Raw genomic sequence first — 53,962 nt, 5'->3', positions numbered from 1 at the left:
CCACACCGCTGCTCCTGGCCTGCTCGACCAGCGGCGGGACCAGGACGGTCTGCGGGCGGGGGCCGGTGCCGGTGCCGTAGACCAGCGAGTTGCACAGGACGACCGAGCGCAGGTCCGCGTCGACCACGGCGCGGTCGAGGTCGTAGCGGGCACGCCGGACCGGGTGGTCCCCTGGGGTGAACGGCACGGCGTCGTCGACGACGGTGCCGGACGGCCCGCCCTGCGCGTCGTCACCGACCACGCTGGTGCCGCTGGTGTGGACCAGCACCTTGTCCGTGCCGCGCAACGCCTCCACGAAGGTGTCCACCGCACCGCGGTGGTCGCTGTTCGCGGTGTTGACGACCGCGTCCGCCCGCCGGGCCTCCCGGTCGAGCAGGGCGGTGTCGCCGAGGTCGCCGACGACCGGGTCGATGCCCGCCGCGGCCAGCTCGCCGACGACGCCGGGGGTGCGGGTCAGGCCGCGCACGGTGTGGCCGGCGCCGATGAGCCGCCTGGCGACGGCGCCGCCGATGTAGCCGCCGGCGCCCGTGAGGAAAACGTGCATGGGTGAAACCTGCCAGCCGCGACCCGACCCGCACCACTTCCGTTGCCGTTCCGGCAAAGGATCACTGGCGCCAGTAGGTGATGTTGCGGAAACGGGCCTCCGCGCGGCCGCTGCCGTGGTGGTAGACGCCGTTCTTGAAGTACCGCGTGGCCGGGCCCTCGTCCTGGTGGGTGAGTTTGAGGGTGCCGTTGTAATAGGTCTTCACGGTGCCACGCCCGCCCGCGACAGCGGTGTGCTCCACGCGAATGCGGAACCACTTGTTGTAAATGCCGGTCGCGATGACCTGGTCGCTGTCCTTGCGCAGGGTGCCGCCGTTGATGTTGGCGACGTTGAGCATCACGTCGGTGGCGCGGGTGCCGTCCGGGCGGCTGCCGCGCAGGATCTGCACGACCGTCGGGCCGCTGACGCCGGACGGGATGTAGACCTCGCCCTCCCACGCGCGCGACCCGCTGGAGTACTCCTGGTTGAAGCGCAGCTCGGTGCGGGGATCAGTTGGGCTGCCAGGGGTGTGCGGCTCGTCGTAGTCGTAGACCCACATGGTGTGGACGCCGCCTTCGAACTTGTAGCGCGCGCTGGTGGCGAGGTTGTGCGGCTTCTGCACGGTGTAGGTGTACGGCGCCGAAACCCATTGGGCAGAGGGCGGCTGGGCGAGGGCCTGACCGGCCGGCGCGACGAGCAGGGGTGCGGTGAGGGCGAGGGCGAGCACGGAACGGCGTGGGTGGAGCGCAGGGGTTTCCACGGTGAATCCCTCCGACCTTCGACAAGTGGTCTGCACCACTTTGGGGGCACGAAGGCGGAGGGATCAACAGTTCTCCGGAATTCCGGGACAACATTCAGATGGGCGAACTTTTCACATTCTTGAACCGGCGACCAGTTCGTCGAAGGTGGGGAACTTCGTGGCGATGTCGCTGCCGGTGAAGTTGCCGACCCAGCCGTCGTCGTCGTGGAAGAACCGCACCGACACGTAGTCCGGCTTCGTGCCCATGTCGAACCAGTGCGTGGTGTTCGCCGGGACGCTCAGCAGGTCGCCCTCGGTGCACAGCACGCCGTACACCCTGTCGCCGATGTGCAGGTAGAAAACACCGGCGCCACGGGCGAAGTAGCGGTCCTCGTCGTCGTCGTGCGTGTGCTCGGCGAGGAACCGGTTGCGGAACTCGACGGCCTTCGCGCGGTACTCGTCGGTGTCGGCGGGGGTCATCTCCATCGCGTCGACGTAGGTGTAGCCCTCCGTCTCGCTGACGCGGGCGATGTCCTTCTCGTACGCCTGCAACGCGTTCTCGGCCGTCACACCGTCCACGACGGACCAGCGGGAGAACCGCACGCCGTGCTCCTTGAGCGCGGTCGCGACCTCCCCGGGGTCGCTGGTGCGGAGCAGGGTTTCCTCGGGGCCGGAGTCCGGCCACACCGTCAGCAGCGTCATGCGTGCCTCCCCGTGAAGGTTTCCGTGCGCGTCTCCACCTTGAAGCGCAGCAACCACTCCAGGCATTCCAGCCGGTGCCGGGCCTGCACCAGGTCGTCGCCCCAGACGTAGACGCCGTGCCGTGCGACGATCAGCGCGGGCGTGCGCGGGTCGAAGCCCTTCTCGAAGGCGTCGCCCAGCTCGACCATGTCCTGCGAGTTCGGCACGACCGGGACGACCACCTCCTCGTGCGCGTACCGGCCGAAGCCCTTGAGCATCTCCAGGTCCTTGAGCACCACGCCGTCCGGCCAGTGCTCAGCCGCCACGACCGGCGCCAGCGCGTGGACGTGGACGACCGCGCCCGCCCCGGCGACCTTCGCGATGCGGGCGTGCAGGCCCGCCTCGGCGCTCGGGACCTTGTCGCTGTCCACGGCGGCGCCGTTCTCGTCGATCACGACGCTGTCCTCGGCGGTGATCTCGCCCTTGTCGACGCCGCTGACCGTGACCGCGAGCCGCAGCGGATCACGTTGCAGGACCACGGAGAGGTTGCCCGAGGTGCCGCGCATCCAGCCCATCGCGGCGAACCGGGCGCACTCGCGGGCGAGCTCCGCGGTCACGACAGCTCCCACACCGTCGGGTGCGGCGCGAAGTCGGCGTTGGCGTACGGCTCGCCCGCGCGCGCGACACCGACCGTCTTCCAGCCCGCCTCCTGCGCGGCGTGCAGCTCCGCGGGAACGTCGCTGTAGAAGGTGATGTCGTCGGACCGCAGCGTCTCGGCGATCTTGTGGTACGACGCGGCCTCGCGCTTCGGGCCGGCGTTGACCGTGTCGAAGTGGTGCTCCAGCAACGGGGTCAGGTCGCCGTCGGTGGTGTGCCGGAAGAACGCGACCTGGCCCGCGACCGAGCCGCTGGAGAAGATCGCGAGCTTCACGCCCTCGCCGTGCCACTTGCGCATGGCGGGCACGACGTCCGGGAAGAACTCCGCCACCAGGTCGCCCTGCGCGTAGCCCTGCTGCCAGATGAGGCCCTGCAACGTCTTGAGCGGCGTGACCTTCTGGTCGGCGTCCATCCAGTCGTGCAGCGCCTTCACGACGTCGTCGTGACCGGACAGCTCCTTGACCTGCGCGACCGCGTCGGCGACCACGGGGTCGTCACCGTGCTGCTCGATCCACGGCCCGAGCCGCGGGCGCGCGTAGTCGTAGAGGACGACCAGCACCTGGTCCGTCGCGCTCAGCGTGCCCTCGATGTCGAGCACGACCCACTTGCTCACCGCTGTTCTCCCTCGTAGTACTCGTCCAGCTCCCCGGCGCGGAAGACACCGCGGTCGGTCACCACGTCGGTGACGAACCGCGGCGGCGTCACGTCGAACGCCGGGTACAGCCCCTTCGCCCGCGGCGTGGCACTCGGCCGGCCGAGCACCTGCAGCACCTCGGCGCCATCGCGGTACTCGATCTCCACGTCCTCCGCCGTCGGCGCATCCAGGTCGGGCGCCTGCACCTGGGCGTGGAACGGCACGCCGAACGCGTGCGCGGCCACGGCCAGGCCCAGTGTGCCGACCTTGTTCACCACGTGCCCGTCCATGGTCACCCGGTCGGCCGCCGTGACCAAGGCGTCGACCTCACCGCTCTGCAACACCGCCGCGCCCATGCCGTCGGTGATGAGCGTGGTGTCGACGCCCATCTCGATCAACGTCTCGGCGGTGAGCCGGGCGCCCTGCAGGTACGGGCGGGTCTCCGTGCAGAAGAACTTGAGCCGCTTGCCCCGCCGCTGGGCGGCTTTGACCGTCTCCGTGAGGTAGAGGTCGGCCCAGCAGTGGGTGAGGACGGTCGCGTCGTCGGGCAGCAGGGCCGCGGTGTGCTCGCCGAGCGCGCGGCTCTTGCCGCGGTAGCGCTCGTCCCCGGTGCGGGCGCCGTCGAGCGCTCGGCTGACGTCCCGGTGCTCGTCGACCGCCTCCAGGACGACCGCGGTGGCCTTGCGCAGGGCGTTGTTGGTGCGCCGGGTGTTCTCCAGCACGTGCGCGGTGGCGGCGAGCTGCTGCCTGGCCTGCTCGAACGGCAGGTGTTCGAGGGTGCGGGCCTTGAGCACCATGCCGTAGAGGACGGCGAAGTACGGGCCCGAGGACTGGGTGACCATGTCCTCGACGGCCTTCGCGACCTCCTCGGCCGTCCGGCACAGCACCCACTCGCGTTCGAACGGGAACCGGCGGCGGTCCAGGACCAGCACGCCCTCGTCGGTGAGCCGGACCGAGTCGGCGAGAACGGGTTCCATCAGCTGTACCCGGTGTGCGCGGGACGGGCGCCGGTGAGGAAGTGCTCGCCGACCTCACGGGCCTTGTAGACGACCGGGTCGTGCAACGTGAGCGTGCGCGCGTTGCGCCAGAACCGGTCAACGCCGTACTTGGCCGCCGTGCCGCGCGCGCCGACCTGTTCGAAGATGCGGCTGGTGACGTCGTTGACGAGCTTGGTGCTGACCACCTTGGCGGCGGAGATCTCGACGGCCACCTGCGCGCGCTTCTGCGGCGTGAGGTGCCGACCCAGCTCACTGGCCTCCCAGAGCAGCTCGGCCGCCCTGTCCGCGAGCAGCCCGGCCGCCTTCGTCTGCGCCACCATCTCGCCGTAGGCGGCGACGACGTACGGGTCCTCGGTGGCGGCGTCGACCCCGCTGACGAACCACGGGCGGGTCTTCGTGCGGGTGTAGTCGGCGGCCTCCTCCAGCGCGCCCTCGGCGATGGCGACGTAGAGCTGCGCGAGCACGAGCTGGAACCCGATCGCGGCGAGGCTGAGCCGCGGGTCCTCGTTCGCCGGCTGCACGCCCAGGACCTCGGAGACCTCGACGTTCTCGAACACGACCCCGCCGGACGCGGTGAGCCGCTGACCGATGTTGTCCCAGTCGTCCAGGTAGGTGATTCCCGTCGCTTTTCCGTCGAGCAGGAAGGTCAGCTTCTCGCCGTTGTCGGTGCGCGTCGCGCTGACCACGATGCGGTCGGCGACGCTCGCGCCGGTGGCGAACGTCTTGCGCCCGTTGAGCAGGAACCCGGAGCCCGTGGGCGTCAGTTCGAGCGCGGCGTCGAGCGGGTTGCTGACCCCGGCCCAGAACTGGTCGTCGTGGCGGGAGAAGGACGTGTCGAACAGGCCGGAGCGCCAGATCTGCAGGTAGTGGTACCCGAGGAGGTGCCCGGCGTTGGCGTCGGCGGCCCCGATGACCCGGGTGACCCGCTGCTGCACGGCCCAGTCGCCGACGTTCAGCAGGCCGCTCTGCCGGAGCAGCTCCACCTCCTTGGTGGGCGGCTGGTTGGCCCGGTCCCGGTCCGCCGCGTCGGACCTGAGCGTCGCCGCGACGTCCCGCGCGACGTCCAGCCAGTTCGTCATCCCTGCTCCTCTCGGTGGCACCCGTGCCAACTTACTTCTTCACACCACCGGGCTAACCACGATGTGAGAAGGACGCGGACCTGGCACACTGGGTCCTACCCCGGTCTCCGGGGTTGGCAGACTTTAGGGAGCATTTCGCATGGCGCAGGGCACCGTTAAGTGGTTCAACGGCGAAAAGGGCTTCGGATTCATCGCCCAGGACGGCGGCGGACCGGACGTTTTCGTTCACTACTCGCAGATCTCCGGCAACGGCTTCAAGTCGCTGGACGAGCAGCAGCGCGTGGAGTTCGAGATCGGGCAGGGTCAGAAGGGACCGCAGGCGCAGGACGTCCGCGTCATCTGATTTCGCTCTTGGTGTGACGAAGGGCCCGTTCAGCTCCGCTGGACGGGCCCTTTCGCATGCTCAGGCCTCGGCCGACGACGAGGATGACGGCGAGGACGAGCGCGCCGCCGTCCGTGACCAGCGACGGCAGCATGCCCACCAGGCCGAACTCCTCTCTCGCGGCCGCCCACATCTCCGGCGGCACCATGAACACCCCGGCGGCTTGGGTGACGTTGACCGCGAGGACCGGCCAGAAGAGCCACCTCGGCGGGCTCTTGCGCAGGGCGAGGACGCCGAGGGCGTTGCCGGCGATGTAGAGACAGCCGACGACGCGGAACGTGGTCAGGAACTGGCCGGCGGTGGCGGGGTCGGCGTTCGCCTTCACCATCATCAGGGTGAGCGTGTGGTGGTTGACGACCACGAACGCGTGCAGTGCCGTGCCGATGGTGAAGATGATCGAGGCGATGCCGGTCAGCCTCCGCAGCCCGTCGTCCATGGTTCTGATGGTGGCGAGGGGGCGGGGTGAGGGCATCCGGGACGTCCCTGAGGTTTCCCGGGGGCTCTGACCTGCGGTTCCCGGAAATGTCAGACCTCGTCGTCATCCTGGGTTCTCCACGACTTCGCGTCCGAGGAGGACCAGTGATCGACAGCACGCACCTCGCCTCCGCCGTCAACGCCAGGGTCGTCCAGCTCGCCCGCTGGACGTGGCGGCACCCGCGGGAGGTGAACCGCCGGGTCGGCGTGAGGTCGCGCCGGGGTGCGACCGAGGGGCAGCTGCGGGAGGCGCTGCGGTACGTGGAGGAGCGGCTGCGTGCCGTGCTGGCCCCGCCGGGGCGAGGAGGTCCGGGAGGGGCGCTGGAGTGAGAAGGCCCTGGAAGGTGGGTCGTCGGGATGACGCGTAGCCCGGCGAGGTCTGTGCCGCGCGGAACCCGCGCCGTGCGGCGAGCGACACCGCGGCGAGCGACACCGCGGCGAGTGGCGACTGAGGGAGTCGAACCCTGCGCGGCTTGTGGAGGCGGCGCTCCACCCCGGCCCTGACCCTTCGCCTGAGCGACGGCTGCCTCGCTCGCAACCAAACCCGCAGGCCCGTGACCAGGCCCTCAACCGGCCCCGCAACCAGGTGCGGCGGGCGGTCCGACGCGCGGAACATCCACAGTGTTAAACGTTCACACTGCTGAAGATGTTTCATGTTTCGCTCATCTAAGTGACGCTGTTCACCATGCGATACCTCCCTGCCATCGCAGCCGCGCTGCTACTGCCCCTGGTGCCCGTCGTCACCGCCTCCCCCGCGGTGGCGGCCCCGAGCGGCACGTTCTACGTCACCGGTGTGCGCACCGGGCTCAACGTCGCCCAGAGCGGCACCGGACTCGCCCTGCACCGCCCGAAGGGCAACGAGGACCACCAGCAGTGGCGGCTCGCCGACGGGAGGTTCGAGAACACCGACTCGCCGGGGCAGTGCATCACCCGCCAGCTCACCATGGCGCCGTGCTCACAGGGGGACACGGTCCACTCGCTCACGCAGTTCGGTGACCAGTGGGAGGTCTTCGGCCTCGGCGGGGAGACGCGGTGGTATCTCACGCCCGTCACCGGTCGGCAGAACCCGATGCCGGCTGACCCGCGGCTCGACCAGATGACGTTCCTGACGGCCCACAACGCGTATGCGAACGGGGTCGACGGCGGGTTCGCGCCGCCGTTCGTCAACCTCGCCAAGAACCAGACGCGCGGCATCGTGCAGCAGCTGAACGACGGCGTGCGCGGGTTCATGCTCGACATCCACCAGACGCCGGACGGCGCGATCCTCTGCCACAACAGCTGCACGCTCGTCAGCCGGCCCGTGGCGCTCAACGTCGACCTGCAGCGCATGGTCGACTTCCTGCGGAACAACCGCCAGGAGATCATCACGGTCTTCCTGGAGGACTACGTCGACGCCGCCACGCTGCGCGCCGAGCTGCGCAAGGTCAACGGGCTCAACGACGTGCTGTACCGGGCCGAGGGCGTGAAGGAGAACGGCTGGCCGACGCGCAGCCAGCTCCTGAGCGCGAACAAGCGGTTGATCGTCTTCACCGACCACGACAAGGACGGGCGCGAGGACACCGGTGTGCTGTACCAGCGGGACTGGACCGTCGAGAACTACTGGTCGATGGGGCCGGGGGTGGGCGCGTCCGACTGGTCCTGCTACAGCCGATGGGCTGAAAAACCGCTCACGGCCACCGACCGGTTCCAGCCGCTGTTCGTCATGAACCACTTCCGGGACGTGCCGTTCACGAACACCGCCACGACGGACAACGAGAAGGTGCTGAACCGGGCGCAGCAGTTCTGCCAGCCCGCGGCGCGGAAGAAGCCGAACTACCTGTCGGTCGACCTCTACCACCTCGGTGGCGCGAAGAGCGCGGTCGACCAGCTCAACGCATACGCATACGCGCCGTAGCCCAAATAGTGGGAGTTGTACGCTCCGCGCATGGCCTCGATCCTGTTCACGCGCGGAGCGCCCTCTCTCGACATCATCGACCAGGAAGGTCTGCGCGAAGCAGCGCAGAAAGCCTTCACGGACGACCCCGGCGGCACCTTCGCGTACGGAACGAGCGTCGGCTACGTGCCGCTGCGGACCTGGCTCGCGGAGCAGCACGGGGTCGAGCCGGAGCAGGTGCTCGTCACCAACGGGTCGATGCAGGCCGACGCGTTCCTGTTCGAGCTGCTCGTGGGCGAGGGCGACGACGTCGTGGTCGAGGCGCCGACCTACGACCGCACGCTGCTGAACCTGCGCCAGCGCGGCGCGAAGGTCCACGCGATCGAGCTGCAGACCGACGGCATCGACGTCGACGCGCTGGAGAAGCTGCTGGAGAGCGGTGTGCGGCCGAAGCTCGCGCACATCATCCCGAACTTCCACAACCCGGCCGGCTACACGCTGTCCGCGGCCAAGCGGGCGCGGCTGCTGGAGCTCGCGGCCCGGTACGACTTCGTGCTGTTCGAGGACGACCCGTACGTGAAGGTGCGGTTCGAGGGCGAGCCGCTGCCGACGATGCTGTCGCAGGACGAGAACGAGAAGGTCGTCTACGCGTCGTCGTTCTCGAAGACCATGGCGCCCGGCATCCGCTGCGGGTACCTGGTGGGGCCGAAGTCCGTCATCAAGGCGGTCCAGGACATCGCCACCACCACGTACATCTCGCCGAACATGGTGGCGCAGTCGATCGTGAACTCGTACTGCCGGTCCGGTCGCCTCGACGAGTCGGTCGTCAACGTGCGCACCGCGCTGCGCGCCCGCCGGGACGCGCTCGTCGCGGCGTTGCGGCGGGAGCTGCCCGAGGCCGTGTTCACGGCGCCGCAGGGCGGCTACTTCATGTGGGTCGAGCTGCCGGGCGTGTCGATCGAGGAGCTGTTCCCGGTCGCCAAGGAGCACGGCGTCGAGTTCGTGAAGGGCTCCGACTTCCTGCTGGAGGGCGGCGACAACGAGATGCGCCTCGCGTTCTCGGGTGTCACGCCGGAGCAGATCGACGAGGGCATCACGCGCCTCGCCGCGGCGGTCCGCTCGCTTTCCTGATCTGCGCCTCCAGGTGTTCCGGCAACGCGCTGCGCTGCCGGAGCGCCTGGCGCAGGCGGGGCACGGCCGCGCGGAACGCCACCGGGTCCCGCAGCGAGTCCGCCAGTGCCCGGCTCACGGGCCTGCGCATCCACGACGTCAGCACGGCGTTGCGCCGTTCGACGATCTCGCCGCCCTGCTCGCGGTGCGGTGACGGGTGGTGGTGCGCCACCACGTCCTCGACGTAGCAGAGCGCCCAGCCCGCTGCCGCGAGGTCCCACGCCAGCAGCGTCTCCTCGCCGCGGAAGAACAGCAGCGCGCTGAACCCGCCGACCTCCTCGAACGCCTGCCGCCGCACGATCGCCGAGCAGGCCAGGAACCCCAGCACCGCGGGCCCCGCCACGCCCTGACCGAGCGGGCTGTCGCGCAGCAGCGGTGTGATCGGGTCCGGTCTCTCCTCAGGACCGACGAGCGTGCGGCCCGCGATCACGGCGAGGTCCGGGTGGTCGTCGAAGATCCGCTCGGCCCGCTCGAACGCCCCCGGCGCCCACCACGAGTCGTCGTCCGCGAACGCCACGTACGGCGTGCGCGCGGCCAGCACCCCCGCGTTGCGACCGGCCGCACCGCGGTTGACCGGCGACTGCAACACCCGGACCAGCGGGAACTCGGCCCGCACGCGTGCGGCGGTGTCGTCGGTGGAGGCGTTGTCGACCACGATCACCGGCACCCGCGACGGGCTGAGGTGCGCGAGGGTGCGCAGCAGGCTGTCGGCGCGGTTCCGCGTGGCGATGACGACGGTCGTGCGGGGCATGCAGGTCGTCTACCCCAGAACCCGCACCCCACACTCTGACAGCTCCTGCCAGAAAATCTGGCAGTTGCTGACACTTCGCGCTAGGTTGAGCCGCGTGGAGACGCTCACCGGCCGCGCCGCGAAGGACCTGCGCACCCGCCTCGCCATCCAGCAGGCGGCCATCGAGCTGTGCCTGGAGCACGGGTTCGCGGCGACCTCGACCAAGGCGATCGCCGACCGGGCCGGGGTGTCCGAGCGGACGCTGTTCCGCACGTTCGGCAGCAAGGCCGCGATCTTCTGGTACGACGCGTTCCTCAGCCGGGTCGTCCGCGCGCTGCGGCCGGGCCCGGACCCCGTCGCGGCACTGGTGGACGCGGTTCGCGCCGCAGTCGGCACGATCACGCCGGAGCAGTGGGCGCTCAAGCTCGGCCGCCGCGAGGTGATCCTGCGGGAACCGGACCTCATCGCCACCGGTACCCGGGAGCTGAACGCGGGTGCCGAGAGCATCGCCGCGCTGCTCACACCCCCGCTCGCCTCCCCCGCGCAGGCCTTCGACCTGCTGCTCTTCGCGCGGTTCGCGGTGGCGGGGTTCGGCGTCGTGCCGTTCCACGCGGACACGACTCCGGCAGAGTGGGGTGCGGAACTGGAACGCGTGGCGCACAAGGCCGCGCACGGCGCGTTGGAGCGGTCATGACCTTGCCGAACCTGATCACCGACCCGAACTCGCTCGCGAACCTGAGCCACGACGAGGCCGAGTGGGCGCCCGCGGGCACGCCCTGGGCCGCGTTCCGGCCGCAGTCCACGGCGGAGGTCCAGGAGGCGGTGCGGCACTGCGCCGCCCACAACGTCCCGATCGTGCCGCGCGGTGCGGGCACCGGGCTGTCCGGCGGGGCGAACGCCGTCGACGGCTGCCTCGTGCTCGACCTCAGCCGGATGGACCGGGTGCTGGAGATCGACCCCGAGAACCTGCTCGCCGTCGTGCAGCCCGGCGTGGTGAACGACGACCTCAAGAAAGCCGTTGCCGCGCAGGGGCTCTGGTACCCGCCGGACCCGGCCAGCTCGCCGTGGTCGACCATCGGCGGCAACGTCGCCACGAACGCCGGCGGCCTGTGCTGCCTGAAGTACGGCGTGACCCGCGACTACGTCCTCGGCCTGGAGGTCGTGATGGGCGGGCCCGTCGAGTACGGCACGGCGGTCCGGCTGGGGCGGCGCACCACCAAGGGCGTCGCCGGGTACGACCTGACCAGCCTGCTGGTCGGCTCGGAGGGCACGCTCGGCGTCGTCACCGAGATCACCCTGCGGCTGCGCCCCGCGCCCGCACCGCAGGCCACCGTCGTCGGCGCGTTCGCCGGACTCGTCGCCGCGGGTGACGCGGTCGCGCTGTGCACCCGCCGCGGCCTGCAACCGGCGGCGCTGGAGCTGGTCGACCGCGCGTGCCTGCGGGCCGTCGAGGACTGGAAGCGCCTGGGCATCGAACCCGACACCGAGGCCATGCTGCTGGCCCGCGCCGAGACCGCCGCGGACGCCGACGGCCTGGCCAGCGCGTTCACCGAGGCCGGCGCCGTGTGGACCGAGCGGTCGACCGACTCGACCGAGGCCGAGGCGCTGTTCGCCGCCCGCCGCCTCGCCTACCCGGCACTGGAACGCCTCGGGCCGCTGCTGACCGAGGACGTGTGCGTGCCGCGGTCGGCCGTGCCCGCGATGCTCGCGCGGATCGTGGAGATCGGCGCGCGGCACGGCGTCCAGGTGGCGACCATCGCCCACGCCGGCGACGGCAACCTGCACCCGATGCTCGTCACCCCGCCCGGCGACGACAACGCGCGCATCGCCGCGCAGGCCGCGTTCACCGACATCATCGACGCCGCGCTCGCACTCGGCGGCACCGTCACCGGCGAGCACGGCGTGGGCCTGCTCAAGCGCGACGGCATGATCCGCGAGCTCGGCCCCGACGTGTGCGCCGTGCAGGACGCCGTCAAGCACACCCTCGACCCGTTGCACATCTTCAACCCGGGCAAGGCCTGAGAGGAGCTCCGGCACATGCTGCACCACGTCCCCGTCACCGGCGGGACCTTGACCGTCGAGGTGGTGGACGGCGACACCGCACCCGTGCTCGCCATCCACGGCCTGACCAGCAACCGCAAGCTGTGGAGCTGGGTCGCCGCGCACGGCTTCACGCTGGTGGCACCCGACCTGCGCGGCCGTGCCGACAGCGCGGCACTGACGGGCTCGTCGCTCCGGCAGCACACCGACGACATGGTGCGCGTGCTGGACGCGTTGGAACTCGACGCGGTGACGGTGTGCGGCATGTCCATGGGCGCGTACGTCGGCGTCGACCTCGCCGTACGCCATCCGGACCGGGTGCGCGCGCTCGTTCTCGTGGACGGCGGTCTGCCCATGCCCGCGCACGCCGCCATGACCCCCGAGCTGATCGAGGCCGCGTTCGCTCCGCAGCTCGCCGTCCTGGACCGGACCTGGACACCGGACGGCTACCTCGCCGCGAACGCCGCCGCGAACCCGCTCATCGACCCGGCCGACCCGCTGCAGCGCGCGTACTTCGCCCACGACCTGTCGCCCGACGGCCACCGCAGGCTCGACCGGGCCACCGTCCTCGCCGACGCGCGCGACACCGTCCTCGGCACCTCGCCCTGGCGCTCGCTGACCGTGCCGACGTGGTTCGTGCACGCCGGGTGGAGCACCGGGCCGGACACCCCGCCCGCCTACTCGGCGCAGGACGCGGCCGGGTTCCGCGCGGCGCTGCCCGTGCTGCACGAGCCGGTGCTGATCCCCGAGGTCGACCACGGGGGCACGGTGATGACGGCCGCCGGTGCCGCGGTGACGGCCGGGGTGCTGACCGAAGCGCTGAGGTAGGGCCTGGAGCGGGGAACGTCTCCCCCGCCACACCCGCTGGACCGCAGGCACGCCCCCGAGATACTGTGTACACAAATGATTAGCACACCAAGTATCCCGGAGAACCCCCTTGAGCTGGAGCGGCAGGTCTGCTTCGGGCTCGCGGTGGCCAGCCGCACGGTGATCGCGGTCTACCGGCCGATCCTCGAACCCCTCAACCTCACCCACCCGCAGTACCTGGTGATGCTGGCCCTGTGGGAGCGGTCGCCGCGCACGGTGAAGGACCTCTCCACGGCCCTGCAGCTCGACCCCGGCACCCTCAGCCCGCTGCTGAAGCGACTGGAGGCCATCGGGTACGTCGAGCGGCAGCGCGACAAGGCCGACGAGCGCGCGCTGGCGCTGACCCTCACCGAGCAGGGCCAGGAGCTCAGGAACGAGGCGCTGAAGATCCCCTTCAAGGTCGTCGAGCAGCTCGGCATGTCGTTCGAGGAGCTCGCCCAGCTGAACGAGGTGCTGCGCAAGGTGATCGCGAAGGCCACGGCATGAACCCCGCGCTGAAGCTCTGGTACTACGCCGGTGGGCGCGTGCCGCAGAAGCACCGCGCGTTCGTCTACGACGACGTGACCGGTCCGAAGTGGTTGCTGCGCTTCACGCTCCGCAGCCTGGTGCAGGTCATGCCGCTGACGACGGCCATCACGCTGGCGCTCGTGTTCGGGCTCGGGTCGCCGTGGCCGCTCGCCATCGCGTGCGGTGCGCTGGGATTCGTTGTGGGCCTTTACTTCGCGTTGTCCTACGCACCCGAAAGCGTGGATTACCGCCTCACGAAGTACGGGTATCCCAGAGGAACAGCGACCGCAGGCCGTCGAGAGCGCAACGCCGCGCAGGACCGCGAAAGCCAAGCGAAGTACGACGCGGTGTGGCGGCGATCCGAAGGGTAGGGCGACCATGGCCTTGGCGACGACCGACCGCTTCCGGTTCACCAGGCCACAGGCGCTCACCCTCACGGCCGGGGTGTTCCAGCTCGTCTTCGGGTGGCTCGACCTGTTCGGGCTCGACCCGAACTACCACGTGCTGCAGATCGGCGTCGGCGCGCTCGGCGTCGTGATGGCGTGGCGGCTCGACCTGGCGCGGATGTACGGCCTCCTGCTGCTCGTGTCGTTCGGGTTGCTGGCGTTCTACGTCGACGACATCACGGCCGAGAGCTTCCTGGAGGTGCGGACCGCGCTGATCGGGCTCGTGATCACGCTGGCCAGGGCGGCAAAGGGCGCTCGACGCTAGTGTCGCGCTCCACCGAGCGCAGCGCGGTCAGCGTCGCGTAGCCCTCGCCGAGCAGCGCGGCGTCCGTGCCGGGTGCGGGTGACTCCTCGGAGTACACGGCGACGAGCTCGACCTCGTTCTCGCCGGCCTCGTCCACGCGGCTCTGCACCGTGCCGAACCGGGCCAGCTCCGCCCAGCGGAGTCCGCGCACGTCACCGGCGTTCGGCACGTTGAGCGAGAGCACCGTCGCATCGGGCATCTCCCCCAGCAGCGGCAGCACGACGCGTGCCAGCTCGCCCGCCTTGTCCCACAGCGGTTCGGGGTGGTCCAACCCGACGTCGAGCGACACCGCGAGCGCGGACACGTCGTTCACGTGCGCGGTCAGGGCGGCGCCGACGGTGCCGGAGTGCAGGACGGCGCGTCCGACGTTCGCGCCCAGGTTGATGCCGGAGAGCAGCACGTCGGGCTTGCCGCCCAAACCGCCCTGGCAGGCGATCAGCGAGATCAGGCCGGGGTGGGCGGCGACCGCCCACGCCTCGACGTCGAGACCGGGCAGGTCACGGCGTTCGCTGACCACCCTGCCGGTGTCGCCGACCGCCGCCACCGAGGCGCTGGTGCCGCTGGCCTGCTGGGCCGGTGCCGCGACGACCACCTCGTAGCCCAGTGAGACCGCGGCCTGCGCCAGCACCAGCAGGCCGGGCGAGTCGATTCCGTCGTCGTTGGTGATCAGCGCGCGCATCCGCTCATTCCTCGATCGGCTCCAGTTCCACGCGTTTGCTCAGCTCCCGCACCGCGTCGCCGCTCCCGCTGCCGAGACCGTGGCGCGTCACGTTGACCGCGCCCGCGGCGGCGCCGAGCTTCACCGCGTCCTCCAACGACATACCCAGTGCGAGGCCCGCTGAAATCCCCGCGGTCATGGAGTCGCCCGCACCCCGCGTGTCGACCGGCTGCAACTGGGGCATCTTCACGAAGTACAGCTTGTCCTCCAGCAGGGCCAATGCCGGTTCGTCCGCACGGGAGACCACCACGCCGTGGACGCACGACTCGGCGAGCTCGCGGCACTTCGCGATGAGCTTGGGCACGTCCTCCTCGCCCAGCTCCTCGTGGCTGACCTTCACGACGTGCGGGCCGCCGCGCACGGCCTCGGCCAGCCGGTCGCCGGCGAGGTCGACGATCACGCGGCAGCCGTTGCTGGTGAGGTCGGCGGTGAGGCGGTGGTAGACGTCGTGCGGCAGCACCCGGTCGTCGGACGGGCCGCTCAGCACGGCCGTGCCGGCGCGGATGCCCTCGATCAGGGCCAGCTCGTAGACGTCGTCGAGCTCGTGGCGGGACAACGCGTCCGGGAGCATCTCGACCACCTCGGACCGGCTTCCGTCGCGGCGGTCGTGCACGTAGGCGCCGTTGCGCGCGGCGACATCCCGTGCGCGCAGGTCGACATGCTCGCCTTCCAGCAACGTGCGCAGCACACGTCCGGTCTCGCCGCCGAAGGTCGCGCACACGACGGCTTCGACGCCCAACGCGGCGATCATCCTGGACTGCCAGAAACCCTGGCCGCCCGCGTGCAGGTGCACGTCGGGCTCACCGTCGAGGTCCTCGACGGTGACGGTCAGTTGAGGGGACGGGGCGAATACGGCAACTCGGGCATCCACGGCATCCTGGTACCCGGTGCGGGCGAACACTATTCACCCGCACCGGATAAATCGGACATCACGCGCCGGAACCGCCGGTCGGGTCGTCGCCGTCCTGCGGTGCGGGCGCGCCACCCGGTGCCATCTTCTCGTCGGCGCGCCACTCGCCCGGTTGCGTCATCTCGCGGTACTCGTCCACCTCCTGCGGGGTCGGGTCGACACCGACCTCTTCGGCGAACTCCTCGGCTTCTTCCGGATCAGTCATGTCCGGCGGAGTACCCAGAAGCGCTCAACACACGCCGCTGTCGCGCCACACACCCCACTGCCCGGTGGTTCCCGGCTCCTCGCCCCGCGTCCACCACTGCGCGGTCCACCTGTGGCCGCCGTGCGAAACGACGTTGCCGCCGCTGTAGGCCTTGTCGCGGTCCCACGCGGGCTCCGTGCACGGGCCGGGCCCAGGGCCACCGGTGTCCCACGGGACCTGGGCGGACCGGTAGAAGTTGATGCCCATGGTGGTCCAGCGCGGGCCGTGGCTGCCCAGGCGCACCTTGAACTGGTCCCAACTGTGAGTCGACCACGGCGACCAGGCCAGCTCGGCAATCGCCGCGAGCCGCGGGAACGCCAGGTACTCGACGTCGTTCGAGGTCGCGACCGTCTCGGTCCACAGTGGAGCCTCAACGCCGTGCACGGCGGACTCGGGGACGCCGCTCAGGTGCGTGCCGGGGTTCCAGTCGTACGCGGTCTGGACCTCGATCAGGCCCGCCCACGTCAGGCCGATCGGCGTGCTGGAGTTGTACTTCATGTCCAGGTACGCCTTGTTCGCGGGCGACATGACGACCTTGTTGCCGCGCGCGACCGCCGCCTGCACCGTCGCGTTGGCCGTGGAGGTGCCCCAGTACTGCGGGATCGCGGCGGTGTCGGTCGTCGTCTTCACGAACTCGTGCCAGCCGAGCACGGTCTTGCCGTACTTCTTGACGATCGGCAGGGCGCGGTCCATGAACGCCTTGTAGTCGGCGTCGGTGGTCGCGTGCGCCTCGTCGCCGCCGATGTGGAAGTACGGGCCGGGGGTCAGCGCCGCGATCTCGCGGACCACGTCGTCGACGAACCTGTAGGTGATGTCCTTGTTGACGCACAACGAGGAGTAGCCGACCTCGATGTCGGTGCGCAGCGGCGGGGCCTGGCCGGTGCAGTTGAGCTCCGCGTACGAGGAGAGCGCCGCGTTGGTGTGGCCCGGCAGGTCGACCTCCGGGATGACCGTGATCTTGCGGGCCGCCGCGTACTGCACGATCTCGCTGTACTGGGCCTTGGTGTAGAAGCCGCCGGGGCCGCCGCCGACCTGCGTGCTGCCGCCGTGGGAGGTGAGCCGCGGCCAGCTGTCGACCACGATCCGCCAGCCCTGGTCGTCGCTCAGGTGCAGGTGGAGGTAGTTGATCTTGTAGAGCGCGAGCTGGTCGAGGTAGCTCTTGACCGAGGCGACGGGGTGGAAGTGCCGTGCCACGTCCAGCATCGCGCCGCGGTAGGAGAACCGCGGGTGGTCGACGATCAACGCACCCGGCACGGTCCACGGGCCGGGCTGCGCGGTCGTGCTCTCCACCCTGGCGGGCAACAGCTGCCGCAACGTCTGCACACCCGCGAACAGACCCTCGGAGGTGTTGGCGCGAATGGTGATCGCGGACGCGGCCACGTCGAGCTGGTACCCCTGCTGCCCCACGGTGCCCGGCGCACCGGAGAGCAGGAGCGCGATGCCGTCGGCGGGCGTGCCGGTCGTGTCGGACACCGGCAGCGCGAACCCGGTCGACGGCCGCAGCACGCCGGCCAGGAAGTCGCCCACGTCCCGTGCCGCCGGAGCGGTGTAGACCTTGGTGGTGGCGGTCAGCGCGTGCGTGACGCCGGCGCGTGCCTGCACGGAGACCGGGACCGGCACCAGGCCCTGCAACGGTTCCGCGGCCTGCGACTGCGCACTGACGGAGAGCGCGGCGGTCACGGTGATGACCGCGGCGAGAACACGAGTTCTCACGACTCCTCCTCCGAGTCGGGGGCGGCGGCCCGACTCACAGGGTGGTCACACCTCCCGATTGCCGTCAATGGTCTGAGCCAATTCCGGCCGGTCGCGACCGGGCAGGAAGGCCGCTTTTCGCGCCGCCCGGCGCAACGTCCTGAGCAGCACCGGCCCCGTCACCGCGACCAGCACGGCGGTGGTGGCGGCACGCCCGAGGTCCCAGCCGAGCGAGGTGGCGAGGGTGAACGCGGCGAGCTTCACGAGGTTCTGCGCGGCGGAGGCCTCCGGATCGAAGCTGACGCTCGTGCCCTCGCCGGCCGCGAACGGCCAGAACGACAGGTTCAGCAGGAACCCGTAGACCAGCGAGCTGACCACCCCGTACCCGGCGAGCAGCGCGATCTCCGCCTTGCCGCGCCACTGCGGCAGCAGCCCGGCCCCGAGCGCGACCCAGGCCGCGCCGAGCATCTGGTACGGCAGCCACGGCCCGACGCCGCCGGTCAGCAGGGCGGAGGCGAACAACGTCGTGTTGCCCAGCACGAACCCGAACCCCGGCCCGAACACCCGCCCGCCGAGAACCATGAGGAAGAAGACCGTCTCGATGCCGGCGGTGCCCGCGCCGAGCGGCCGGATGGCGGCACCGAGCGCCGACAGCACGCCGAGCATCGCGACCGCCTTGGAGTCCATGCCGCGGTCGCTGATCTCCGCGAGCACCACGGCCAGCACCACCGGCAGCAGCAACGCGAACGTCCACGGCGCGTCACCACCGCGTGCGAGGTCGCTGGTCGGCGCGATGAACAACGGCCACGTGAACGCGGCCAGCCCGAGAACCCCGGAGATCGCGAGCGCGACGGCCGAGCGGGTGCGGAGGGCGATCATCGCGCTGCCTCGACCTCCTCCACGGTCAACCACGGCCCGAGGACCTTGCTGACCTGCGGCGCGAACACCGGCGACGACGTGACCACCGCACGCGCGGGCCCGTCCGCGACGACCTCGCCGTCGGCCAGCACCACCACGCGCGTCGCGAACTCCGCGACGAACTCGACGTCGTGGGTGGCCAGGACGACCGCGCTCCCCAGACCTGCGAGCACCCGCGCGAGCGCGGCCTTGGCCGGGTAGTCGAGACCGCGGGTCGGTTCGTCGAGCAGCAGCACCCGCGGGGTGCCGGTCAGCATGACCGCGAGCACGAGCGCGAGCCGTTGCCCCTCGGACAGATCACGCGGGTGCGTCCCGTCGGGGACGTCGGCCAGGCCGTCCAGCACAGCGCGGCACGTCCCCGCGGGGCGGCCGGACTCGCGGTCGGCCTGGGCGCACTCGTCGGCGACGGTCTCCAGGTAGAGCAGGTCGCTCGGCTGCTGGGGGACCAGGGCGACGGTGCGGCGGCGCTCGGCGGGCTTGAGGGTCTTCGGGTCGGTGCCGGCGACGGTGACGGTGCCGGAGGTGCGGCGGCCGCTGCCCTGGGCGGCCCACAGGAAGGTGGACTTGCCGGAACCGTTGCGGCCCATCAGCGCCACGCGTTCGCCGGGGGCGATGGTGAGGGAGATGCTGCGGACGGCGTGGACGTCGTTGTAGCGGACGACGAGGTCACGGGTGGAGAGGACAGGGGTGGCGGGTGCGGTGGCGGGTGCGGTGGCGCGTGTGGCGGCGGGCGGCGCGGGCGGGCTCGCGGCGGACGGGCCAGCGGCGGGTGCGGTGGCGGGCGCGGCAGCACGCGCAGCGTCGCGTGAGACAGCGGGCGGCGCGGCGGTTCGCGCGGCGGCGCCCGCAACCTCGCCTGAGGCGGCGGTCGCGGACGGGGCAGCGGGTGCGGTGGCCTTGGCCAGGCGGGCGCGCAGCGGGCCTGCCATGCGGCGCGCGTCCCTGACCGAGACCGGCACCGGCGTCCACCCCGCCAGCTGCGCCAGGCGCACCACGGGTGGGGCGACCGGGGCCTTGGCCAGGGTCGCGCCCACGTCCCCCAGCTCGCCGCCCGGCAGGAGCAGCGCGGAGTCGGCGTACTGGGCCACGCGTTCGAGGCGGTGTTCGGCGATCACGACGGTCATGCCGAGGTCGTGCACCAGGCGTTGCACGGCTGCCAGGACGTCCTCGGCGGCGCCGGGGTCGAGGGCGGAGGTGGGTTCGTCGAGCACCAGGACGCGCGGGTGAGCGGTGAGGGCGGCGCCGATGGCGACGCGTTGTTGCTGGCCGCCGCTCAGGGTCGCGAGTGGACGGTCGCGCAGGTCCGCGATGCCCAGCAGGTCCAGGGTTTCCTCCACCCGCTTGCGCATGACGTCGCCGGGCAGGCCGAGGGACTCCATGGAGTAGGCCAGCTCGTCCTCGACGTTGTCCGCCACGAAGCCCGCCTGCGGGTCCTGGCCGACGAAGCCGACCACGTCGGCGAGTTCGCGGGGTGGGTGGTGGGCGGTGTCGCGGCCGTCGACGAGGACGCGGCCCTCCAGGGTGCCGCCGCTGAAGTGCGGGACGAGGCCGTTGATCGCGCGCAGGAACGTCGACTTGCCCGCGCCGGTGCGGCCGACGACCAGGCAGAGCTCTCCCTCGGGGATCTCCGCGGACAGGCCGGCCAGCACCGGGGTGCCGGTGTAGGTGATGGTGACGTCCTCGAACCTGATCATCGTTCCCTCGCGATCCCCAGCGGTGCCAGCGCCACCAGCACGGCCAGCGCCGGTGCGAGCGGTAGTTCGGGTGCCTGCAGCGGGACCGTCGCCGGCGACAGCGCCGGGTCGGTCGAGAGCACCAGTGCCGCGGCGCTCGCCACGCCGCTCAGCGCCACGGCGACCGCGCGCGGGGTCCAGCGGTCGGGGCGGTAGCGGGTGCGCGGCACCCGGCGGGCGCCGACCAGCAGGCCCGCGACGGCCAGCAGCACGCCGAGCGCGAGCAGGGGCCAGCCGGAGTAGGCGTCGGCGAGCAGGCCGTACGTGCCGATGCAGAGGCCGAAGAGGCCCGCCAGGACCAGTGCGCCGGTCACCGCGCGGTCGCGGCGCGAGATGCCGGCGGTGCGGCCGTAGCCGCGCGAGTCCATGGAGGCGGCGAGGACGAGCGAGCGTTCCAGCGCGTCCTCCAGCACCGGCACCAGCAGCGTGCGGATCGCGTGCACGCCGCGGGCCGTGTCACCGCGCAGCTGACGGGCCTTGCGAACCGAACGCGCCGACGACACCAGTTGCGGCGCAACGGTCAGCGCCACCACCACGGCCACGCTCACCTCGTACAGCGCGGCGGGCAGGGAACGCAGGAGGCGTTTCGGGTTGGCGAGGGCGTTCGCGGCGCCGACGCAGCTCAGGATCGTGGCGAGCAACAACCCCTGGTACAGCGCGAAGACCAGCCCCTCCGCGGTCACCGGTCCGCCGATGCGGATGCCCTGCGCCCAGTCCGGCAACGGGACCTGCGGCAGGGTGAACAACGTCGTCGGGCCCGCGATGCCGCCGAGGAACACGTGCAGCAGCACCCGCAGGCCGATGACCAGCAGACCGAACCTGAGGAACACGCCGTAGGTTCCCGCCCACGGCGTGTTCGCGCGGCACGTCACGACCACGACCCCCGCCACCGCCAGGACCAGGCCCAGCAGCAACGGGTTCGTGGTGCGGCTGGCGGCGGTGGCCAGGCCCAGGGCCCACAGCCACCACGCCCCGGAGTGGAGCCTCACGCCGCGAACCCCCGCCGAGCGCTCACTCGTCCGCGCTGCGCCGGCGACGGGCCACGAGCAGTCCCGCAACGACCAGCGCGCCGATCGCCAGCACGCCGAGCACCGTCCACAACGGACTACCCGGCTCCTGGTCCTGCTGCTGCGCCTTCTCCTCGACCGCGGCCGAGGTCACGGCGGCGGACGTGCTCGAAGACGGCTCCGAAGCCGACGCCGAAGTCGTCGCGGCAGAGGACGGGGGTGGTGCAGTGGTGGACGGCTGCCCGGCAGGCGGGGTCACGGGGACTTGCGGCGGTGCGGGCGGTTGCTGGGCCGGAGGCTGTTGGGCAGGGGGTTGCTGAGCGGGCGGCTGCTGGACCGGTGGCTGTGGGGCGGGTGCGGCCGGCGGGGCGATCCCCGGCTGCTCCCCCGCGCCGAACGCCCACCCCTCGACGCTGCCGCGGGCCGGCACGTAGGTCGCCGCGCCCTGGTTGCTGTAGGACCACGAACCACCGGGTGAGGCGTGCCAGTACGACCAGTACGCGGTGGCGGGCGAGGTGGTGACGCACCTGTCGGTGTCGGTGCCCGGCCTGCCGTTGATGCGGCAGACGAACCCCTGCTGCCGTGACGCGTAGGCGTAGCTGAACCCGGCCGCCGCCAGCGCCGCCACCCCGGAACCCGGACTGCCCGCCGCGCACCCCTGCTGCACACCACCGCCGAGACCGCGGAAGTCGACGACGACGGTCACGCCGTCGCAGCCCGCCGCCTGAGCCGGCACCGGGACCGCCGCGGCGATCACCAGTGCCAGCACGCAGAAGAACCTCGTCACGGGGTGGCGCCGGGGGCGGTGCCGGCACCGAACGCCCAGCCCTCGACGCTGCCGGGTGCCGGGTCGTAGCTGCCCGCACCCGCGGAGCTGTAGGCCCAGGAACCGCCGGGCGAGGCGTGCCAGTACGACCAGTAGGCGCTGGTCGTGGGCACGGTGCACGGGTTCGGCAGCGCGTTGATCCGGCACACGAAACCGGCCTGGCGCGGCACGAACGAGTACGTGAAGCCCGCGCCGGTCAGCGCGGCGAGACCGGTGGCCGGGTCGCCGGGAGCGCAGCCGGTCTGGACGCCGCCGCCCAGTGCGGTGAAGTCCACCACGACCTTCACGCCCGCGCAGTCCGCGGCGGAGGCGGGTGCGACGACGAACGAGCTCGCGACCAAGGCGAGGACAGCGAGGATGCGGCGCATCACGCACCAACCTTCCGACGACGGGACACGAGGACGAGCACGGCGCCGGCGAGCAGCGCGGAGGAACCGAGCAGGGTCAGCGCGACGGCCTCCTCGGGGCCGGTCGCGGCGAGCCGCTGAGTGGCCGGGGGCGTCGGACCGGCCGGCGCGGGAGCGACCGGGGTGGCCGTCGACGAGGTGGTCACCGGAGCGGTCGTCGTCGGCGGCACGGTCGGCTGTGCGGTGGTCGACGGGGGCGTGGTGGTCGGCGGGGTCGCGCAGTCGACCGCGGGCACACCGGGCGTGGCACCGGCGAACGACACGTCGGCGAGGCCCTTGCGGGCCAGGCCGAGCATCGCCTGGGTGGTCGCGCGCACGGCGCCGTAGACCTCGAAACCCGTGCTGTCGTAGGCGATCGCGCCGCGAGCGGCCTCCGGTCCGGCACAGCCGACCTGCAACGACCGCAGGTACGCCACGGCCCGGTCCGCGGCCGCCGTCCGGCCACCCTCGACGAGCGCGCCGACCGCGAGGCCGGTGCTGTTGGCGTTCGAGCCCTGCAACGCCGACGGGAACCCGCCGTCCGCCTTCTGCTGCGCCACCAGCCAGTCCAGCGCCCGCGCGGACGCCGTCGGCTCCCCCGCCGCCTGCAACGCCTGCAGCACGATCGCCGTCGCGTCCACATCGGACTTGCAGACCGGCTGCCCGAACGAGATCGGGAACCCGCCGTCCGCGCACTGCGTGGACACCTGGAACGCGACCGGCTGCGCCACCGGCTGGTCGGCGCGGGTCAGCACGATGATCGCCAGCGCCTGCGTGAACGCGTTGGTCTGGTCGTAGTCGGGGTCGGTGCGGTCGCGGTAGCGGCCGGACTCCTCCCGCAGCGCCGCAAGGCGTTCGAGCAGGTCGGCACCGGCGAACGCGTGCGGGTCGGTGCCCAGCGCCTGCGCGACCAGCGCGAGCTTCACCAGGCCACCGACGTAGGACTCTGCCTCGCCGTCGCCCGCGAAGTACTGGAACTGCTCGGGTTCGGCGAGCCACGCCGCGGCCCGCACCGCCGTCGACCGGCCGACACCGGCGGCCGCGAGCCCGTAGACGCCGTCCGCGGTCAGGCCGTGGTCGACGAGGTCCGGCCCCTTCACCAGGTGGTCGCCACCGACGAACTGGCCGGCCAGCCACGTTCCCGCTGACGGCGGCTCGGCCGCCTGAGCGGCCGGTGTCACGACGAGCGCGGCCGCTACCACTGCGGCCAGCGCGGATGTCCGGATCACTGCTCTTCCCCCTGCCCCGCTGTCCTCGACGGGTCGATGGAGCCACCGCGCGCCACGGGCATTCGGACTGTCACCGTTGCGGGTCAGCGCCGGAGTTCCACCGGCTTCCCCCGCGGCGTGCGGATGCTGTTGTCCACCCGATCGTGCGGGAGGGATCACCCCGAGTCAAATGGCTGTGAGCCGGGCCATCAGCGGCCGGGGAGCTGGAAGGAGCTCACGACCGCGGCGAACTCCTCGGTCGGCTGCCCGCCGTTGGCCTGGTTCTTCAGCGCCATGTCCTGGTTGGCCGTCACGTACGGGCGCAGCAGCTCCTCGTAGCGCTGGAACGCGGTCTCGCGGTTCACGCTCAGCTCGCCGGCCAGCACGTACGCACCGACGAGCGCCAAGCTCGTGCCCTGACCGGACAACGGCGAACCGCAGTAGCCGGCGTCGCCGAGCAGCACGACGCCGCCGCGCGACCAGGACGGCATCCGGACCTGCGCCATGGCGTCGAAGTGGAAGTCCGGCGCCTCCCACATGTGCTTGAGCGCGGTCTGCCACTCCCACCCGGCGTCGGCGAACTTCTCCGCCACCAGCCGCCGCTGGGCCTCGACGTCGCGGTGGTCGAAGTCCACCTCGCCGTAGAACCCCATGTAGACCCGGCACTCCGCGTTGGCGCGGGCGCTCATGACCCCGCCGCCGACGACCTCGCCCTGCTGGAACACCTGCCAGTGGTCGAGGCCCAGGAAGTTCGGCGCGGTGAACACGGCGAGGTTCGTGCCCAGGTGGCGGACGAACTGCGCCTCGGGACCGAACACGAGCCGCCGGACGTTCGAGTGCAGCCCGTCCGCGCCCACGACCACGTCGAAGTCCCGCGGGGCGGCCCGCTCGAACGTGACGCGGGTGCCGTCGATCGCCGTGATCGTGTCGTCGAAGAGGTACTCGACGCCCTCCACCGCGTCGAACAGCAGGCGGGCCAGGTCGTCGCGCATGACCTCGACGTCGGGACTGGCGAGGTCGCCACCGGTCAGCGTGTGCTCGGTGGAGCGGTGGAGCTCGGTGCTCTCCTCGTCGACCACGCTCATGCCGCGCATGCCCGTGGTCATGGACCGCAACCGGTCTCCCAGGCCCATCCGCTCCACCACGTCGAGCGCAGGACCGCGGACGTCGACGGCCTGGCCGCCGGGGCGCAGGCCGCGGTGGCGTTCGACGACGGTGACGTCGAAGCCGTGGTGGCGCAACCAGTAGGCCAGCGCCGGACCGCCGATGCTGGCGCCGGAGATGAGGACGTTCGTCATGGTGCTCCCCCTGTGGAGTGGCCGATGCGCACACCGTGGCGGGGTGCGCTGACCGGGGGCTGACCAACGGCTGTCAGTGGCTGACCGGGGCTGACCGGGGGCTCAGCCCGGCGTTCGGGAGGTGAGCCGGGCGGCCGCGGTGCCCAGACCGGTGGGACCGCGGTGGAAGACCGGGAGCCGGCCCACCGGCAGCGCGCCGGCCTCGTCGTACCGGCTGGTCTCCTCGTGCCAGTGGATGATCCCGGCGATCCAGTCCTTCAGCTCGTCGGCGTACCGCGTCAGGCCGGCCCGCGCGCCGGCGTCCAGGGCCAGGTCGTCGAACATCTTCGGCAGGTCGGTCTCGACGGACCGCACGAACTGGCCGAGCCGGGCGTCCATCAGCGCGTAGGTCAGCTCGAAGGCACGGCTCTGCGGCACGCCGAGGAAGTTCTCGACGACGCGCACCATGTTGTGCACCTCGCCCTCGTGCTGGATCTCCTTGCGGTACGAGAAGACGTCGTTGAGCATCGTGCAGTAGTCCATGGCCGACCGCTCCATCGTCTGCACGACCCGCGTCTGCCACAGCTGCTCGGGAACGATCGCGGAGTGCGAGAAGCGGGACAGCGACGTCGTCAGCTCGGAGCCGAACGTGCTGCGCCGCATCTCCACGTAGTCCACGGGGTCCGGGATGCGGTTGTGGTGCATGTTGACCACCTCCCACACCCACGCGTCGAGCATGGCGTCGACGGTCTGGCGGAACGTGGCGCGGAAGGCCGGGTTCATCGGTGCCGCGGTCCGCTGCCAGAGCTCGGCCAGCGAGCGCTCCATCGCGTTGGCGGGCACCACGGTCTGCACGAGGTCGACCGGCATGCACGCCTTGAGGCGGGTGGTCTGCGTCTTCACGCCGAGCAGGTCGCGGGTCCGGCCGAACCACAGCGGGTAGGCGTCGTCGGCGTAGGTGCCCCAGGTGAGCCAGCAGCCGGACAGGTACAGCTCCTGCGCCGTGGCGTCCGGGTCGATGCCCGCCGAGCACAGCGGGAAGTCGAACCCGCGGACCTGGGCCTCGTCCCAGACGCCCTCACCGGTCATGCCCTGCTCGACCGCCCACGCGACCACCTGGTCGCGGGCCTGGTCCAGGTGCGGTGCCAGGGAGAGGGTGAAAGGCACCTCGAACGCCGGCAGCGCGTACGGCTCGACGACCCTGGGCGTGCTGGAGAACTGCCGGAGCCGCTGCGGCAGGGTCTTGGCGAACGAGCCCAGGACGCCGAGCTGCGGCGGCGGACCGGAGTTCATGTACCGCGAGGACCGCAGGTGCCACTCGTGACCGCCCGCCTGCCAGTCCTGCAGGCCCTTCACGTAACCCAGGACGGCCGCGCGGCCGACGGGGTCGATGCCGTGCTCGTCGAGCAGGATCGGCACCTCGGTGAGCGCGGTGTGCTCGAACTGGTGCAGGCGCGAGGTCAGCAGGTCGTTGACGGCGTCCGCGGCGGCCTGGGTGGACAGGCCGAGGAACTTCTCGAACACCAGCACGCCGTTGGACAGCTCGCCCTCGTCGAGCACCTCGCGCTCGTAGGAGAACAGGTCGTTGCGCAGGTGCACGGCGTCGCTGAAGGTGTCGCGCAGCACGCCGATCGGCCGGGACAGCGCGATGCGCGCGGGCACCTCGAGGCCGACGGCGTGCTCGACGAGGTTCGCCGACCACGGTGCGCCACCGACCTTGCGGCGCATCTCCACGTACTCGATCGGGTTGGCGAGCCGGGCCGCGCTGATGTTGTGCAGCTCCCACATCGACTCGTCGAGCAGGTGCTTCGTGTTGGCGGCGAACCGCTCCCGCCAGTCGAGCGAGTGCCGGCCGACCGTGCGGCGCCACAGGTCGGCGAGGCCCTTCTCCACCGGGTTCGCCGGGTGTGCGGTGATGTGGCCGTCGACCGGCATGAACAGCGGCAACCGGTCGAGGTGGGCCTGCGCGCCCGGGACGTCCCTGGTGCGCTTGTACAGCTCGACGAAGTGGTCGTCGAAGTAGAAGACCCACACGTACCAGTCGGTGATCAGGTCGAGCGCCTCCCCGTCGCAGTCGGGGTGCGTGTACGCGCAGAGCAGCGCGTAGTCGTGCGCTTCGAGGTCAGCGGCGGTCCAGATCACCGTGCCGTGCTGCGGCGCGTCGACCATGTCCATCTCGCGCGCCCAGGCCCGCGTGTGGACGCGGGCGCGTTCGAGGTTCGGGTTCAGCCGGGCCGGGTGGGGCGTGTAGAACTCCGGCAGCTGGAACGGCTGCATGGGCGTGGGACCTCCGCGCGGTGGACGTGATGCCCCGAACGCAACCAGTCCGGTGCCCGACGGCGCCAGATGGTGCGACCTTGATCCACACTTTGGCGGTGGGACGTCGCCCGATCAGATCAACCGGACGTTCACGGCGCACACTCAGCGCACCACTACGCGCACGCAGTCCCGTCACCACCGTTCCGCCGGGTGAGCCGGTGTGACCGCGGTGGGGGCGAGGTGTGGGCGGTGCCGCGCACCCTCGGTGGCCACACCACCGAGGGGAGCCGGGAATGCGCAGGACGAGGGACGTCGTGGAGCAGTGGGTGGCCGTGGCGGTCGTGGCCGCGGCCGTCACCGCGCTGGTGCTGCTGGGGCTGTGGTTGTAGCAGCGGCGAGGAGCGCGCGGGCGACGGCGACCGCCCTGGGCTGGTTCAGGCCCTCGGCGGCGCGGACCGCCCGTTCCCCGAAGGCGACGGCGGTCCCGTGGTCGCCGAGCGCCGCGTGCAGCCGGCACAGCTGGCCCAGCACGCGGTCACCGGCCCAGTGGCGGCCGGACCGCGTGATCGCGTCCACGCACCACCGCGCGTACCGGACGGCGTCGTGCAGCCGTCCCTCGACCTCGGCCGCGATGGCCAGCGCGAACGACAGGCCGAGCTCGCCGTAGCCGTCCTCGGCGTCGGCCAGGCCGCGCAGCACCGCGTCGTCGTCGGCCAGCCCGGTTCCGGTGCGGCACAACGCCGCCGCCGTGCGTGCCATCTCCAGCGCCTTGGCCGGCCTGCCGAGCTCCAGCGCGGTGTGGGCGAAGTCGGTGCGCGCGAACGCCTCACCGCGCCAGTCGCCCGCCTCGTGGAAGGCCGCGAGCGACAGCTCCAGGTGGGCGACGCACTCGTCGTCGTCGCCCAGGTTGTAGTGCACGAAGCTGATGTCCTGCAACGCCATCGCGGCCCGGTTGCGGTCGCCGTGCTCCTCCAGCAGCGCCAGCGCCGCCCTGATATGTGTCATGGCCCGGTCGTTGTCGCCGCGCAGCGCGTGCATCACGCCGACGTGGTGCAGCGCGCTCGCCTCACCGGTGGGCGCACCTACCTGGCGCATCAGCTCCAGGCCGCGTTCGAAGTGCCCCTGTGCCGCGTCGAGGTCGTTCGCCTCCCGCGCGGTGATGCCGAGCAGCCCGAGGACCGAGGCCTCCCCGCGCACGTCACCGATCTGGCGCATGAGGTCGAGCGCCGCGTGCAGGTGCTCGGCCGGGTTGCCACCGGGACGGGCGAAGTGCGCCCTGCCCAGGCCCTTCAACGCCTCCGCGCGGGCACGGAGGTCGCCGAGCTGGTACGCGGCGGCGAGCGCGAGGCTGTGCACCTCCACGCGGTCACGGCCGTGGCCGCGGTTCAGCAGGTACTGCGACAGGTGGTGCGGCAGCTGCCAGGCGTGCTCGTAGTGGCCCTGGTAGGCGGCCAGGTACACGGCGGCCCGCAGGTTGCGGCGCTCGGTGTCGAGCCACGCCGCGGCTTGGCGGGCGTTCGCGAGCGGCGGCGGGTCGAGCGGCGGGTACCGCACCGCCAGCGGGATCCGCGGGTTGCCGGGCGACATCAGGACCTCCGCCGCGGCGGCGTTGTGCAGGTAGTGGTCGAGGACGCGCACGACGCCCTCCTCCCGTTCGTCCGGGAGGACGCTCGCCTTCGCGTGGTCGGCCAGCAGGTCGTGGAAGCGGTAGCGGCCGTTGTCCCGTTGCTGCACCAGGTGTGCGTCCAGCAGCGCGTCCAGCAACCGTTCCGCGTCGGGCCGGGTCGTGCCGATCAGCGCGGCGGCGAGGGACGCGTCCCAGTCGTCGCCGGGGTGCAGCCCGAGCAGCCGGAACAACCGCTGCTGCTCGCCGGTGAGCTGGTCGTAGCTCATCGCGAACGCCTTCGCGACGCTGCGCTCCCCCGCCGCCAGCTCGGTCAGCCGCTGCTCGCCGAGCCGGCGCCTCAGGTCCTGCGCGGTCCACGCCGGTCGCGTCCGCCACCGCGCACCGGCGATCCGCACCGCCAGCGGCAGGCACCCGCACAGCCGGACGATCTCGCGGGCCGCCCGCGGGTCCTGGCCGGCGCGCGGGCCGACGATGCCCGTCAGCAGGTCCAGCGCGTCCTGCTCTGGCAGCACGTCCAGCGAGATCGTGCGGGCCGCGTCCAGGTCCACCAGCCGGTGCCGGCTCGTGACGAGCACCAGCCCGCTGCCCGGCAGCAGCGGCCGGACCTGCGCCGCGCTGACCGCGTTGTCCAGCACCACCAACGCCCTGCGGTGCGCCATCTCCGCACGCCACAGCGCCGCTCGCGCGTCCAGCTCGTCCGGGACGTCCCCCGCGGGCACCCCGAGGGCGGTCAGCAGCGCGTGCAACGCGTCCAGCGGCGTGCGCGGTTCGACGCCGTCGGTGTGCGAGTGCAGGTCCACGAACAGCTGCGCGTCCGGGAACCGGTCCTTGAGCCGGTGTGCCGCCCGCACCGCGAGCGTCGTCTTGCCGATGCCCGCCATGCCGTCGATCGCCGTGATCGCCACGCACCCCGGCGGCACCGCGGCGAGCACCCGGTCCAGGTCGTCCTGCCGTCCGGCGAAGTCCGCGATGTCGCCCGGCAGGTCGTTGCGCGCCCTGGGCCGGTTGTCCGCCCGCAGCACCTGCTGGTGCGCCTGCTGCAGCTCGGCGCCCGGATCGACGCCGAGCTCGTCGGCGAGCCTGCGGCGCACCTCCTCGTAGGCCCGCAACGCCTCGGCCGGCCGGCCGCTGCGGTGCAGGGCGTGCACGAGCTGGGCCCACATCCGTTCCCGCACCGGGTGCTGCCGGGTGAGCGCCCGCAGCTCCGGCACCAGCTGCTCGGGCCGGCCCCGGCGCAGGTCCCCCTCGATCCGCGCCTCCAGCGCCGCGAGGTGGGTCTCGACGAGCGCGGGCCCGTGGTCGCGTTCCAGCCGGTCGCTGCCGATGTCGGCGAACGGCCGCCCGCGCCACAGCCCCAGCGCCACCTCCGGTTCCGCGCGCCCGAACAGGTGCAGGTCGACCTCGGCGGGGTCGACGTCGAGCAGGTACCCGCCCGGTCGCGTCCTGATCAGCTCCGGGTCGCCGAGGTCCTCCCGCAGCCGCCCGACCGTCGTCTGCAGCGCGTTGCGGGTGCCGCCGACCAGGTCGACGAGCTCGTCCACCCCGACCACCTGCCGCACCCGCACCAGCAGCGCGGCCAGCACCACCCGGCGCTTGCCCGGTGGCACGTGCACGTGCCGTCCGCCGAGCACGACCTCCAGCGGCCCGAGCAGCCGGAACGCCGTCGTCACCCCCACTGCCCCCAGCGCACGACCTCCTCGAACGGCGAACGCTTCCGCGTCCGCGGCGACGCCCCCGGCGACACCTCGGTCTCCGCCGGGTGCCCGATGGCGATGGCTCCGATCGGCTCGTGCGTGTCCGGCACGCCGAACTCCGCCCGGAACGCCGGCCACTCCTCCCGCGGTATCCCGAAGAACACCGCGCCCAGTCCCTCGTCGACCGCGGTCTGCAGGATCAGCAGCGCCGCCATGCCGGTGTCGACGTGCCAGTACGGCACCGGCCAGTGGTCCTCGCTGCGGTCGGTCCAGCCCTTGTCCGGCTGCGCGTACCGGTCGAGGTAGGTGTCCTTGACCGACATCGGCACCACCAGCACCGGCGCGGCTTTCGTGTCGTCGGTGGCCCAGACCTGGCACCGCTCCCGGAACCGCCGCAGCGACTCCCCCCGCAGCACCAGGAACCCCTGCCCCTGCGAGAACCCGGCCGACGGCCCGCGCACCGCGTTGCGCATGATCCGCCGCAGGCTCTCGTCGCTGACCGGCTCGTCGGTGAACTTCCGCACCATGCGCCGCTTGCGCACGACGTCCTGGAACTCCACGGCCCCTCCCCACAGATCGCCCGGTCCCCCGACCGTAGCGGACCCCCTGCCCGCCCCCGCATCTGCAAGTACCACCAACTCAACATCAACCAGCACTTTTCTACTACCAACAGCGCTTCCGGCTCCCCGCCGCGCCCGGCCAGGTTCGGTGCACGGCGAACAAGTTGGTGGTAGTCAGCGGTGGTTTGATCAAGGGTTGGTGGTACTTGCAGATGCCGTCGGCAAGGAGGGTCAGAGGCGGCGCAGGCCGGCCAGCACGCGTTCCATCAGCGCGCCGTCGGGACGGTCGTCGCCGTACGACGACGCGGTGCGGTGCACGTCGATCAGGCCGTGGCCCGCCATGTCGCCGAGCAGCACCTTCGTGACGCCCAGGGGCAGGCCGCGCAGTGCGGCGATCTCCGCCACCGACCGCGGCTGCGAGCACAGCGCCAGCACCTCCTGGTGCTCCGGCCGGACCGCGGTCACCGACCGCTCGTTCACCGAGACCAGCGTCTCGATCTCGAGGTGCACCTCGGAGGTGGTCCGGCCACCGGTCCACGCGTAGGCGCGCACGATCGACGCCGACTCGATCGGCGGCAGCGGCGGCACCGGCTCGAACACCGTCGTGGCGTACGGGTCCGGCTGGGCGTACAGGTCGGGCCGGGGGAACACCGGCGGTGCGGGGCGGTCCGGTTCCGCCACCGGCTCGGGCGCGGGTTCCTGCCTGGCCCTGTTCTTGCGGCCACGGCGTCTGATCCGGTCGCTGTCCAGGCTGAAGCCGCTCATCAGGTCGCCGAAGCTGACCTGCTGATCGTCGTCGCCGCTCATGCCAGCTCTGCCCGCAGCTCCGGCGTGAGCAGCTGACCCACCTGCCGCACGACCACCGTCATCTCGTACGCGACCTGCGCGACGTCGCAGCCGGCGGCGGCGAGCACCGCGAGGACCGAGCCGTCGCTGATCGACATCAGCAGCATGACGCCGCGGTCCATCTGGACCACCGTGCGCACCACGGCCTCACCCGCGAAGCACGAGGACGCGGACTCGGCGAGCGAGACGACGCCGGCGACGATCGCCGCGAACTGCTCGGCCGACTCCGGTGGGAGCTTCGAGGACGAGACCAGCACCAGGCCGTCGGCGGAGATCACCACCGCGTGCTCGATGCCGGGCGTGCGTTCGGCGAAGTTGGTGACCAGCCAGCCGAACTGGTCCACCTGCGTGCTCATCGACTCTCCTGCCGGTCGGGAAGGCCCTTCTGCACGCCGCGCTGGAAGGCGTCGAGGAAGCCTCGGGCCGACTCGGGCGTCTGGCGTGCGGGGGGCGGCGGGGTGCTCGCAGCGGGTGCGGCGAACCAGGACGCGTGCTGTCCAGGAACGCGCATGGGCGTCTGCAACGTCTGCTCCTCGATCGCCTCCCCGCGGAAAGACTCCCAGGACTCGTCCCGCCGTGGTGCCAGTTCGGCGGGAACCAACACGATCGCGCGAGTCCCCTTGCCTTGTTTCGCATCGAGACGTACCACGATCTGGTGGCGCGCCGCGAGCCTGCCGACGACGAAAAGTCCCATTTCGCGGAACACCTGCACGTCTGCGCCCTCGCCGGCGGCCTCCAACCGGCCGTTGACGGCACCCAGCGCCTCGGCGTCGAGGCCGATGCCCTGGTCGACGACGTCGATCTGCACGATGTCGCCGGCCTCGATGGACGCGCTGATGCTGACCTGGGTGTGCGGCGGCGAGAACGCCGTCGCGTTGTCGAGGAGCTCGGCGAGCAGGCGGACGAGGTCGCTCGCCACGTAGCCGACGACCTCGGCACCGGGCGCGGTGTGCACCACGACCCGCTGGTACTGCTCGATCTCCGCGGCCGCCGCGCGCAGCACGTCGGTCAGCGGGATCGGGCGGGTGAAGCGCCTGGCCACGTCACCACCGGAGAGCACCATCAGGTTCTCGTTGTTGCGGCGCATGCGGGTGGCCAGGTGGTCGAGCTTGAACAGGTTCGCGAGCTGCTCCGGGTCCTCCTCGAACTTCTCCAGCTCCTCCATCAGCCTGAGCTGGCGTTCCACGAGGCTCTGGCTGCGCCGCGAGAGGTTCACGAAGATGTTGCGCATGTTCGCGCGCAGACCGGCCTGCTCCACGAGCGAGCGGACGGCCTGCTGGTGCACCGCGTCGAACGCGCGCGCCACCTGGCCGAACTCCTCGGTCGTGTGCACCGGCACCGGTTCGACCTCGGTGGTGCCGCGCCCGGTCGCCACCATCTCCGGCAGCTTCTCCCAGGCCACGTCCAGCGCGGAGCGGCGCAGCGCGTTGAGCGAGCGCAGCAGGTAGCGGCCGACGACGAACCCGACGGTCGCGGCCAGGATGAGGCTCGCGAACAGCAGCGCCGACGCGGCACCCGCGGCGTCGCTGGTCTCGTCGCGCAGCCGGTTCGCGGTGTCGCGCAGGTCGGTCTGCAGGCCGCGGACGACGCCGTCGAGCGACTCGGCGACCGCCCCGGAGGCCTTCGTCCAGTCCTCGGCCGCGATCGGCAACGGCCTGGGCCGCGCGCCGCCGGACGCCGCGGAGTCCGAGGTCGGGTGCAGCAGCGCCGCGCTCAGCATCTTGCGGTGGGCCTCGATGTCGGGGCCGTTGAAGCCCTGCCAGTACGAGTTCAGCTGCTCCGGCGTCGCGAGCGCGGCGAACTGGCCGGCGATGTAGCTGAGCTTCACGTTCGACTCGACCAGCGACCGCACCTCGGCCTGCGCGAGCAGCCCGCGGTCCAGGCCCGACAGCACGACCGCCTGCTGGTAGAGGACCTCCTCCTGCACGTGCAGCGCGTGGTGCAGGCCCATCGCGGTCTTCGACAGCGCCGGGTCGCCGAAGTCGCTCGCGAGCACCTCGTCGACGTCGAGCATCGACTCGGTCAGCGAGGTGTACTCCTTGACCGCGGCCGGCACGTCGGAGGTCTGCTCCCGCAGCGCGGGCAGCCGGGCGACCTTGGCCTCGACGTCGTTCATGCGCGCGGTGACGACCTCGCTGAGCGAGGCCTTCCCGATGGCGGTGCGCAACGCCTCCCGTGCGTCGTCGGTGCGGCGGACCTGGTCCCGCAGGACGTCCTGGCCGCCGCCTTCCGCGACGACCCGCCGTTCCGCCTGGACACCTTCGACGACCGGGATCAGCGCGGTGCGGACCTTCTCCAGCCGCTGCAGCGCGGCGTAGGAGTCGGCCCGCTCCATGTGCGACTGGATCTGCAGAACGCCGGAGACCACCGCGATGGTGACCGGGACGATCAACACCGCGGCGAGCTTCACCGGCAGGCGCCAGTTGCGCCAGTTGACGAGCGTGGTGAACATCGGCTCAGACGAAGAGCTTCGCCGCGTTCAGGAAGAGGCGGTACAGCCCGTAGGCGAGTGGGATGCCCACCCACAGCCACGCGCCGACCAGCAACAGCAGCTGCGACTTCTCCCCTTGGGCAGAGTTCACTTCCGCGCTCACTTCTGCACCACGCCTTCCGACTTGTCCGCGTCTTCGGCCTTCTCGGCGGCGGTGTCCGCGGCCTCGGCCTCGTTCCACCTGGCCACGGTGGTCTGGTCACCTGCCGCGTCCCCGGTGGCCGCGGCCGCGGCCTTCGGCTCGTGGAACCTCGGGTCGACCGGGCGGATCAGCTCGTTCGCGACGAAACCGACGACCAGCAGGCCGATCATGATGTAGAACGACGTCGCGTACAAGTCCGGTCCGGTGTGGCCGGCCTTCTTGCCAGCGTCCGCGATGGCGTTGACGATCAGCGGCCCGAGCACGCCTGCCACCGACCACGCGGTGAGCAGGCGGCCGTGGATCGCGCCGACCTGGTAGGTGCCGAAGAGGTCGCGCAGGTAGGCGGGGACGGTCGCGAAGCCCGCGCCGTAGAACGACAGGATCACCATCGCGCCGATCACGAACAGCGGGACGCTGGTCGAGCCCATGGTCAGCAGCAGCAGGTACAGCAGCGCGCCGACGCCCAGGTAGAGGCGGTAGATGTTCTTGCGCCCCACCAGGTCCGAGGTGGACGACCAGACGATCCGGCCGGCCATGTTCGCGGCGCTGAGCAGCGCGACGAAACCGGTGGCGGCCGCCGTGGCGACCGGCGTGGACGACTCCTTGAAGAAGTCGACCAGCATGGGCGCGGCCTTCTCCAGGATGCCGATGCCCGCGGTGACGTTGAAGCACAGCACGACCCAGAGCAGCCAGAACTGCGGCGTCTTGATCGCGTTGTTCGCCGAGACGTTGTGGGGGACGACCGCCTTCGGCCGGTCCTTCGCCAGCTCGGCCTTCGCCGCCTCGAACTCCTTGGAGGGCAGGCGGATCAGCAGCACGCCGACGGTCATGAAGACCGCGTAGGCGATGCCGTGGACCAGGAAGGCCTTGCCGATGCCCGAGGTCGAGGTGTTGCCGAACGCGGTGAGCATGGAGGTCGACCACGGGGAGGCGATCAGCGCTCCACCGCCGAAGCCCATGATCGCGATGCCGGTCGCCATGCCCGGACGGTCGGGGAACCACTTGATCAGCGTCGAGACCGGCGAGATGTACCCGATGCCGAGGCCGATGCCGCCCACGAGGCCGTAGCCGGCCACGACGACCCAGTACTGGCCGGCCCACACGCCGGCGGCCGAGATCAGCAGGCCGGAGCAGAAGCACACCAGCGACATGAACATCGCCCAGCGCGGTCCGCGGCGCTCCACGGTCGTGCCGAGCACCGCGGCCGACAGGCCCAGCATCACGATGCCGAGCTGGAAGGGCAGGGCGCTCTGCGTCCCGGTGATGCCCAGCGATTTCTCCAGCGGCGTCTTGAAGACGCTCCAGGCGTAGGCCTGGCCAATGGAGAGGTGAATCGCGAGAGCCGCGGGCGGAACGAGCCAGCGGTTCCAACCGGGAGGCGCGATCGTGCGTTCGCGCGCTAAGAACCCCACTTTATCCCCAACCGTCACGAAAACGCGGACCGGACGATCCTAGGCCAGCCGCACACGTGCGACAACGGTCCGAACCAGTCGCGGTGATGTTGCGCATCTCGCAACTCCGGTGCTGCCGAACCAGAAGATCCCTGCTGGACAACCATTTGAGACGAATGGACCTGTCCGATTTTGTCCTGTTCCCGGTACTCGCGCAGCTCCCAGCGGCGTTGACTGGACACGTGCGGGCGCTAGAGTGTGCCCGCACGCAGGAGGGGCGGGAACAGATGACCAAGGCGATGTGGTCGCCTGGCGAAACACAGCACGGACAACCGGAAATCAGGGGTTTCGCGTCGTTCGACGACCCCGAGGCCTTGTCGTACGTCGATTCGAACGGCAAACCGAACTTCGCGCTCATTCAACAGAGCGATGAATTCCGGACCCTGCGCCGCCGGCTCACGACGTTCATCTTCCCGATGACCGCTTTGTTCCTGGCTTCGTACCTGACGTTCGTGCTGCTGTCCGCGTATGCGAAGGACTTCGTCAGCACGAAGGTCATCGGAGTGATCAACCTCGGGATCTTGCTGGGTCTCGGCCAGTTCGTCGTGTCCATCGTCATCACGCTCTCCTACGCGCGTTACGCCAAACGGAGGCTGGACCCGCAGCGCAGGCTGCTCGCCGAGAAGACCGGCGTCGAGGAGTAAGGCATGCCCACCACCGGCAACCCGGTGCTGAACCTCAGCGTCTTCGCGGTGTTCGTCCTGATCACCCTCTACATCGTCTACCGCTTCAGCAGCCGCAACGTGACGGCGTCGGACTACTACGCCGCGGGCAGCTCGTTCACCGGCGCGCAGAACGGCGTGGCGCTGTCGGGCGACTTCCTGTCCGCCGCGTCGTTCCTCGGCATCTCCGGCGGCATCGCGGCGCACGGCTACGACGGCTTCCTGTACTCCGTCGGCTGGGTCGTCGCGTGGCTCGTCGGCCTGCTGCTGATCGCGGAGGGCCTGCGCAACACCGGCCGCTTCACCGTCGGCGACGTGCTGGCGTTCCGGATGCGGCAGCGCCCGGTCCGCGCGGCGGCGGCGAACGCGACGCTGGTGATCTCGTTCTTCTACATGATCGCGCAGATGGCGGGCGCGGGCGGCCTGATCGCGTTGCTGCTCAACGTGTCCTCGAAGTGGGGCCAGGCGCTGCTGATCGCGGTCGTCGGCATGGTCATGGTGCTCTACGTGCTGGTCGGCGGCATGAAGGGCACGACGTGGGTGCAGATCATCAAAGCCGTCCTGCTGCTGCTCTGCGTGACGCTGATGAGCGTCTTCCTGCTCGGCAAGTTCGGCTTCAGCCTGTCCGCGATCATGGAGCAGGCCACCGAGCACAACGAGCTCGGGGCGGCGGTGCTCGACCCCGGCGCCAAGTACGGCTTCAGCGCGATGTCCAAACTGGACTTCGTGTCACTGGCGCTGTCGCTGGTGCTCGGCATCGCGTCGCTGCCGCACGTGCTGATGCGCTTCTACACCGTGCCGAACGCCGCCGAGGCGCGCCGTTCCGTGGTGTGGGCGACCTGGACGATGGTCATCTTCTACCTGTGCACGCTGGTGATCGGCTTCGGCGCGATGGCACTGGTGGGCACCGACAAGATCGCCGCAGCACCGGGCGGTGAGAACTCGGCGGCGCCGCTGCTCGCGTTCGAGATCGGTGGCGCGGTGCTGCTCGGCATCGTGTCGGCCGTGGCGTTCGCGACGATCCTCGCGGTGGTCGCCGGTCTGACCCTCGCGGCGTCGGCCTCGTTCGCGCACGACGTGTACGCCAACGTGATCAAGCGCGGCAACGTGGAACCGCGCCGCGAGATCAAGGTCGCCCGCCTCACCGCCGTGGTGGTCGGCGTGCTGTCGATCATCGGTGGCATCGCGGCGAACGGCCAGAACGTGGCGTTCCTGGTGTCGCTGGCACTGGCGCTGGCGGCGTCGGCGAACCTGTCGACGATCCTCTACACGATCTTCTGGCGGCGCTTCAACACCACCGGCACGCTGTGGAGCATCTACGGCGGCCTCGGGTCGTGCCTGGTGCTCATCATCTTCTCGCCGGTGATGTCCGGTGCGAAGACGTCGATCTTCCCGGACGTCGACTTCGCGTGGTTCCCGCTCGGCAACCCCGGCCTGGTGTCGATCCCGTTCTCGTTCCTGTGCGGGTTCCTGGCGACGATCTTCTCGAAGCGGGAGCCGGAGAACGCGGCACTGGCCGCGGAGATGGAAGTCCGCGCCATCTCCGGCATCGGCGCCCGCACCTGACCTTTCCGGCGTCTGCAAGTACCGCCAACTGCGAGTTGGTGGTACTTGCAGATGCCGGTCAGGCAGGGATGATGCCGGACTCGTGGGCGATGATCGCGGCCTGCACGCGGTTGCGGACGCCCAGCTGCCGGAAGATCGTGCTGACGTAGACCTTCACGGTGCCCTCCACGACGTGCAGGCGGGACGCGATCTCGGCGTTGGACAGGCCGGCACCGAGCAGGCCGAGCACCTCGCGTTCGCGGGCGGTGAGGACCTCGATGCGCTGCTGCGCCAGGGGTCGCGGGTGCGCGCGGGAGAGGCGGTCGACGACCCGCTTGGCCACCAGCGGCGACAGGTACGCGCCCCCGCTCGCGACCGCCCGCACACCGGCGATGATCTCCTGCGGATCACCGGTCTTGAGCACGAACCCGGCCGCGCCCTCCCCCAGCGCCCTGCTGATGTACGCGTCGTCGGCGAACGTGGTCAGCACCAGCGTCTTCGTGCCGGGGTGGCACTCGCGGACCACCTTCGCCGCGTCCAGCCCGTCGAACACCGGCATGCGGATGTCGAGCACGGCCACGTCCGGCCGGTGGCGGGCCACGAGGTCGATCGCCTGGCTGCCGTTCTCCGCCTCCGCGACCACCTCGACGTCCACGGCGGTCGCGAGCACGGCCTTCACGCCGAACCTGACCACCGGCTCGTCGTCCGCGAGCACGACCCTGATCAACCGCTCCTCCTCGCGAGCCACAGCTTGGACACGAGCCGATCATCCCGGAAGCACAGCTGGTGCAGGTCGTGGCGGTCGCCGTCGAACGGGTTGGGGTGCGTGCTGTAGTAGCGGCAGTCGGTGCCCGGCGGTGCGGTGACGCCGAGCGGGTTGTCGACGCGGGTGCGCAGCGGCAGGTCCAGGTCGTCCTCGCGCTGCCCCGGCTGGGCGCGGTCGAACTGCTGCGGGGTGAGCACGGACGTCGCCGCGTCGAACACCATGTAGCCCGGCACGCCGATCGCGATGCCCGCGCACACCACCGACGTGATCAGCACGGTTCGGCGGGCGGTCCGGCGGATCTCCTCCTCCGTGCGTTCGCGGCGCACGTGCGTGGGCGTGGTGCGGGCGCGCGGGCGTTCCGGGAGCTTCGCCCTGACCTCGAACCCGCCGTCGTCCGACGGGCCCGCCTCGAACCAGCCGCCGACGAGCGCAACCCGTTCGGCGAGGCCCACCAGGCCCTTGCCGCTGCCGACGGCCTGCGTCCGCGGCGCGGGACCGTTCGTGACGCGCAGCTCCAGGTTGGCGGTGAGGCGCACGCTGACGTCGGCGCCGGGGGCGTGCTTGATCACGTTCGTCAGCGCCTCGGCGACGACGCGGTGCACGGTCCGCGCGATGATCCCGTCCAGCGGCTCGGTGCGGTCGTTGACGAGCCCCACCCGCAGGCCGGAGCGGCTGACGACCTCCTCGACCGACGTGACCGGTTCGTCCGCGTCGGCGCGCAGCACCTGCATGACGTCCGCGAGGCGTTCCGCGGCGGCGGTGACGCTGGCCCGCGCGGTCCTGGCGGCCTCGCGTTGTTGTTGTGAGAGCGCCGGTTCCAGCTCCAGCGCACCGACGAGCAGTGCGGCTCTGGCCAGTTCGTGGCCCACGAGGTCGTGCATCTCACCGGCCAGGCGCGCGCGTTCGGCGTTACGGGCGTTCTCGGCGTCGCGTTCCAGCAACGCGGCGTGCTCCCAGCCGACCTCCTGCAGCTCGGCGTACCGGCGGCGGAACCGCCCGAACGCCCACGGCACCACGCCCAGGACGCCGATGCCGGACGTGACGGCGAGGGCGGTGTCGGAGCCACCGCGGTCGACCAGCGCCACGACCACACCGATGACCTCCGCGACGGTCAGCGTGATCGCGCCGACCCGCGGGTCGCGCGCGTACCGCCCGGCGAAGAAGCTGGTGGCCGCGAGCGCCGGGGCCAGCGCGAGGACACCGGTGGCGCTGTCGAGCTCGACGCGCACGAGGTAGCAGACCAGCCACGCGCTGAGCGCCGAGCCCAGCGCGACAGCGGGTCTGCGGCGCACCGCGGCGAACGCCGCCGCGAGCACCGCGAGGTAGAGCAGGACCTCCCACCCGGCGAGGCGCCCGGCCCTGGTGGTCACGCCCGCCGCGACCACCGGCAGCGCCGCGCACACCCACAGGACCAGCCTCAGCCACACGGGGCCCATCATCCCAGCCGGCTCATCACCACGGTCGGCGCGTCGTCGGGCAGTGCCCGCCGCTTCGGCAGCACCCTGGTCAGCAGCACCGCGATCCCCCACGACACCAGCGCACCGAGGGTCAGCCCGGCCAGCACGTCGTGCACGTAGTGGACTCCCACGACCACCCGCGACGCCGCCGCTGCCAGCGCGCACACCGCCGCGACCCAGCCCAGCGCGCGGTGCATGGCCCAGATCGCCATCGCCGCCGCACCCGCGATCACCGAGTGGTTGCTGGGGAACGACCAGTCGCCCACCTCGGGGCACTCCGCGAGCGACGGCCTGGTCCGGCACGGCCGGTCCTCGCGCACCAGCAGCTTGACCACCTCGCTGACCGCGTAGGCCAGCACCACCCCCGCTCCGGCCAGGACGGCCCGCAACCGGAAGCGGAACCACAGGAACGCGAACATCAGAGCGAACACACCGAGCACCGCGTCGGTGCCCACAGTCAGCCAAGTCACCCGGTCGAACCTACGAAGCCCGGCGCCCGCGCACCTCTGGCGTTCGGAACCGGTGCACCTTAACTTTCGGCAAGGGTGGCCGTCAGCGCGTCTGCGCCGCCATGCGCTCCACCAGGGCGAAGTACTCCGGCGGGTTGCCGGCGCCGGTGCGGCCGTCGACCAGCTCGCGCACGACGTCGCAGTGCCCGGCGTGGTGGGCGGTCTCCGAGACCACGCGGACCAGCAGGTGCCCGAACGTGGTCTGCCGCTTGTGCTCGGCCCACCACGGCACGGAGGCGGGTGCGTCCAGCGGCAGCGCGGCGATCGCCTCGTCGGTGTGGCGCCAGGCCGTGCGGTAGAGGTCGAGCAGGTACTCGCGGCTCTCGTCCGGTTTCGCCCACATGTCGGCGCCCTCCCAGATCGAGCCGTCCTCGACCCACGGCAGCACGACCGGAGCGGGCCTGCCCACGCAGTCGCCGAGGTAGCCGAGCTCGATGCCGGCCAGGTGCTTGACGAGGCCGAGCAGGTTGGTGCCGCTGGGCACGAGCGGGCGGCGCACGTCGTACTCGGCCAGTCCGTCCAAAGAGGACACCACGGAGTCGCGGGTCTGCTGGAGGTAGTGGCGCAGGTCGTCGGCGATCATGCGACGAGTCTCGCAAAACCCGCCGGTGGGGCGCAGCGGGATGAGAGTGTCGGAGCGTGCAGAAACTCATCGTCGCCGCCGTCGTCGGCGTCTCGCTCGTCACCGCCGTCCCGGCCCACGCCGGCACCGCCCACCGCGTCGACGCCGCCGCGGGGTGGCTGGCCGCGCAGCTGGTGGACGGCGAGCGGCTGGAGACCGACTTCGGTGGCGTGAAGTACCCGGACCAGGGCCTGACGATCGACGCGGTGCTCGCGTTCTCGGCCGCCCGCTCGGCCGACGGCCACGCCGGCCGGGCCATCGCGTGGCTCGCGAAGCCCGAGATCGCCGGCGCCTACCTCGGCACGGACGGCGAGGCGTACGCCGGTGCGCACGCCAAGCTCGCCGTCGCCGCACGGGTGAAGGGCAAGGACCCGCGGGCGTTCGCCGGGCGTGACCTGCTCGCCGGGCTCACGGCCTTGCAGGCGCCCTCCGGCCGCTACACCGACCGGTCGCAGTTCGGCGACTTCTCCAACGCGTTCACGCAGTCGTACGGGGTCATCGCGCTGAAGGACGGCAAGGCCGCCGGGTACCTCGCGGCGAGCCAGTGCCCCGACGGCGGGTTCCCGGTGGCGTTCGAGACCTCGCCGTGCGTCAGCGACGTGGACGCGACCGCGATCGTCGTCCAGGCCCTGCGCTCGACCGGCAAGCCCACCGGCAGCGCCCTGACGTGGCTGCGGAGCCGGCAGCAGGCCGACGGCGGGTTCCCGAGCGCCCAGTCCGGTTCCAACGCCAACAGCACGGGCCTCGCCGCCCAGGTGCTGTCCGGTCAGAGCGCGGCGAAGGCCCGCGCGTACCTGCGGTCGCTGCAGGTCGGCTGCTCGGCACCGGTCGCGGACCGGGGCGCGATCGCGTTCGACTCGACCGGTTTCACCCCGGCGACGGCGACCCGTGCGACCGCCCAGGCCGTGCTCGGGCTGACCGGCGCGAACCTCGCCACGCTGCGCGGCGGCGGCCGGGACACGGCCGTGCGGCTGCACTGCCGATGAGTTTGCGGGCCCCGATCACCGGAAACCACCAGGGCATGACCGAACCCCAGCAGTTCACGACGCCCGAGGGCGGTGGCGAGCCCGTCGACGACGAGCCGGACGCGGTCGCGGTCGCGGCGGGCGAGGGCGGCCACGTCACCGCGCCCGAGGAGACCGCCATGCGCGTCGAGGAGACCGAGGAGGGCGGCGGCCGGGTCGATCGCCCGGACGACGGTTACCTGAACCGGTGAACCACCGACGGTGACGAACACGTCACCGCCCTGTCGCTCGAACGCCGCTCAAGTTCCGCTTGAGCGGCGTTCGTCTAGGACACAAGCTGACCTCAAGTGGTCATAGAGTCCTTCGTGTCGGACAAACGAGCGAAGGACACAGGCGATGACCACCACCGAGATCCTCACCGGCGAGCGCGCGGACCTGCTCGAGAGCCTGCGGCAGCACCGCTGGTTCCTGACGTTCACCGCGCAGGGCCTCACCGACGAGCAGGCGGCGTCCAGCCCGACGGCCAGCGCGCTGTGCATCGGCGGCCTGATCAAGCACGTCGCGACGGTCGAGGAGAGCTGGGTCCGGTTCATCGAGCACGGCACGTCGGCCATGGAGGTCGACCACGAGTCGACGGACTACGAGAACCACGCCGCGAACTTCCGGATGGCGCCGGGCGAGACGCTGGAGGGCGTTCTGGCCCGCTACCAGGAGGTCGCGGCCTACACCGACCGGCTCGTCGAGACGGTCGACCTCGACCTGACGCACGCGCTGCCCACGGCGCCGTGGTTCCCCGAGGGCGCGACCCGGTCGGCGCGGCGGGTGCTGGTGCACATCGTCGCCGAGACCGCGCAGCACGCCGGCCACGCGGACATCATCCGCGAGACCATCGACGGCCAGAAGACGATGGGCTGAGCACGACGGTCCGGGGGACGACGGTCCGGGCTCGCGGTCGGCGCCGCGGCCCGGAGGAGCTCGGGTCCGGGCGCACCCCGGCTACGCCTCCGGCGGGGAGAACGTCGAGAGGAACTGGTCGCGGAAGTCGCTCATCCGCGACACCGGTGCCGTCGCGCCCGGACGGAGCCCGTCGTCCCACCCCCACTCCCCGACCCGCTCCAGCACGGCCGGGTCCCTGGCGACGACCGTGACCGGCACGTCCTTCGAGGCGCCCTCACCGGTCACCACCTGAGCGGGCTGGTGGTCGCCGAGGAACACGAACACCAGGTCGTCATCGCCGTAGCGCTCCAGGTAGGACACGACCGACTCCAGCGAGTACGACACCGAGTGCGCGTAGTCGGCGCGCACCGCGGCCGGGTCGCGGCCGAAGATCGACTCGGGCGGGTCGTCCGAGGCGGGCATGCCGGCGTAGACGGCGCCGTCGCCGAGGCGGTCCCAGTCGACGAAGTCCGGTGTGGGCGACCAGGGTGCGTGCGAGGACACCAGCGGGATCGCGGCCATCACCGGGCCCTGCCGCTTCCCGCGGACGTTGCGCTGGAACGACTCCAGCGTGAACTGGTCCGGTGTGGTCGCGTACCCGAACCGCGGGCCGGTGTAGCCGAGGTCCTGCGCCGCGTAGACCTCGTCGTAGTGGAAGAAGCCGCCCTCCGGCCACGCCTGCGTGATGCCCGGCACGACGCCGGCCGAGTGCCACGACGCCTCGCGGAACGCGCGCGGCAGCGTGAGCCGGTCGCTCGCCACGAGGTTGCGGTAGCGCTGCTGGTTGTCGATCCACAGCCCGGACAGCAGCGTCGCCTGCGCCATCCAGCTGCCGCCGCCCGCGGTCGGCGAGGTCAGGTAGGCCGACTTCGCGGTGTACCCGCGGGCGTTCAGCCGTGCGCCGCCGTCGGCGAGCTTCGCGGCCACGTCGGGCAGGTCCAGCGCCGACCTGCCGTAGCTCTCCACGAAGGTGAACACGACGTCCTTGTCCTGCAACGCCGACAGCAGTCCCTGGCGGCCGCGGAACGCGTCGACCGCGGCCTCCCTCGCGAACACGTCCTGGTCGCGCAGCCCCGCCTGGAAGCGCCGCGCGTGGTCGGCCACCGAGGTCGCCGCCGCGTCGGAGTAGACCGGGACTCCCGGCACCGCAAGGGAAACGCACCCCACGACGGCGAGCGCGACGACCCGGACGACGACCGGGCGCCGTCCGGCGGCCACCGATCCCAGGCGCTGCACGGACATCGCGGCCAGCACCACGATCCCGGCGACCAGCGCGACCGCGAGCGCCACGGCCAGCACCGAGGCGAAGCGGCCGAACGTCACGTCCACGAAGTCGACCGCGGGCACCAGCAGCGGCCAGTCGAGCACGAGGTCGAACGGCCGGTACAGCACCGCGTCGAACCCGATGTCCATGACCTTCACGACGGTGAAGAGCCCCAGCGCCACACCGAGGACGAGCGCGGCGGGCCGGCGGAACCGGTCCGGCAGCAGCACCAGCAGCAGCACGCCGACGAGACCTTCCAGCGGCACCCGCAGGAACGCCTCGACCGTGAACCTCTCCAGGTCGCTCGGTGCGATGAGCACGAACAACACGAACAGCCCCGCCAGCACCGTGGCCGTCCGCCGCAACACCGTCCGCACCGAGTTTCCCCTTTCCCTGCTCCTGGGTTAAACGCGGCGCGACCCCGGACCGGTTCAACTGCACTAGCATCGGATGCGTGACCCGCCCGCACGTTCTGCTCAGCGTGGCCGTCAGCCTCGACGGCCACATCGACGACCGCGGCACCGAGCGCTTCCCGCTTTCCAACGCCGAGGACTTCGACCACGTCGACCGGATGCGCGCGGAGTCGGACGCGGTCCTGGTCGGGGCCGAGACGTTGCGGCGCGACAACGCGCGACTGCTCGTCTACAGCGAGGAGCGGCGCGCGCGCAGGGTTGCCGGGGGAAAGCCGGAGTTCCCGTTGCGGGTGACCGTGACCAGGAGCGGCCGGCTGGACCCCGGGCTGCGCTTCTGGCACTGCGGCGGGGAGCGCCTGGTGTACTCGCAGGCCCCGGTCACCACGGTCGGCCACCTGGCGGAGACGAAGACCTTCAGCGAACTCCCCGAGATCCTGGACGACCTCGGCGAACGCGGTGTGCGGAAGCTGATGGTCGAGGGCGGCACGAGCATCCACACGGCGTTCCTGAGCGCCGGGCTGGCCGACGAGGTCAGGGTGGCCGTCGCGCCGATGCTGATCGGGCAGGCGACGGCCCCGCGTTTCGTGAACCCCGCCGAGTTCCCCGGTGGACCGGCCCGCCGGTTCCACCTGGAGGACGTCGAGAAGGTCGGGGACGTCGCCGTGCTGCGCTACTTCCCGAAGGTCACTTCTTCTTCGCGAGGCTGAGCGCGCCGAGGACCTGCTCGCGGCGGTAGACCGCGATCACCAGCGCCCACACCATGAACAGGAGCGGCATCTTCGCGTCGTCGAGGCCGCCGTTGGTCACGAGGAACACCTCGGTCAGCGCGGCGCCGGCCATGATGCCCGCCAGCGCGAGCGCCGCGAGGCCGCAGATGCGCGGGACCAGCAGACCGACCGCGGTGGCGATCTCCAGCACGCCGGTGAAGTACCGGAACCACTGGCCGAGGCCGATGTCGTCGAACTTCGCGACGAACTGGTCGGTGAACAGCGAGTAGCCGTTCAGGAAGAACTGCACGGCGAGCGCGATCTGCAAGATCCAGACGACGACGTTGCCGACCTTCGCCGCGGTGGAGGTCTGCTCAGACATGGCGGGATTCTCCCACCACGGCAGCGCCGTTGTGCCACAGCCAGAGCACATCGCGACCGAACGACCACACCAGCGACACCAGCGCGAGACCGACGAGCACGCCCGCGAACGGCAGCAGCCCCGACGCCGCCACGACGAGGACGATGCCCTGCACCGCCGCCACGACCTTGCGCGCGTAGCTGGCCGGAAGTGGCGCGTTGAGCCAACGGAACTTCCACGACGCGGCGACGAACGCGTACCGCATGAGCCCGATCGCGAGCACCCACGGACCCGTGTGGACGGCCACGTACGCGCTCAGCACCAGGATCAGGAACGCGTCGACCTCCATGTCGAACCGGGCGCCCAGCGCGGTCGACGTGCCCGTGCGGCGCGCGACCTGGCCGTCCACCCAGTCCAGCGACAACGCGACCGCCGCCAGCGCCACGACCAGCGCGACCGGCACGTCCTGCCCCGCGCGGTCGGCGACCAGCGCCGTGACCGCGCCGACCAGCAGGCCGCGCGCCAGCGTGACCCGGTCAGCGGGCCCGAGGGAGGCAATGCGGTGCCGTTGCACGCCATAGCCGAGGAACGCCCAGGTGGCGAACCCGTAGGCCAACCCTGCGGCCCACCCGAGCGGCCCGAGCCCGACCATCGCCGCCACGACCACCAGCAACGCCACCTGCACCCCCGCCCACACCCCCGGTTCGAGGGGAACGTAGGACTCCCGCGTGCCCCTGAGGGGAACGCGGGGCCCCCGCGTGACAGCGGCGGAGGTGCGGGTGTGCTGGAGTGTGGTCATCAGTGGCCCCTAGCGCGGCGGAGGTGTTGTGAGTGACACGTACGGCGGATGCCTTTTGGCTCAATGAGTCCGGAAAAGGGGAGGTTCGGCCGGTCGAGCTGGCCGGACCGGGTCCGGGTGAGGTCGAGGTGCGCACGCTGTTCTCGGGGGTCAGCCGGGGCACGGAGACGCTCGTGCACCGCGGCGGGGTGCCGGAGAACCAGTACGCCACGATGCGGGCCCCCTTCCAGGACGGTGACTTCCCGTGGCCGGTCAAGTACGGGTACCTCAACGTGGGCGTCGTCGAACACGGACCGGCGGACCTGCGCGGGCGGACGGTGTTCTGCCTCTATCCACACCAGACCCGTTACGTGGTCCCGGAATCCGCGGTCACCCCGGTGCCGGACGGCGTTCCCGCCGCTCGCGCGGTGCTCGCGGGGACCGTGGAGACGGCCGTGAACGCCGTGTGGGACGCACGCCCGTTGATCGGCGACCGGATCGCGGTGGTCGGCGGTGGCATGGTCGGGTCGAGCATCGCGGCGGTGCTCGCGACGTTCCCCGGCGCGCGGGTCGAGCTCGTCGACGCCGACCCCGGCCGCGAGTCGGTCGCCCGGCGGCTCGGGGTCGGGTTCGCGCTGCCGGACGCCGCTCTCGACGGCTGTGACCTCGTCTTCCACGCGAGCGCGACGGAAGCCGGGCTCACCACGGCGTTGAACCTGCTCGCACCGGAGGGCCGGGTGATCGAGCTGAGCTGGTACGGCGACCGGCGCGTCGCCGTGCCGCTGGGCGAGTTCTTCCACTCGAAGCGGCTCACGATCCGCAGCAGCCAGGTCGGCGTGGTCGGCCGGCCCGACCGGTCGTACGCCGAGCGCATGGCGCTCGCCCTGGACCTGCTCGCCGACGAGCGGTTCGACGCGCTGATCACGGGTTCCAGCGCGTTCGAGGAGCTGCCCGAGGTCATGCCGAAACTGGCCGCCGGGGAGATTCCTGCGCTGTGCCACCGGATTGACTACGGTCGGGGCCATGTTCCCCAGTGACACCACCGCCGACGTCCGCGGGCAGCGCGTGGCCGTGCTCCCGGTCGGCAGCACCGAGCAGCACGGCCCGTTCCTGCCGCTGGCCACGGACGCGGTGATCGCCTGGACGATCGCGTCGAGGATCGCCGAGGCGTACGACGTCCGGCTGCTCGCGCCGGTCCAGTTCTCCTGCTCACAGGAGCACGCCGACTGGCCGGGGACCGTCAGCATCTCCGCGCGCACGCTGGTGTCACTGGTCACGGACATCGCGGACTCGTTGCGGCACAACGGGGTGGAGCACCTCGTGCTGGTGAACGCGCACGGCGGCAACTACGTGCTGTCGAACGTGGTGCAGGAGTCGACCGGGATGGCGCTGTTCCCCGGCCGCGACGACTGGGCGTTCGCGCGGGAGAAGGCGGGCATCGAGACCTCGGCGTACAGCGACATGCACGCGGGTGAGCTGGAGACCTCGATCCTGTTGCACGCCCACCCCGATCTGGTCCGTCCCGGCTTCGAGTCCGCCGACCACCTCGCGGAGGACCGGCGGCACATGCTCACCCTGGGCCTGAGGCCGTACACGTCCTCCGGTGTCGTCGGGCGGCCGTCACTGGCCTCAGCGCGCAAGGGCGAGCTGGTGCTCGCGGGGCTGGTCGAGTCGTTCCGGCACCACCTCGACCTGGCCGACGGCCTTGCGCCGTGAGGTGAGCAGGACGACCGCGCCGGGCAGGCTCGCGACGAGGGCGAGCACGCCGTAGACGATGCCGGTGGTGAACCCCTGCTGGGCGCCCAGCCCGGCGGCGCCGAACGCCACCGCGAGGAACGCCTCGCGCGGGCCGAACCCGCCGATGTTGACCGGGATCGCCATCACCAGCAGCGCGACGACCACGACCGGAGCGAGCTGCGTGACCGTGGCGTCCGACCCGGCGGCGCGAGCGGCGACGAGGAACAGCGCGACGTACCCGGCGACCGCTCCGGCGGAGAGCACGACGACCGCGGGCCAGGTCTTGAGCGACAGCAGCCGGATGCCGTCCGCGAGCGTGTCGACCAGCACCCTCTTGACCGGTCCGACGTGCCAGCCGAGGACGGCGAGCGCGGCCAGGCCGGTGAGCACGACGGCGACCGTGGTCACGTCCGGTGCGAAGCCGAGGCCGGGGGCGGGGTGGGTGAGGAACACCGCGACCCCGATCCCGATCAGCACGAACTGGCCAGCGAACCGTTCGAAGAACACGGCGCGCACGCCCCGTCCCACGTCACCGGACTCGCGCCCGTGGTGCACCGCGCGGTGCACGTCGCCGAGAACGCCCGCGGGCAGCACGGCGTTGACGAGCTGAGCGCGGTAGTAGTCGCCGACCGCGGTCCGCACGGTCAGCGGCAGGCCGAGGCGGCGCGCGACGAGCACCCAGCGACCCGCGCTGAGCAGCGTCGTCGCGAACCCGATCGCGAGGGCTGCGGCGACGGAGAACGCGTCGATCGCGCGCAGCCCGTCGAGGAACGCCCCGGTGCCCAGGCGCAGGCCCAGCCCCACGAGGATCGCCACCGCCACCAGCAGGCGGAGCCATGGCCAGAAACGTTTCATCACACAGCTCCAGGTAGGGCCAGCAGGTCGACGTGGTGGACCACCGCGGAGGCCTCCGACCTGCGGCGCAGGTACTCGGACGCGGCCGGGGCGAGTGCGGGTTCCTGCTCGACCGCCGCAGCGACCCAGCCCCTGAGCCATTCCCGCTGCAGGGCGTCACCACGCGTGCGCCACGGGCTCTGCGCCGTCCGCACCACCGCCCCGAGCGCCGCGAACGCCTCCTGCGCGGCGGCCGGTGCGTCCGGCCCGAGCAGCGCGCGCCCGTCCACCACCCGCCGCTGGTGCGCGTTGAACGCGTCCTGGAAGGCGGCGTCGAGCGGCTCGGCCGGGTCGAACTCGACCCGGCCGGCCACCGAGAGCGTGAACAAGGCGGGCACATGTGCTCCTACGCAGGCCGCGGCCAGAGCGTTCACCTCGGCGGCGGTGAGCAGGTCGAGCAGCGCGGAGCAGGTGACCAGGTCGGCACCCGCGAGGTCGGCGGCGGTGAGCGCGGTGAGGTCGCCCTCCCGCGTCTCGGCGGTGACGTTCTCGACGGCGTTCATGCTCGCCCGCGCAAGGCCGAGCAGCCGGGGGTCGCGGTCGTGCAGCACCCAGTGCTGCTGCACGCCGTCGAGCTTCCCTGCGAGCCACCGGCCCATCGATCCCGTTCCACACCCCAGGTCACGGATCGTCAGCGGGGTTCGGTTCACCCGAGTTCCGCGGAACACGTCCACGAGCTCCGTCGAACGTGCGCGTGCGTCGGCGGTTTCCCGCAGTGCCAGCCATTCCGGCGCGAAGGTCATGGCCGCAGACTAGCCAGCACCCTCCGCAGGCCCTGCGCAGATTCGTCCCAAGTGGACAGATGAGCCCTTCTGGACCGCGCCCTGCGCCGGAGCTCCGCGCGGAACCGGTGATCTTCGAACCAGCGCGTCAGTGCAGCTGCGAAGGCGTTTTCGTCTCCCGGCGGGAGGAGCAGCCCGCCGGTGCCGAGCGCGTCCGGGACGGCGCTCGCGATGACCGGCAGGCCGTGCGCGAGGGCCTCGGTGACGACCATGCCCCAGGTCTCGTTCCTGCTCGCCAGCACGAACAGGTCGGCGTTGACGTAGGCGCTGGTCAGTGCCTCGCCGGTGAGCGGTCCGGGGAAGCTGACGCGGTCGTCGCGCGGGATCTGGTGCAGGAACGGGCGGTGCGGGCCCACACACGTCAGCCGCCAGTCGTGGTTCGTCCTCTGCAACGCTCTGACCAGGACGTCCTGGCCCTTGCGCGGTGTGATCGACGCGACGCAGAGCAGGTTCGTCTTGCCGTCCGTGCCGGTGGCCGGCGGCGCCGGGTCCGCGCCCGGGACGACGACGTGGACGTGCTCCAGCCCATGCCTGGTCTTGATGTCACGCGCCGCCGTCGGACTGGTCGCGATGACAGTTGCGGCGGCGTGCAGGACCTGTCGTTCCCGCTCGTTCAGGTCGTGCGCGGTCATCGGGTCGAGACCGGTCTCATCGGCCAACGGCAGGTGCACGAGCACGGCGAGCCGCAGCCGCCGTGCGTGCGGCACGACCACTTCGGGCACACCGCAGCTCACCAGTCCGTCGAGGAGGACCACCTCCCCGTCCGGAACGCCCGCAAGCGCTTGCTCAAGCGCTCCGCTGTCACGCGGACGCGGCCAGTCACCAGCGACGGCAATCTTGTGCAGGCCGTCGCCGACCCGGAGGTCGTAGACGTTGCCGCCGCTGGGACTGCCCGGATCGGCGACGTCAGCCGGCAGTACGAAGTGCACGTTCGTAGCTCGCCCACGCCACGTGCGACTCGTGGAGTGTGACGGTGATCCCATCGATGCCGTGAGCGCCCTCACCGAGCGCCCCCGCCGCGATGGCGTCGGCGAGCTGGTCGGCGATGTGCTTCGCGAGCCACTCCGTCGACGTGTTGATGCCCGCGAACTGCGGTTCTTCGTCGAGGTTGCGGTAGTTGAACGCGGCCAGGACCTTGCCCAGCTCCTGGGTGGCGAGTCCGATGTCGACGACGATGTTGTCGGCGTCGAGCTCAGCCCGTTTGAACGTTGCGTCCACCAGGAACGTTGCTCCGTGCAGACGTTGTGCCGGACCGAAGACCTCGCCGCGGAAGCTGTGGGCGATCATCACGTGATCGCGGACGGTGATGCTGAACAGGATGACCTCCGCTGTGCGGCCGGGTTACGGTGCGACGTCAGGCCCGAGCGTAGTTGACCGCCCGGGAGGAACCTGGTGACGAGGGGACCCGAGATGTTCGAGCAGGCCTTCACCGACGAAGACGTGGCGGAGTCCGACCTGGTGACCCGCCGCGGCACCTTCCGCGCGATCGCCTTCCGCGCGGACGGCCACGAACACATGGCACTCGTCTACGGCAGGACGAAGCTGCGCGAGAACGTCCTCGTCCGCATCCACTCCGAGTGCATGACCGGTGACATCTTCGGGGCCATGCGCTGCGAGTGCGGCGAACAACTCGACGCCGCGCTGAACACCATCGTCCGCGAGGGCAGCGGCGTGCTGGTTTACCTGCGTGGCCACGAAGGCCGCGGAATCGGTTTGGTGGCAAAGGTCCGCACCCACGTGCTGCAGGACGCCGGCATGGACACCCTCGACTCGGCCACCTCACTCGGCCTGCCCGTCGACGTCCGCGACTACTCCCCCGCCGCCCGCGTGCTGCGGCACCTGCGCGTGCGGTCCGTCCGCCTGATGTCCAACAACCCCGACAAGATCGCGGCCCTGGAGGACAACGGCATCGAGGTCGCCGCCCGCGTGCCGCTGCTGATGCCGCCCAACCCGCACAACATCGCGTACCTGACGGCGAAGCGGGACCGGCTCGGGCACGACCTGCCGCAGGTCGACTCGTTCACGCTGCCGCACGCGCGGTGAACATGCGCGACGGCACCGCGTGACCACCGGCGGGATCGGCGGTCAGATCGTGACGACGACCTTGCCGGGTGACCGTCGCGAGTGGACGTGCTCGATCGCCTCGACCGCCGCCGCCAACGGGAAGGTGCGGCCGACGGCCGGTCTGACGTGGCCCGCCTCGACGAGCACGCGGAGCTCCTCGAAGACGTCGGCGCGTTCCGCGGAGGCCAGCGCGACGAGCTTCTGCGGGACGAACGCGTTCAGCGCCATGGCCCGCAGCGACCGGTCGAACCCGCCGAACAGCGGTTCGGCCGTCTCGGAACCGACGATCACCACCGTGCCGTGCCGTCCCACCGCCTTGCGCAGCCGGGACAGCGAACGGTGCCCGCCGCAGTCCAGCACCAGGTCGTAGGTTCCGGTGAAGTCCGCGACCGTGTAGTCCACGACTTCGTGCGCGCCCAACGAGCGCACCAGCTCCGCCTTGCCCGTGCTGCACACACCCGTGACGTGCGCGCCGAGTGACCGGGCGATCTGCACGCCGTACGACCCGACGCCACCACCGGCGCCCAGCACCAGGACCCGCTGGCCCGGTTGGACCGAGCGCAGGCCCTGCACCGCGGTCCCGCCCGAGATCGGCAGGGCGGCCGCCTCCGTGAACGAGAGCCCCGCAGGTTTGCGCGCCAGCCGGGAGACGGGGGCGACGGCGTACTCGGCGTAGGCGCCGTCGCAGGTGCCGAACACCTCGTCGCCGACGGCGAACCCGGTCACGCCGGGGCCGGCCGCCGCGACCACACCGGACACGTCCCTGCCCGGCACCGGCGACTTCGGGCCGCGGAACCCGAACCCGATGACGCGCACCAGGTGGGGCCGGCCGGTGAGCAGGTGCCAGGTGCCCATGTCGACCCCCGCCGCCCGCACCTCCAGCAGCACCTCACCCCGCCCCGGCACCGGCACGTCCAGGTCACCGAACACCGCCGACCCGTATCTTCGCTGCACAACGGCTTTCACGTCGTCTCCTCCTCCGGGTACTGGAACACCTCTTCGAGCGGGACCCCGAACACGCGCGCTATCCGGAACGCGACCTCCAGCGAGGGCGAGTACCGCCCCTGTTCGACGGCGATCAGCGTCTGCCGGGTCACGCCGATCGCCGCGGCGAGGTCGGCCTGCGTCATCTCGCCGTGCGCGAACCGCAGCGCGCGGATGGAGTTCGTGACCTTCGTGGGCTTCACAGCACGCCCTGCCGGTAGGCGCCGAGCTTCGCCGCGGAGCCGAGCACCGCCGACAGCACGAAACCCAGGTACAGCACGTTCGCGATCCAGAAGTGCGGCGCTTCCACCATGGCGAGCACCAGCGCGGACATCCCGCCGATGACCACGAACGACTGGCCCACGTGGTCACCGAACCGGCCGATCTCCCGGTCCCGTTCGTCGACCTGGAGCCCGCCCTCGC

The 53,962-nt window shown here is 71.5% G+C and carries 60 protein-coding genes, 1 pseudogene and 1 riboswitch (2 of these 62 running past the window's edge); of the genes and pseudogenes, 19 read left to right on the top strand and 42 right to left on the bottom strand.

What is annotated here, in order from left to right; genetic code table 11:
• The 7 genes from ACZ7CH_RS31155 to ACZ7CH_RS31125 form a co-directional block, all read right to left on the bottom strand.
• Nucleotides 1-544: the 5' portion of an NAD-dependent epimerase/dehydratase family protein gene (locus ACZ7CH_RS31155; protein ID WP_360398107.1), read on the bottom strand. Its footprint begins 353 nt before the window's first position; only the first 544 of its 897 coding nucleotides appear in the window; it begins with the start codon at nt 542-544; its stop codon lies off the left edge, out of view.
• A 61-nt stretch (nt 545-605) separates the two neighbouring features.
• A complete protein-coding gene (locus ACZ7CH_RS31150; RefSeq protein WP_458434145.1) occupies nt 606-1,283 on the bottom strand; it encodes a polysaccharide lyase family 7 protein in 678 nt (225 codons plus the stop codon).
• A gap of 111 nt (nt 1,284-1,394) precedes the next feature.
• Nucleotides 1,395-1,964 (bottom strand): 1,2-dihydroxy-3-keto-5-methylthiopentene dioxygenase, encoded by a 570-nt coding sequence (locus tag ACZ7CH_RS31145; protein ID WP_470375575.1) that lies wholly within the window; start codon nt 1,962-1,964, stop codon nt 1,395-1,397.
• The gene (gene mtnB, locus ACZ7CH_RS31140) at nt 1,961-2,560 is read right to left on the bottom strand and encodes a methylthioribulose 1-phosphate dehydratase (RefSeq protein ID WP_360398101.1); all 600 of its coding nucleotides are present in this window, start codon (nt 2,558-2,560) and stop codon (nt 1,961-1,963) included. The genes ACZ7CH_RS31145 and mtnB overlap by 4 nt, the downstream gene beginning before the upstream one ends.
• The gene (gene mtnC / locus ACZ7CH_RS31135) at nt 2,557-3,213 is read right to left on the bottom strand and encodes an acireductone synthase (protein ID WP_360398099.1); all 657 of its coding nucleotides are present in this window, start codon (nt 3,211-3,213) and stop codon (nt 2,557-2,559) included. Before mtnC ends, mtnB begins: the two co-directional genes overlap by 4 nt.
• A complete protein-coding gene (locus ACZ7CH_RS31130; RefSeq protein ID WP_458434146.1) occupies nt 3,210-4,211 on the bottom strand; it encodes a s-methyl-5-thioribose-1-phosphate isomerase in 1,002 nt (333 codons plus the stop codon). The genes mtnC and ACZ7CH_RS31130 overlap by 4 nt, the downstream gene beginning before the upstream one ends.
• Nucleotides 4,211-5,311: an acyl-CoA dehydrogenase family protein gene (locus ACZ7CH_RS31125; RefSeq protein ID WP_470375574.1), complete on the bottom strand. Its 1,101-nt coding sequence runs from the start codon at nt 5,309-5,311 to the stop codon at nt 4,211-4,213. Before ACZ7CH_RS31125 ends, ACZ7CH_RS31130 begins: the two co-directional genes overlap by 1 nt.
• Before the next feature lie 139 nt (nt 5,312-5,450).
• On the opposite strand from ACZ7CH_RS31125, the gene ACZ7CH_RS31120 reads away from it, so the two are divergent.
• Complete coding sequence (locus ACZ7CH_RS31120; RefSeq protein WP_360398093.1) at nt 5,451-5,654, top strand: cold-shock protein; 204 nt, start codon at nt 5,451-5,453, stop codon at nt 5,652-5,654.
• Here the strand turns inward: ACZ7CH_RS31120 and ACZ7CH_RS31115 are convergent.
• Entirely contained in the window at nt 5,647-6,129 is a 483-nt protein-coding gene (locus tag ACZ7CH_RS31115; protein ID WP_470375573.1) for a hypothetical protein, read from the bottom strand. The two genes, ACZ7CH_RS31120 and ACZ7CH_RS31115, sit on opposite strands and share 8 nt — an antisense overlap.
• A 143-nt stretch (nt 6,130-6,272) precedes the next feature.
• On the opposite strand from ACZ7CH_RS31115, the gene ACZ7CH_RS31110 reads away from it, so the two are divergent.
• The 3 genes from ACZ7CH_RS31110 (at nt 6,273) to ACZ7CH_RS31100 (ending at nt 9,171) form a co-directional block, all read left to right on the top strand.
• Complete coding sequence (locus tag ACZ7CH_RS31110) at nt 6,273-6,497, top strand: hypothetical protein (protein WP_470375572.1); 225 nt, start codon at nt 6,273-6,275, stop codon at nt 6,495-6,497.
• 355 nt (nt 6,498-6,852) lie between these two features.
• Nucleotides 6,853-8,061: a PI-PLC domain-containing protein gene (locus tag ACZ7CH_RS31105; protein WP_470375571.1), complete on the top strand. Its 1,209-nt coding sequence runs from the start codon at nt 6,853-6,855 to the stop codon at nt 8,059-8,061.
• 30 nt (nt 8,062-8,091) lie between these two features.
• Entirely contained in the window at nt 8,092-9,171 is a 1,080-nt protein-coding gene (locus tag ACZ7CH_RS31100; RefSeq protein ID WP_470371354.1) for an aminotransferase-like domain-containing protein, read from the top strand.
• Here ACZ7CH_RS31100 and ACZ7CH_RS31095 read toward each other — a convergent pair.
• Nucleotides 9,134-9,961: a glycosyltransferase family 2 protein gene (locus ACZ7CH_RS31095; RefSeq protein WP_360398085.1), complete on the bottom strand. Its 828-nt coding sequence runs from the start codon at nt 9,959-9,961 to the stop codon at nt 9,134-9,136. The two genes, ACZ7CH_RS31100 and ACZ7CH_RS31095, sit on opposite strands and share 38 nt — an antisense overlap.
• Before the next feature lie 94 nt (nt 9,962-10,055).
• Between ACZ7CH_RS31095 and ACZ7CH_RS31090 the strand changes: the two genes are divergently transcribed.
• From ACZ7CH_RS31090 to ACZ7CH_RS31065, 6 genes are all read left to right on the top strand, one after another.
• Nucleotides 10,056-10,634, top strand: coding sequence for a TetR/AcrR family transcriptional regulator (locus ACZ7CH_RS31090; protein WP_360398083.1), 579 nt, complete (start codon nt 10,056-10,058; stop codon nt 10,632-10,634).
• Nucleotides 10,631-11,962, top strand: a complete 1,332-nt coding sequence (locus ACZ7CH_RS31085) for an FAD-binding oxidoreductase (RefSeq protein ID WP_470375570.1) — start codon at nt 10,631-10,633, stop codon at nt 11,960-11,962. The genes ACZ7CH_RS31090 and ACZ7CH_RS31085 overlap by 4 nt, the downstream gene beginning before the upstream one ends.
• A 15-nt stretch (nt 11,963-11,977) precedes the next feature.
• Nucleotides 11,978-12,808 (top strand): alpha/beta fold hydrolase, encoded by an 831-nt coding sequence (locus tag ACZ7CH_RS31080; protein WP_470375569.1) that lies wholly within the window; start codon nt 11,978-11,980, stop codon nt 12,806-12,808.
• Nucleotides 12,809-12,883: 75 nt separating this feature from the next.
• Nucleotides 12,884-13,333, top strand: a complete 450-nt coding sequence (locus ACZ7CH_RS31075; RefSeq protein ID WP_360398077.1) for a MarR family winged helix-turn-helix transcriptional regulator — start codon at nt 12,884-12,886, stop codon at nt 13,331-13,333.
• On the top strand, nt 13,330-13,725 hold the full coding sequence (locus ACZ7CH_RS31070) for a DUF5313 family protein (protein WP_470375568.1): 396 nt from the start codon (nt 13,330-13,332) through the stop codon (nt 13,723-13,725). Before ACZ7CH_RS31075 ends, ACZ7CH_RS31070 begins: the two co-directional genes overlap by 4 nt.
• A 7-nt stretch (nt 13,726-13,732) precedes the next feature.
• On the top strand, nt 13,733-14,065 hold the full coding sequence (locus tag ACZ7CH_RS31065) for a hypothetical protein (RefSeq protein ID WP_360398073.1): 333 nt from the start codon (nt 13,733-13,735) through the stop codon (nt 14,063-14,065).
• Here the strand turns inward: ACZ7CH_RS31065 and surE are convergent.
• The 19 genes and pseudogenes from surE to ACZ7CH_RS30970 all read right to left on the bottom strand — a co-directional run.
• Nucleotides 14,028-14,783, bottom strand: a complete 756-nt coding sequence (surE, locus tag ACZ7CH_RS31060; protein WP_458434154.1) for a 5'/3'-nucleotidase SurE — start codon at nt 14,781-14,783, stop codon at nt 14,028-14,030. The two genes, ACZ7CH_RS31065 and surE, sit on opposite strands and share 38 nt — an antisense overlap.
• Nucleotides 14,784-14,787: 4 nt before the next feature.
• A complete protein-coding gene (locus ACZ7CH_RS31055; RefSeq protein WP_360398069.1) occupies nt 14,788-15,693 on the bottom strand; it encodes a 1-phosphofructokinase family hexose kinase in 906 nt (301 codons plus the stop codon).
• A 58-nt stretch (nt 15,694-15,751) separates the two neighbouring features.
• The gene (locus ACZ7CH_RS31050) at nt 15,752-15,937 is read right to left on the bottom strand and encodes a hypothetical protein (protein WP_360398067.1); all 186 of its coding nucleotides are present in this window, start codon (nt 15,935-15,937) and stop codon (nt 15,752-15,754) included.
• Nucleotides 15,938-15,961: 24 nt separating this feature from the next.
• A complete protein-coding gene (locus ACZ7CH_RS31045; RefSeq protein WP_470375567.1) occupies nt 15,962-17,689 on the bottom strand; it encodes a family 20 glycosylhydrolase in 1,728 nt (575 codons plus the stop codon).
• Between the two features lie 45 nt (nt 17,690-17,734).
• Nucleotides 17,735-18,547: an ECF transporter S component gene (locus tag ACZ7CH_RS31040; RefSeq protein ID WP_360398065.1), complete on the bottom strand. Its 813-nt coding sequence runs from the start codon at nt 18,545-18,547 to the stop codon at nt 17,735-17,737.
• Nucleotides 18,544-20,280 carry an ABC transporter ATP-binding protein gene (locus ACZ7CH_RS31035; protein ID WP_470375566.1) on the bottom strand — a complete coding sequence of 579 codons (1,737 nt, stop codon included), beginning with the start codon at nt 20,278-20,280 and terminating at the stop codon, nt 18,544-18,546. The genes ACZ7CH_RS31040 and ACZ7CH_RS31035 overlap by 4 nt, the downstream gene beginning before the upstream one ends.
• Nucleotides 20,277-21,308 (bottom strand): CbiQ family ECF transporter T component, encoded by a 1,032-nt coding sequence (locus tag ACZ7CH_RS31030; RefSeq protein ID WP_470375565.1) that lies wholly within the window; start codon nt 21,306-21,308, stop codon nt 20,277-20,279. Before ACZ7CH_RS31030 ends, ACZ7CH_RS31035 begins: the two co-directional genes overlap by 4 nt.
• A 22-nt stretch (nt 21,309-21,330) precedes the next feature.
• Entirely contained in the window at nt 21,331-22,095 is a 765-nt protein-coding gene (locus ACZ7CH_RS31025) for a hypothetical protein (RefSeq protein ID WP_470375564.1), read from the bottom strand.
• 14 nt (nt 22,096-22,109) lie between these two features.
• Nucleotides 22,110-22,523: a hypothetical protein gene (locus ACZ7CH_RS31020; protein ID WP_470375563.1), complete on the bottom strand. Its 414-nt coding sequence runs from the start codon at nt 22,521-22,523 to the stop codon at nt 22,110-22,112.
• A complete protein-coding gene (locus tag ACZ7CH_RS31015; RefSeq protein WP_360398055.1) occupies nt 22,520-23,767 on the bottom strand; it encodes an LPXTG cell wall anchor domain-containing protein in 1,248 nt (415 codons plus the stop codon). The genes ACZ7CH_RS31020 and ACZ7CH_RS31015 overlap by 4 nt, the downstream gene beginning before the upstream one ends.
• A 48-nt stretch (nt 23,768-23,815) precedes the next feature.
• A riboswitch (adenosylcobalamin-variant (AdoCbl-variant) riboswitch) is annotated at nt 23,816-23,887 on the bottom strand.
• 68 nt (nt 23,888-23,955) lie between these two features.
• A complete protein-coding gene (locus tag ACZ7CH_RS31010; protein WP_470375562.1) occupies nt 23,956-25,044 on the bottom strand; it encodes an FAD-dependent monooxygenase in 1,089 nt (362 codons plus the stop codon).
• A 102-nt stretch (nt 25,045-25,146) separates the two neighbouring features.
• Nucleotides 25,147-27,300 carry a terpene synthase family protein gene (locus ACZ7CH_RS31005; RefSeq protein ID WP_458434160.1) on the bottom strand — a complete coding sequence of 718 codons (2,154 nt, stop codon included), beginning with the start codon at nt 27,298-27,300 and terminating at the stop codon, nt 25,147-25,149.
• A 336-nt stretch (nt 27,301-27,636) separates the two neighbouring features.
• Entirely contained in the window at nt 27,637-30,579 is a 2,943-nt protein-coding gene (locus tag ACZ7CH_RS31000; RefSeq protein WP_470375561.1) for an AfsR/SARP family transcriptional regulator, read from the bottom strand.
• A complete protein-coding gene (locus tag ACZ7CH_RS30995) occupies nt 30,576-31,163 on the bottom strand; it encodes a nitroreductase family protein (protein ID WP_470375560.1) in 588 nt (195 codons plus the stop codon). The genes ACZ7CH_RS31000 and ACZ7CH_RS30995 overlap by 4 nt, the downstream gene beginning before the upstream one ends.
• 231 nt (nt 31,164-31,394) lie before the next feature.
• Nucleotides 31,395-31,970 (bottom strand): DUF742 domain-containing protein, encoded by a 576-nt coding sequence (locus tag ACZ7CH_RS30990; protein WP_470375559.1) that lies wholly within the window; start codon nt 31,968-31,970, stop codon nt 31,395-31,397.
• Entirely contained in the window at nt 31,967-32,365 is a 399-nt protein-coding gene (locus ACZ7CH_RS30985; protein WP_360398043.1) for a roadblock/LC7 domain-containing protein, read from the bottom strand. The genes ACZ7CH_RS30990 and ACZ7CH_RS30985 overlap by 4 nt, the downstream gene beginning before the upstream one ends.
• Nucleotides 32,362-34,461 carry a sensor histidine kinase gene (locus tag ACZ7CH_RS30980; RefSeq protein WP_470375558.1) on the bottom strand — a complete coding sequence of 700 codons (2,100 nt, stop codon included), beginning with the start codon at nt 34,459-34,461 and terminating at the stop codon, nt 32,362-32,364. Before ACZ7CH_RS30980 ends, ACZ7CH_RS30985 begins: the two co-directional genes overlap by 4 nt.
• A 4-nt stretch (nt 34,462-34,465) precedes the next feature.
• Nucleotides 34,466-34,603: an MFS transporter small subunit gene (locus tag ACZ7CH_RS30975; RefSeq protein ID WP_360398039.1), complete on the bottom strand. Its 138-nt coding sequence runs from the start codon at nt 34,601-34,603 to the stop codon at nt 34,466-34,468.
• 116 nt (nt 34,604-34,719) lie between these two features.
• Nucleotides 34,720-36,054: pseudogene (locus ACZ7CH_RS30970) on the bottom strand (OFA family MFS transporter); the annotation flags it as partial.
• 155 nt (nt 36,055-36,209) lie between these two features.
• On the opposite strand from ACZ7CH_RS30970, the gene ACZ7CH_RS30965 reads away from it, so the two are divergent.
• The gene (locus ACZ7CH_RS30965; protein WP_360398035.1) at nt 36,210-36,737 is read left to right on the top strand and encodes a DUF485 domain-containing protein; all 528 of its coding nucleotides are present in this window, start codon (nt 36,210-36,212) and stop codon (nt 36,735-36,737) included.
• A gap of 3 nt (nt 36,738-36,740) precedes the next feature.
• Complete coding sequence (locus ACZ7CH_RS30960) at nt 36,741-38,321, top strand: solute symporter family protein (protein ID WP_360398033.1); 1,581 nt, start codon at nt 36,741-36,743, stop codon at nt 38,319-38,321.
• Between the two features lie 58 nt (nt 38,322-38,379).
• Here the strand turns inward: ACZ7CH_RS30960 and ACZ7CH_RS30955 are convergent, their stop codons facing one another.
• From ACZ7CH_RS30955 to ACZ7CH_RS30940, 4 genes are all read right to left on the bottom strand, one after another.
• A complete protein-coding gene (locus ACZ7CH_RS30955) occupies nt 38,380-39,027 on the bottom strand; it encodes a response regulator (protein ID WP_470375557.1) in 648 nt (215 codons plus the stop codon).
• The gene (locus tag ACZ7CH_RS30950) at nt 39,024-40,493 is read right to left on the bottom strand and encodes a sensor histidine kinase (RefSeq protein ID WP_470375556.1); all 1,470 of its coding nucleotides are present in this window, start codon (nt 40,491-40,493) and stop codon (nt 39,024-39,026) included. Before ACZ7CH_RS30950 ends, ACZ7CH_RS30955 begins: the two co-directional genes overlap by 4 nt.
• An 8-nt stretch (nt 40,494-40,501) precedes the next feature.
• Nucleotides 40,502-40,993 carry a phosphatase PAP2 family protein gene (locus ACZ7CH_RS30945; RefSeq protein ID WP_470371365.1) on the bottom strand — a complete coding sequence of 164 codons (492 nt, stop codon included), beginning with the start codon at nt 40,991-40,993 and terminating at the stop codon, nt 40,502-40,504.
• Nucleotides 40,994-41,075: 82 nt separating this feature from the next.
• Entirely contained in the window at nt 41,076-41,615 is a 540-nt protein-coding gene (locus tag ACZ7CH_RS30940) for a DinB family protein (RefSeq protein WP_458434164.1), read from the bottom strand.
• Nucleotides 41,616-41,671: 56 nt separating this feature from the next.
• On the opposite strand from ACZ7CH_RS30940, the gene ACZ7CH_RS30935 reads away from it, so the two are divergent.
• The 3 genes from ACZ7CH_RS30935 to ACZ7CH_RS30925 all read left to right on the top strand — a co-directional run bounded on the left by ACZ7CH_RS30935 (nt 41,672) and on the right by ACZ7CH_RS30925 (nt 43,534).
• Nucleotides 41,672-42,640, top strand: coding sequence for a peptidase (locus ACZ7CH_RS30935; RefSeq protein WP_470375555.1), 969 nt, complete (start codon nt 41,672-41,674; stop codon nt 42,638-42,640).
• 35 nt (nt 42,641-42,675) lie between these two features.
• A complete protein-coding gene (locus tag ACZ7CH_RS30930; protein WP_470375554.1) occupies nt 42,676-42,870 on the top strand; it encodes a hypothetical protein in 195 nt (64 codons plus the stop codon).
• A 145-nt stretch (nt 42,871-43,015) separates the two neighbouring features.
• Nucleotides 43,016-43,534 carry a DinB family protein gene (locus ACZ7CH_RS30925; RefSeq protein WP_360398020.1) on the top strand — a complete coding sequence of 173 codons (519 nt, stop codon included), beginning with the start codon at nt 43,016-43,018 and terminating at the stop codon, nt 43,532-43,534.
• A gap of 81 nt (nt 43,535-43,615) precedes the next feature.
• On the opposite strand, the gene ACZ7CH_RS30920 is transcribed toward ACZ7CH_RS30925, so the two are convergent.
• On the bottom strand, nt 43,616-45,196 hold the full coding sequence (locus ACZ7CH_RS30920; RefSeq protein WP_470375553.1) for a sulfatase-like hydrolase/transferase: 1,581 nt from the start codon (nt 45,194-45,196) through the stop codon (nt 43,616-43,618).
• A 77-nt stretch (nt 45,197-45,273) separates the two neighbouring features.
• Between ACZ7CH_RS30920 and ACZ7CH_RS30915 the strand changes: the two genes are divergently transcribed.
• A complete protein-coding gene (locus ACZ7CH_RS30915) occupies nt 45,274-45,939 on the top strand; it encodes a RibD family protein (protein ID WP_470371369.1) in 666 nt (221 codons plus the stop codon).
• Here ACZ7CH_RS30915 and ACZ7CH_RS30910 read toward each other — a convergent pair.
• Nucleotides 45,917-46,321 (bottom strand): DoxX family protein, encoded by a 405-nt coding sequence (locus tag ACZ7CH_RS30910; RefSeq protein WP_360398014.1) that lies wholly within the window; start codon nt 46,319-46,321, stop codon nt 45,917-45,919. The two genes, ACZ7CH_RS30915 and ACZ7CH_RS30910, sit on opposite strands and share 23 nt — an antisense overlap.
• On the bottom strand, nt 46,314-47,099 hold the full coding sequence (locus ACZ7CH_RS30905) for a CDP-alcohol phosphatidyltransferase family protein (protein ID WP_470375552.1): 786 nt from the start codon (nt 47,097-47,099) through the stop codon (nt 46,314-46,316). Before ACZ7CH_RS30905 ends, ACZ7CH_RS30910 begins: the two co-directional genes overlap by 8 nt.
• A 32-nt stretch (nt 47,100-47,131) precedes the next feature.
• Between ACZ7CH_RS30905 and ACZ7CH_RS30900 the strand changes: the two genes are divergently transcribed.
• Nucleotides 47,132-48,115, top strand: coding sequence for a zinc-dependent alcohol dehydrogenase (locus ACZ7CH_RS30900; protein WP_360398012.1), 984 nt, complete (start codon nt 47,132-47,134; stop codon nt 48,113-48,115).
• Nucleotides 48,102-48,794, top strand: a complete 693-nt coding sequence (locus ACZ7CH_RS30895; protein ID WP_360398010.1) for a creatininase family protein — start codon at nt 48,102-48,104, stop codon at nt 48,792-48,794. The genes ACZ7CH_RS30900 and ACZ7CH_RS30895 overlap by 14 nt, the downstream gene beginning before the upstream one ends.
• Here the strand turns inward: ACZ7CH_RS30895 and ACZ7CH_RS30890 are convergent.
• The 4 genes from ACZ7CH_RS30890 to ACZ7CH_RS30875 are packed head-to-tail and all read right to left on the bottom strand — an operon-like array spanning nt 48,708 to nt 51,808.
• Nucleotides 48,708-49,670: a lysylphosphatidylglycerol synthase transmembrane domain-containing protein gene (locus ACZ7CH_RS30890; protein ID WP_470375551.1), complete on the bottom strand. Its 963-nt coding sequence runs from the start codon at nt 49,668-49,670 to the stop codon at nt 48,708-48,710. The two genes, ACZ7CH_RS30895 and ACZ7CH_RS30890, sit on opposite strands and share 87 nt — an antisense overlap.
• Nucleotides 49,670-50,452: a class I SAM-dependent methyltransferase gene (locus ACZ7CH_RS30885; protein WP_470375550.1), complete on the bottom strand. Its 783-nt coding sequence runs from the start codon at nt 50,450-50,452 to the stop codon at nt 49,670-49,672. The genes ACZ7CH_RS30890 and ACZ7CH_RS30885 overlap by 1 nt, the downstream gene beginning before the upstream one ends.
• The gene (locus ACZ7CH_RS30880; protein WP_470375549.1) at nt 50,449-51,420 is read right to left on the bottom strand and encodes a glycosyltransferase family 4 protein; all 972 of its coding nucleotides are present in this window, start codon (nt 51,418-51,420) and stop codon (nt 50,449-50,451) included. The genes ACZ7CH_RS30885 and ACZ7CH_RS30880 overlap by 4 nt, the downstream gene beginning before the upstream one ends.
• Complete coding sequence (locus tag ACZ7CH_RS30875) at nt 51,398-51,808, bottom strand: 6-pyruvoyl trahydropterin synthase family protein (protein ID WP_360398258.1); 411 nt, start codon at nt 51,806-51,808, stop codon at nt 51,398-51,400. Before ACZ7CH_RS30875 ends, ACZ7CH_RS30880 begins: the two co-directional genes overlap by 23 nt.
• A 75-nt stretch (nt 51,809-51,883) precedes the next feature.
• Here ACZ7CH_RS30875 and ribA point away from each other — a divergent pair, with 75 nt between their 5' ends.
• Complete coding sequence (gene ribA / locus ACZ7CH_RS30870) at nt 51,884-52,534, top strand: GTP cyclohydrolase II (RefSeq protein ID WP_458434176.1); 651 nt, start codon at nt 51,884-51,886, stop codon at nt 52,532-52,534.
• A gap of 42 nt (nt 52,535-52,576) precedes the next feature.
• Here the strand turns inward: ribA and ACZ7CH_RS30865 are convergent, their stop codons facing one another.
• The 3 genes in view from ACZ7CH_RS30865 to ACZ7CH_RS30855 are tightly spaced (each overlapping or abutting the next) and all read right to left on the bottom strand, a layout consistent with a single transcriptional unit that may run on beyond the window.
• Complete coding sequence (locus ACZ7CH_RS30865) at nt 52,577-53,521, bottom strand: NAD(P)-dependent alcohol dehydrogenase (protein WP_470375548.1); 945 nt, start codon at nt 53,519-53,521, stop codon at nt 52,577-52,579.
• Nucleotides 53,518-53,742 carry a helix-turn-helix transcriptional regulator gene (locus tag ACZ7CH_RS30860; protein ID WP_360397998.1) on the bottom strand — a complete coding sequence of 75 codons (225 nt, stop codon included), beginning with the start codon at nt 53,740-53,742 and terminating at the stop codon, nt 53,518-53,520. Before ACZ7CH_RS30860 ends, ACZ7CH_RS30865 begins: the two co-directional genes overlap by 4 nt.
• A protein-coding gene (locus ACZ7CH_RS30855) for a hypothetical protein (RefSeq protein WP_360397996.1) crosses the window boundary here: on the bottom strand, nt 53,739-53,962 show its 3' portion. 202 nt of this gene lie beyond the right edge of the window; the window shows 224 of its 426 coding nt (coding positions 203-426); its start codon lies beyond the right edge, outside the window; it ends in the stop codon at nt 53,739-53,741. Before ACZ7CH_RS30855 ends, ACZ7CH_RS30860 begins: the two co-directional genes overlap by 4 nt.

It is taken from the genome of Lentzea sp. NPDC037011 (assembly GCF_055607425.1).
The sequence above is the reverse complement of the archived record's forward strand: the minus strand, read 5'-3'. Positions and strand labels throughout refer to the sequence as shown.

Bases quoted from the DNA above. Each gene is read 5' to 3' on its own strand.
- ACZ7CH_RS31145 (WP_470375575.1), bottom strand. From the start codon at position 1,964: ATGACGCTGCTGACGGTGTGGCCGGACTCCGGCCCCGAGGAAACCCTG.
- ACZ7CH_RS31130 (WP_458434146.1), bottom strand. From the start codon at position 4,211: ATGGAACCCGTTCTCGCCGACTCGGTCCGGCTCACCGACGAGGGCGTG.
- ACZ7CH_RS31125 (WP_470375574.1), bottom strand. From the start codon at position 5,311: ATGACGAACTGGCTGGACGTCGCGCGGGACGTCGCGGCGACGCTCAGG.
- ACZ7CH_RS31120 (WP_360398093.1), top strand. From the start codon at position 5,451: ATGGCGCAGGGCACCGTTAAGTGGTTCAACGGCGAAAAGGGCTTCGGA.
- ACZ7CH_RS31115 (WP_470375573.1), bottom strand. From the start codon at position 6,129: ATGGACGACGGGCTGCGGAGGCTGACCGGCATCGCCTCGATCATCTTC.
- ACZ7CH_RS31105 (WP_470375571.1), top strand. From the start codon at position 6,853: ATGCGATACCTCCCTGCCATCGCAGCCGCGCTGCTACTGCCCCTGGTG.
- ACZ7CH_RS31100 (WP_470371354.1), top strand. From the start codon at position 8,092: ATGGCCTCGATCCTGTTCACGCGCGGAGCGCCCTCTCTCGACATCATC.
- ACZ7CH_RS31095 (WP_360398085.1), bottom strand. From the start codon at position 9,961: ATGCCCCGCACGACCGTCGTCATCGCCACGCGGAACCGCGCCGACAGC.
- ACZ7CH_RS31085 (WP_470375570.1), top strand. From the start codon at position 10,631: ATGACCTTGCCGAACCTGATCACCGACCCGAACTCGCTCGCGAACCTG.
- ACZ7CH_RS31080 (WP_470375569.1), top strand. From the start codon at position 11,978: ATGCTGCACCACGTCCCCGTCACCGGCGGGACCTTGACCGTCGAGGTG.
- ACZ7CH_RS31075 (WP_360398077.1), top strand. From the start codon at position 12,884: ATGATTAGCACACCAAGTATCCCGGAGAACCCCCTTGAGCTGGAGCGG.
- ACZ7CH_RS31070 (WP_470375568.1), top strand. From the start codon at position 13,330: ATGAACCCCGCGCTGAAGCTCTGGTACTACGCCGGTGGGCGCGTGCCG.
- ACZ7CH_RS31065 (WP_360398073.1), top strand. From the start codon at position 13,733: ATGGCCTTGGCGACGACCGACCGCTTCCGGTTCACCAGGCCACAGGCG.
- surE (WP_458434154.1), bottom strand. From the start codon at position 14,783: ATGCGCGCGCTGATCACCAACGACGACGGAATCGACTCGCCCGGCCTG.
- ACZ7CH_RS31050 (WP_360398067.1), bottom strand. From the start codon at position 15,937: ATGACTGATCCGGAAGAAGCCGAGGAGTTCGCCGAAGAGGTCGGTGTC.
- ACZ7CH_RS31040 (WP_360398065.1), bottom strand. From the start codon at position 18,547: ATGATCGCCCTCCGCACCCGCTCGGCCGTCGCGCTCGCGATCTCCGGG.
- ACZ7CH_RS31035 (WP_470375566.1), bottom strand. From the start codon at position 20,280: ATGATCAGGTTCGAGGACGTCACCATCACCTACACCGGCACCCCGGTG.
- ACZ7CH_RS31010 (WP_470375562.1), bottom strand. From the start codon at position 25,044: ATGACGAACGTCCTCATCTCCGGCGCCAGCATCGGCGGTCCGGCGCTG.
- ACZ7CH_RS31005 (WP_458434160.1), bottom strand. From the start codon at position 27,300: ATGCAGCCGTTCCAGCTGCCGGAGTTCTACACGCCCCACCCGGCCCGG.
- ACZ7CH_RS30990 (WP_470375559.1), bottom strand. From the start codon at position 31,970: ATGAGCGGCGACGACGATCAGCAGGTCAGCTTCGGCGACCTGATGAGC.
- ACZ7CH_RS30985 (WP_360398043.1), bottom strand. From the start codon at position 32,365: ATGAGCACGCAGGTGGACCAGTTCGGCTGGCTGGTCACCAACTTCGCC.
- ACZ7CH_RS30980 (WP_470375558.1), bottom strand. From the start codon at position 34,461: ATGTTCACCACGCTCGTCAACTGGCGCAACTGGCGCCTGCCGGTGAAG.
- ACZ7CH_RS30965 (WP_360398035.1), top strand. From the start codon at position 36,210: ATGGACCTGTCCGATTTTGTCCTGTTCCCGGTACTCGCGCAGCTCCCA.
- ACZ7CH_RS30960 (WP_360398033.1), top strand. From the start codon at position 36,741: ATGCCCACCACCGGCAACCCGGTGCTGAACCTCAGCGTCTTCGCGGTG.
- ACZ7CH_RS30940 (WP_458434164.1), bottom strand. From the start codon at position 41,615: ATGATCGCCGACGACCTGCGCCACTACCTCCAGCAGACCCGCGACTCC.
- ACZ7CH_RS30930 (WP_470375554.1), top strand. From the start codon at position 42,676: ATGACCGAACCCCAGCAGTTCACGACGCCCGAGGGCGGTGGCGAGCCC.
- ACZ7CH_RS30925 (WP_360398020.1), top strand. From the start codon at position 43,016: ATGACCACCACCGAGATCCTCACCGGCGAGCGCGCGGACCTGCTCGAG.
- ACZ7CH_RS30910 (WP_360398014.1), bottom strand. From the start codon at position 46,321: ATGTCTGAGCAGACCTCCACCGCGGCGAAGGTCGGCAACGTCGTCGTC.
- ACZ7CH_RS30905 (WP_470375552.1), bottom strand. From the start codon at position 47,099: ATGACCACACTCCAGCACACCCGCACCTCCGCCGCTGTCACGCGGGGG.
- ACZ7CH_RS30895 (WP_360398010.1), top strand. From the start codon at position 48,102: ATGTTCCCCAGTGACACCACCGCCGACGTCCGCGGGCAGCGCGTGGCC.
- ACZ7CH_RS30890 (WP_470375551.1), bottom strand. From the start codon at position 49,670: ATGAAACGTTTCTGGCCATGGCTCCGCCTGCTGGTGGCGGTGGCGATC.
- ACZ7CH_RS30885 (WP_470375550.1), bottom strand. From the start codon at position 50,452: ATGACCTTCGCGCCGGAATGGCTGGCACTGCGGGAAACCGCCGACGCA.